Genomic DNA, 54,591 nt, shown 5'->3' on the forward strand with positions numbered 1-54,591 from the left:
CTCGCGCCCCCGCCCGCCCCCCCCGCCGCCCCCGGCGGGGGGGGGGGGGGGCCCCCCCCCCCCCCCCCCCCCCCCCGGCCCCCCCGCCCGCCCCCGCCCGCCCCCCCCCCCCACGTCGACGAAGAACGGGTTGCCCATGTCGAGGACGAGCAGGCCCATGATGCGGCTGCGGCCGGCGCGCAGCTGACGGGCGGACTCGCTGCGCACGTAGCCGAGCCGGTCTATGGCGGACAGCACCCGGGCCCGGGTCTCGGCGGCGACCGTGTCCGGGCGGTTGATCACGTTGGAGACCGTGCCGACGGATACTCCGGCGACGCGGGCGACGTCCTTGATACCCACCGACTGGGCCATCGGGCAGGGACCTCCAGGGAGAGGGGCGGCGCGGCGGGCCATCACACTACCGGCAGCGCCGTCCCGGAGCGGACACGGTCAGGTGGGCAGGCGGAAGTCGACGACGTGCAGGGGTGAGGGTGTCGTACCGGTGGACTTCTCCTGGTACATGACCGACAGCACCCCGTCCTGGGCGACGCGGGTCTCGTCGATGACCACCTCGCCGAAGGCGTTCAGTCCGGCGCCGTCGTACAGCAGCTTCCAGTCGGTGTGCCCGGAGGCCGCGGAGGCGGCGGCGACACGGCCGTAGGGGAACACGGCGTAGGCGTTGTCGTACCGGTCCAGGACCAGTTTGGTGCGCTGGCTGGAGTTCAGCGGGACGGGGATCTCGGTCTTCCGCCAGCCGCCGGCGGTGCGGCGGACGTGGAAGGCGCGGCCGTTCGCCGTGCGGTCGGCGACGTAGTCCGTGGTGCACTGGCCGAAGCGGCCGGGGACGTAGGAGATGATCGCGTGCGGCCGGCCGGCGGAGTCGGTGGACTGGCTCTCCTGGTTCATCAGGGAGTGGTCCGGGTTCAGCGGGTCGACGACCAGCCCGGCGTCGGCGACGGAGACCCGGTCGGAGCCCCCGGTCCTGCCGACGACGGTGCCCGCGTCGTTGCGCCAGGTACGGCCGCGGTCGTCGGAGTAGACGTAGCCGGTGTCGTGGTTGGTGATGCCGCCGCCGCCGCACATCACGGCGCCGTTCTGCTCGCGCCAGGTGAAGAAGGAGTGCAGGCGGCCGCCGCGGTCGTAGTCGATGCCGTGCAGATACATGTTGCGGGCGGTGGAGGAGCCGTGCTCGCTGCTGTAGGTGCCGGTGGAGGCGGACCACTCCCCCAGCGCGGTCCACCGGGTGCCGTCGTACTCGGCGAGGGCGTTGCGGCCGTTGCCGGAGACACCGGCCCGGTAGCTGAGCTGGAGCCGGCCCTCGGGGGTGGCGACGAACTGCGGGTAGGTGAACTGCGGGGTGAGGGCGAGGCCGTCGAGCGTGGACTGCGGGGCGCCGAAGCGGCTCGCGGTCCAGCTCAGCCCGGTGGGGTCGTCCAGGAGCCCGGCGACGGACTTCACGTAGGTGAAGCCGTCGCTGTGGGAGTCCATGGTGAGGTGCAGCCGGCCGTCGGTCCTCGAGACGCCCATGGAGATGACGTTGTGGGAGTCGTCGTAGCGCAGAAAGTGGCCGACCCGCACGGTCTCCCAGGTGCTCGCGCCGAGGGCGCGGCGGCCGACGACGGCGCCCCGGTCGGCGGTGTACCAGGCCGCGTACTGGTGGCCCTCGTGGGTGAGCAGGCCGTTCTTCTGGAAGGAGTTGTTGTTGACCAGGCCGTCGTAGGACACGAAGTAGATCGCCCGGCTGTCGAGCGTGGTGCTGCCGGCGCGGGTGACCGACGGCCCGGGCGCGGCGGCCCGTGCGGTGCCGGCGGCGAGGGCGGGGGCCGCCGCGGTGCCGAGGAGTGCGCCGGCCAGAAGGGTGCGTCGTCTCATCTCGGGCTCCGTCGTCAGGCGAGGTGGAAGACCTCGGTCAGCGGTTTCATCGCCTCGTCCGGCCGGGAGCCGTCGAGGGACTCGAAGAAGGGGGACATCTCGGCCTGCCAGCGGGCGTTGACCTCGGTGGCCTCCATGCCGGCCCTGGCCGCCTCGAAGTCCTCGGTCTCCAGGTAGCCGACGAGGAGGCCGTCGTCACGCAGGAAGAGGGAGTAGTTGTGCCAGCCGGTGGCCGAGAGCGCCTCGCACATCTCGGGCCACACGGCGGCATGGCGTTCGCGGTACTCGGCGATCCGGTCCTGTCGGACCTTGAGCAGGAAACAGACGCGTTGCATGAAGTACCGCTCCTTCAGGGGAGGTGGGGATCAGAAGTCGAACTGGTCGATGTTCTCGGCGTTGAAGACGGTGGGCTTGCCGAGGCTGATCACGCCGTCCTTGCCGATGGTGTACTCGCCCATCGCGCCGGCCTTGAAGGTCTCGCCCTCCTTGCCGGTGATCTGGCCGGAGGACAGGGCGACGGCGGTGCGGGCGGCCAGCTCGCCGAGCTTGGCCGGGTCCCAGAGCTCGAACGCCTCGACGGTGCCGTTCTTGACGTACTTGCGCATGTCGTTGGGGGTGCCGAGGCCGGTCAGCTTGACCTTGCCCTTGTACTTGGAGCCGGACAGGTACTGGGCGGCGGCCTTGATGCCGACGGTGGTCGGGGAGATGATCCCCTTGAGGTTCGGGTACTCCTGGAGCAGGCCCTGGGTCTGCTGGAAGGACTGCTGGGCGTCGTCGTTGCCGTAGGCGACCTTGACCAGCTTGATGTCCTTGTACTTGGGGTCCTTGAGCTCGTCCTTCATGAACTCGATCCAGGCGTTCTGGTTGGTCGCGGTCTGCGCGGCGGACAGGATCGCGATCTCGCCCTTGTAGTCGATCTGCTCGGCGAGCAGCTGCACCTCGGTGCGGCCCAGGTCCTCGCCGCTGGCCTGCGAGACGAAGGCGTTGCGGCAGTCGGCGGTGGTGTCGGAGTCGTAGGTGACGACCTTGATGCCGTTCTTCATGGCCTGCTTGAGCGCGGTGCACAGGGCACCGGGGTCCTGCGCGGAGACGGCCATGGCGTCGACCTGCTGCTGGGTCAGGGTGTTGACGTAGGAGACCTGTCCGGCGGTGTCGGTGGCGCTGGAGGGGCCGACCTCCTTGTAGGTGGAGCCCAGCTCCTTGACGGCCTTCTCGCCGCCCTTGTCGGCGGTGGTGAAGTAGGGGTTGTTGACCTGCTTGGGCAGGAAGCCGACGGTCAGACCCTTCTTGGTGGCCGCGTTGGGGTCGGCCTTGCCGGCCGGGGCCGCCGCGCCGCCGCCCTCGTTCTTCACGTCCTCCTTGGTGGTGCCGCCGCAGGCCGTGGCGGCCAGGGCGAGCGAGGTGACGGCGGCGAGGGCCGCGCAGGTACGGCGGATGGATGCCTTGCGCATGGTGGGTTCCTTAGCGGACGAGAGGGGTTCAGGGGGTGGCAGTGGGGGCCTTGGGGACCAGTGGTGACATGGCCGCCCGGCGTCCGGCCCGCGCGACGGCGACCTGCCGTGCGACGCGGGGTCCGAGCACGGACAGCACCAGCAGCACACCGGTGACGACGATCTGGGACTGCGCGGACACGTCCTGCAGGCTCATCACGTTCTGCAGCGCGCCGAGCAGGAACACGCCGGCGATCGCGCCGCCGAGCGTCCCCTTGCCGCCGTCGAAGTCGATGCCGCCGAGCAGTACGGCCGCCACGACGGAGAGTTCGAGGCCGGTGGCGTTGTCGTAGCGGGCGCTGGCGTAGTGGAGCGCCCAGAAGACGCCGGTGAGGGAGGCCATCAGACCGGTCAGGGTGAACAGGATCAGCTTCTGCCGCCTGACGCGGATGCCGGCGAACCGGGCCGCCTCCTCGCTCGCGCCGATCGCGAACAGCGACCGGCCGAACGGGGTGGCGTGCAGGGCGACGACGGCGATGGCGAGCAGCACCAGGAAGGGCAGGAGGGCGTACGGGACGAACGTGTCGCCGATGCGTCCGGCGGCGAAGTCCAGGTACTGGGTGGGGAAGTCGGTCACCGCGTCGGAGCCGAGCACGATCTGCGCGATGCCCCGGTAGGCGGCCAGCGTACCGATGGTGACGGCGAGGGACGGCAGCCCGAGGCGGGTCACCAGCAGGCCGTTGACCAGGCCGCAGACGACACCGATGACGAGGCAGATCGGGATGATCGTCTCGATGGTCATGCCCTGGTTCCACAGGGCGCCCATCACCGCGCCGGACAGGCCGGCCGTGGAGGCCACGGACAGGTCGATCTCGCCGGAGACCACGAGCAGTGTCATGGGCAGGGCGATCAGCGCGATCGGCAGGGTGTTGCCGATGAGGAACGACAGGTTGAGCGCGTTGCCGAAGCCGTCGACGGTGGTGAAGGACAGCAGCAGGACCACGACGAGCAGGGCACCGACGACCGTGTCCCAGCGGACCGCGCGCGTGAGGGACTCAGGCATGGCGGGCGTTCCTCTTCTTCAGGGCCAAGGCCACGCGCAGCGCGACGATCCGGTCGACCGCGATGGCGAGGATGAGCAGGATGCCGTTGATGGCGAGCACCCACACGGAGCTGACGCCGAGGGCGGGCAGCACACTGTTGATGGAGGTCAGCAGCAGTGCGCCGAGCGCCGCGCCGTAGACGCTGCCGGAGCCGCCGGTGAAGACCACGCCGCCGACCACGACCGCGCTGACGACGGTGAGTTCGTAGCCGTTGCCGGTGCCGGAGTCGACGTTGCCGAACCGGGCCAGGTACAGGGCGCCGGCGAGGCCGGCGAGGGCGCCGCAGAAGGTGTACGCGGCGAGGATCCGCTTGCGTACGGGGATGCCGGCGAGCCGGGCGGCCTCGGGGTTGGAGCCGAGCGCGTACAGCTCGCGTCCGCCGCCGAAGTGCTTGAGGTAGTAGGCCGTCGCCGCCAGCACCGCGAGGGCGATGAGCGCCAGGTACGGCACCGCCGAGATGCCGCCCGAGCCGAAGTCGACGAACCCGCCGGGGAGGTCGGCGGCGGTGATCTGGCGGGAGCCGACCCAGATGGAGTCGATGCCGCGGATGATGTACATCGTGCCGAGGGTGACCACGAGCGCGGGCACCTGGCCGAGGCTGACGAGCAGGCCGTTGAGCAGTCCGAAGCCGATGCCGAGCAGGACGGCGAGGGCGATGGCGACGACCGGGTTCCCGCCGTCCTGGAGGTGGATTCCGGCGGCGAAGGCGCTGATGCCGAGGGTGGAGCCGACGGACAGGTCGACGTTGCGGGTGATGACGACCAGGGACTGGCCGGTGGCGACCAGGACCAGGATGGTCGCGTTCAGCAGCAGGTCCTTGATGCCCTGTTCGGACAGGAACTCGCTGTTGCCGGCCTGGGTGACGGCGATCATCACCAGGAAGACGAAGAGGATGGCGAGTTCGCGCATCTTGAAGACGCGGTCCACCAGCCGGGTGGCACCGGTCTTGGGCACCTCGGCGACGGGGGCTTCTTCGGGAGCGGCGACCGTCATGCGGCGGCCCTCCCCGTGGCTGCGGCCATCACGGTTTCCTCGGTGGCGTCGGTGCGGGGGATCTCGGCGGTGAGCCGGCCCTCGTGCATCACCAGCACGCGGTCGGCCATGCCGAGGATCTCGGGCAGGTCGGAGGAGATCATCAGGACGGCGACGCCGTCGGCGGCGAGCTGGGACAGCAGGCGGTGCACCTCGGCCTTGGTGCCGACGTCGATGCCGCGCGTGGGCTCGTCCACGATCAGCACCTTCGGCCCGGTGGCGAGCCACTTGGCGAGGACGACCTTCTGCTGGTTGCCGCCGGACAGGGTGTTCACCGTGTCGGCGATCCGGGCGTACTTGACCTGGAGCTTGACGGCCCAGTCGAGGGAGCGGCTGCGTTCGGCGCCCCGGTCCATCAGGCCGGCCCGCACGGTCGTACGGAGTCCGGTGAGGCCGATGTTGCGCTCGATGGACATGTCCATCACCAGGCCCTGGGCGCGCCGGTCCTCGGGGACCAGGGCGAGGCCCGCGGCCATGGCCGTGGACGGGGCGCCGTTGGTGAGCCCGCGCCCGTCGACCTCGACCTCGCCGGCGTCCCAGCGGTCGACGCCGAACACGGCGCGGGCCACCTCGGTGCGCCCGGCGCCGACGAGTCCGGCCAGGCCGACGATCTCACCGCGCCGCACGTCGAAGGAGACGTCGGTGAAGACGCCCTCGCGGGTCAGCCGGCGCACGCTCAGGGCGATCTCGCCCGGTGTCACGTCCTGCTTGGGGTAGAGCTCCTCGAGGTCGCGGCCGACCATGCGGCGGACCAGGTCGTCCTCGGTCATGCCGTCCAGCGGCTCGCTGGAGATCCAGGCGCCGTCGCGGAGCGTGGTCACCCGCTGGCAGATCTCGAAGATCTCCTCCAGGCGGTGGGAGATGAACAGCACCGCGGCGCCCTGTTCGCGCAGGGTGCGCACGACGCCGAAGAGGCGGGCGACCTCGCTGCCGGTGAGGGCGGCGGTGGGCTCGTCCATGATCAGGACGCGGGCGTCGAAGGAGAGCGCCTTGGCGATCTCGACGATCTGCTGGTCGGCGATGGACAGACCGCGGGCCGGGCGGTCCGGGTCGAGGTCGACACCGAGCCGCTTCATCAGGGCGGCGGTCGCGTCGTGGGTGGCCCGGTGGTCGATCCGGCCGAGGGCCCGGCGGGGCTGCCGGCCCATGAAGATGTTCTCGGCGATCGACAGGTCGGGGAAGAGCGTGGGCTCCTGGTAGATCACGGCGATGCCGGCGTCGCGGGCGTCACCGGGGCCGTGGAAGACGACGGGGGCACCGTCGAGCAGCACCTGGCCGGTGTCCGGACGGTGCACTCCGGCGAGCGTCTTGATGAGAGTCGACTTGCCGGCTCCGTTCTCGCCGGCGAGGGCGTGCACCTCCCCGGGCGACAGCTCCAGGGAGACGTCCCGCAGGGCGCGGACCGCGCCGAAGGACTTGGAGATGTCCTTCAGCGCGAGAACCGGGGCCGGACCCGTGTCGGACGGGTGGGTCATGAGGGCTCCTCGACGACGCCGGTGGGAGGCCCTCGCGACGTCGTGAAAGGTTTCAACTGGGTTGCCGGGACGTTAGGCGCGAGACGCATGTCACGTCAATGGGTCCCGGTCGAAAAACTTTCGACAGCTTCAGGTCTCAGCCTGGTCACGGAGGACGGTCTTCGCCGGAGGGGTTGACACCCCTCCGGGAGACCCATAGCTTCCCCTTCTGAATCGTTTCATTCGGTGGTCGTTAAGACCCGATGTCACAGGAGCCCTGACGTGACCGAGCTCGCCGCGGTGAAAGCCGCTCTCAAGACACAGGCCGTGGAGACGCCGTCCTGGGCGTACGGGAACTCGGGGACCCGGTTCAAGGTGTTCGCGCAACAGGGCGTTCCCCGCACCCCGCAGGAGAAGCTGGACGACGCGGCCCAGGTGCACGCGTTCACGGGTGTCGCGCCGACCGTGGCGCTGCACATCCCGTGGGACAAGGTCGAGGACTACGCGGCGCTGGCCAAGCACGCCGAGGACCGCGGGGTGAGGCTCGGCGCGATCAACTCCAACACCTTCCAGGACGACGACTACAGGCTCGGCAGCGTCTGCGCCCCCGACGCGGCGGTGCGCAGGAAGGCCGTCGACCATCTGCTGGAGTGCGTCGACATCATGGACGCGACCGGCTCCAAGGACCTGAAGCTCTGGTTCGCCGACGGGACGAACTACCCCGGGCAGGACGACATCCGCGCCCGCCAGGACCGGCTCGCCGAGGGGCTCACCGAGGTGTACGAGCGGCTCGGGGACGACCAGCGGATGCTGCTGGAGTACAAGTTCTTCGAGCCGGCGTTCTACACGACGGACGTGCCGGACTGGGGCACCGCCTACGCGCACTGCCTGAAGCTGGGGCCGAAGGCGCAGGTCGTCGTCGACACCGGTCACCACGCTCCGGGGACCAACATCGAGTTCATCGTGGCGACGCTGCTGCGGGAGGGGAAGCTCGGCGCGTTCGACTTCAACTCGCGGTTCTACGCGGACGACGACCTGATGGTCGGCGCGGCCGACCCGTTCCAGCTGTTCCGGATCATGTACGAGGTGATCCGGGGGGGTGGGTTCACTCCCGAGGTGGCGTTCATGCTGGATCAGTGCCACAACATCGAGGCGAAGATCCCGGCGATCATCCGTTCCGTCATGAACGTCCAGGAGGCCACGGCCAAGGCTCTGCTCGTCGACCGGTCGGCGTTGGACGATGCCCAGCGGTCCGGGGATGTGCTCGAGGCCAACGCCGTGCTGATGGACGCGTACAACACGGACGTGCGTCCGCTGCTCCGTGAGGTGCGGGAGGAGATGGGGTTGGACCCCGAACCGCTCAAGGCGTACAAGGCGTCCGGGTGGGGCGAGAAGATCGTTGCCGAGCGGGTCGGTGGGGAGCAGGCCGGTTGGGGGGCGTGAGCGTCTGCCCTGTGCTGTTCGGCGCGGGCTGCGGGTCGGCCGTGGTTGATCGCGCCCGCGCGGCGGTAGCCGCGTGTCCGACACCGCCCCGCGCCCCCAAGCAAATGCACTCACCCTCTTTCACGTAAGGACTGGACGTTCATGGCAACCAATCCCGAAGCCGCCGCCCTCCTCGCTCGTTCGCACCGGCTCGGCGCCGATCCCCGTAACACCAACTACGCCGGTGGCAACACCTCCGCCAAGGGCACCGAGACCGACCCCGTCACCGGGGGTGACGTCGAGCTGATGTGGGTCAAGGGGTCCGGAGGTGACCTCGGGACGCTCACCGAGGCGGGACTGGCCGCGCTGCGGCTGGACCGGCTGCGGGCGCTCACCGACGTGTACCCGGGGGTCGAGCGCGAGGACGAGATGGTCGCCGCGTTCGACTACTGCCTGCACGGCAAGGGGGGTGCGGCGCCCTCGATCGACACCGCGATGCACGGGCTCGTCGGCGCCGCGCACGTCGACCACCTCCACCCCGACTCCGGGATCGCGCTCGCCTGCGCGGCCGACGGGGAGAAGCTGACCGCCGAGTGCTTCGGCGACACCGTGGTGTGGGTGCCGTGGCGGCGGCCCGGCTTCCAGCTCGGGCTGGACATCGCCGCCGTGAAGGAGGCCAACCCGCAGGCCATCGGCTGCGTGCTCGGCGGGCACGGCATCACCGCGTGGGGTGACACCTCCGAGGAGTGCGAGCGGAACTCGCTGCACATCATCCGCACCGCCGAGGAGTTCCTCGCCGAGCGCGGCCGGCCGGAGCCGTTCGGACCGGTGATCGAGGGGTACGAGGCGCTGTCCGAGGAGGAGCGGCGGGAGCGGGCCGCCGCACTGGCGCCGTACGTCCGGGCCGTCGCCTCGCAGGACCGGCCGCAGGTCGGGCACTTCGACGACTCCGACGCCGTACTGGACTTCCTGGCCCGCGCCGAGCACCCGCGGCTGGCCGCGCTGGGCACCTCCTGCCCGGACCACTTCCTGCGCACCAAGGTCCGGCCGCTGGTCCTGGACCTGCCGCCGTCCGCCCCGCTGGACGAGGCGGTCGCCCGGCTGAAGGAGCTGCACGCGGCCTACCGCGAGGAGTACGCCGCCTACTACGAGCGCCATGCTCAGCCCGACTCCCCCGCGATGCGCGGGGCCGACCCGGCGATCGTGCTGGTTCCGGGTGTGGGCATGTTCAGCTTCGGCAAGGACAAGCAGACCGCGCGCGTGGCCGGCGAGTTCTACATCAACGCGATCAACGTGATGCGCGGGGCCGAGGCGGTCTCCACGTACGCGCCGATCGAGGAGTCGGAGAAGTTCCGCATCGAGTACTGGGCGCTGGAGGAGGCCAAGCTCCAGCGGATGCCGAAGCCCAAGCCGCTCGCGACGCGGGTCGCGCTCGTCACCGGCGCCGGCAGCGGGATCGGCAGGGCGATCGCCCAGCGGCTGGTGGCCGAGGGCGCGTGTGTCGTCGTGGCCGACCTGAACGGGGAGAACGCCGCCGAGGTCGCCGAGGAGCTAGGCGGGTCCGACAAGGCCGTCGCCGTGACCGTCGACGTCACCTCCGAGGAGCAGATCGCCGCTGCCTTCAAGGCCGCCGTGCTCGCCTTCGGCGGGGTCGACCTGGTGGTGAACAACGCCGGGATCTCGATCTCCAAGCCGCTCCTCGAGACGTCCGCGAAGGACTGGGACCTCCAGCACGACATCATGGCCCGCGGTTCCTTCCTCGTCTCGCGCGAGGCGGCCCGGGTGATGACCGCGCAGGAGCTGGGCGGGGACATCGTCTACATCGCGTCGAAGAACGCCGTGTTCGCCGGCCCCAACAACATCGCCTACTCCGCCACCAAGGCCGACCAGGCCCACCAGGTGCGCCTGCTCGCCGCCGAGCTGGGTGAGCACGGCATCCGGGTCAACGGCGTCAACCCGGACGGTGTGGTGCGCGGTTCCGGGATCTTCGCGGGCGGCTGGGGCGCCCAGCGCGCGGCGACCTACGGCATCGAGGAGGAGAAGCTCGGCGAGTTCTACGCCCAGCGGACCATCCTCAAGCGCGAGGTGCTGCCCGAGCACGTGGCGAACGCCGTGTTCGCGCTGACCGGCGGTGACCTCACCCACACCACCGGACTGCACGTCCCGGTCGACGCCGGCGTCGCCGCCGCGTTCCTGCGATGAGCGCCGTGAAGTCCTACGCCGCGGTCGACCTCGGCGCGTCCAGCGGGCGCGTCATGGTCGGCCGCGTCGGCCCCGACAGCCTGGAGCTGACCGAGGCCCACCGCTTCCCCAACCGGCCGGTGCGCGTGCCCGAGGGGCTGCGCTGGGACGTCCTGGGGCTGTACGCCGGGGTGCTGGACGGGCTGAAGGCGGCCGGCCCGGTGGACTCCGTCGGCATCGACAGCTGGGCCGTGGACTACGGGCTGCTGGACACGGACGGGGCGCTGCTCGGCAACCCGGTGCACTACCGCGACAGCCGTACCGACGGGATCGCGGAGAAGGTGTGGGCGACCGTGCCCGCCGAGGAGCTGTACGCGGCGACCGGTCTGCAGTACGCGCCGTTCAACACGCTGTACCAGTTGACGGCGGCCCGCGGGTCGGCCCAACTGGCGCAGGCCCGGAGGTTGTTGCTCATCCCGGATCTGTTGACGTACTGGCTGACCGGTGAGCAGGGCACGGAGCTGACCAACGCCTCGACCACCCAGCTGATCGACCCGCGCACCCGCGACTGGGCGCACGGGGTCGCGGAACGCCTCGGCATCGACCTCTCGCTGTTCGCGCCGCTGCGGCAGCCGGGGGACGCGGCCGGGACGCTGCGGCCCGAGGTGCTGGAGGAGACCGGGCTGACCGGGCCGGTCCCGGTGACGGCGGTCGGCTCGCACGACACCGCGTCCGCGGTGGCCGCCGTCCCGGCGGACGGCGAGCGGTTCGCGTACATCTGCACCGGTACCTGGTCGCTGGCCGGCCTGGAGCTGGACACGCCGGTGCTCACCGAGGAGAGCCGGGCCGCCAACTTCACCAACGAGCTGGGGCTGGACGGCACGGTCCGCTACCTGCGCAACATCATGGGCCTGTGGCTGCTCCAGGAGTGCGTACGGGCCTGGGGGCAGCCGGATCTGGGCGCGCTGCTGCTCGACGCTGCCAAGGTGCCGGCGCTGCGGTCGGTGGTGGACGCCGGGGACGCGGCGTTCCTCGCGCCGGGGCGGATGCCGGAACGGATCGCCGAGGCCTGCCGGGCTTCGGGGCAGCCCGTGCCGGCCACGCCCGCCGAGATCACCCGGTGCATCCTCGACTCGCTCGCCCTGGCCCACCGCAAGGCCGTCGAGGACGCGCAGCGGCTCTCCGGGCAGTCCGCCGACGTGGTGCACATCGTGGGCGGCGGCACCCGCAACGCCCTGCTGTGCCAGCTGACCGCCGACGCCTGCGGACTGCCGGTGGTGTCCGGGCCGACGGAGGCGGCGGCGCTGGGCAACGTGCTGGTGCAGGCCCGTGCCCACGGCCTGGTCGGCGACCTGGCCGGGATGCGGCGGCTGCTCATCCGCACCCAGTCGCTGACGCGGTACGAACCGCGCGGCGGTACGCAGCGGTGGCAGGCGGCGCAGGCCCGGCTCGCCCGGGGCTGACGCGGTCTCCCCCGGGCCCCCGCTCCCCCACTACCCTGCATTCACCCGATGATCGATTCACTAGGAGCCGCGATGCGTGTCGCACTGTTCCTGACCTGTGTCAACGACACGCTCTATCCGGACACCGGGCGCGCCGTGGTGAAACTCCTGACCAGGCTGGGCGTCGACGTCGACTTCCCGATGGCGCAGACCTGTTGCGGTCAGGCGCACTACAACACGGGCTACCGGCACGAGGCCGAGCCGCTCGCCCGGCATTTCTCCGATGTCTTCAAGGACTACGAGGCGATCGTGACGCCGTCCGGGTCGTGCGGGGCGATGGTGCGGGAGCTGTATCCGCGGATGGGTGAGCGGGCCCGGGCGGAGGGCCGCGGGGACACCCTCGCGGCGACACTGGCACCGGTGGTGCCGAAGACGTACGAGCTCACGGAGTTCCTGGTGGACGTGCTGGGGGTGACGGACGTCGGGGCGTACTACCCGCACAAGGTGACCTACCACCCCACCTGTCACGGGCTGCGCGGTCTCGGTCTCGGCGAGCGGCCCCTGCGGCTGCTGCGGGCGGTGAAGGGGCTGGAGCTGGCCGAGCTGCCGGGCGCCGAGGAGTGCTGCGGCTTCGGCGGCACCTTCGCGCTGAAGAACTCCGACGTCTCGGCGGCGATGGGCACCGACAAGGTGCGCAACGCCGAGTCGACGGGCGCCGAGGTGCTGTGCGCGGCGGACAACTCCTGTCTGATGCACATCGGCGGAACGATGACCAGGCTGCGGACCGGTATGCGGCCGGTGCACATCGCGGAGATCCTGGCGAGCACGGAGGAGGAGCCGGCCGTATGAGCGGGACGTTCGTCGGGATGCCGGCGTTTCCCAAGGCCGCCCACGAGGCGGTCGGCAACGCGACGCTGCGGGGCAACCTGCGGCACGCCACGCACACCATCCGCGCCAAGCGCGCCGCCGCGGTCGCCGAGGTGTCCGACTGGGCGGAGCTGCGCGAGGCCGGCAAGCGGATCAAGGACCACACGCTCCGTCATCTCGACCACTACCTCGAGCAGCTGGAGGAGTCGGTGACGGCGGCGGGCGGCACCGTGCACTGGGCCACGGACGCCGACGAGGCCAACCGGATCGTCGCCGAACTGGTCAAGGCGACCGGTGAGTCGGAGGTCGTCAAGGTCAAGTCGATGGCCACGCAGGAGATCGGGCTCAACGAGGCCCTGGAGGCGGAGGGCATCGCCGCCTACGAGACCGACCTCGCCGAGCTGATCGTGCAGTTGGGCAAGGACCGGCCCTCGCACATCCTGGTGCCGGCGATCCACCGCAACCGCGGGGAGATCCGGGAGATCTTCACCCGCGAGATGAGCGAGTGGGGCCGCCCCGCCCCCGAGGGGCTGACGGACACGCCCGCCGCGCTCGCCGAGGCGGCGCGGCTGCACCTGCGGGAGAAGTTCCTGCGCGCCAAGGTGGGCGTCTCCGGCGCCAACTTCATGGTCGCCGAGACCGGCACACTGGTGGTGGTGGAGTCCGAGGGCAACGGGCGGATGTGCCTGACCCTGCCCGAGACGCTGATCTCGGTCGTCGGCATCGAGAAGATCGTGCCGACCTGGCAGGACCTGGAGGTGTTCCTGCAGACCCTGCCGCGCTCCTCGACCGCCGAGCGGATGAACCCGTACACCTCGACGTGGACCGGCACCACCGACGAGGACGGGCCGCGCGACTTCCACCTGGTCCTGCTGGACAACGGCCGCACCGACACCCTCGCCGACGAGGTGGGCCGGCAGGCGCTGCGCTGCATCCGCTGCTCGGCCTGTCTGAACGTGTGCCCGGTGTACGAGCGGGCCGGCGGCCACGCCTACGGCTCGGTCTACCCGGGCCCCATCGGCGCCATCCTCAGCCCCCAGCTCCGGGGCACCGGAAGCGAGATCGACGCCTCCCTGCCGTACGCCTCGTCGCTGTGCGGGGCCTGCTACGAGGTGTGCCCGGTCGCCATCGACATCCCCGAGGTGCTGGTGCACCTGCGGGAGCGGGTGGCCCAGGGCGGGGAGGTGACCCGGGGCGGCAACAAGGTGGTGCTCAAGCCGGCCAAGGGGCACGCCGCCGAGCGCGCCGCGATGCGCGCCGCCCGCTGGGCGTTCGCGCACCCCGGAGCCCTGCGCACCGGCCAGCGCCTCGCCTCGCGCACCCGCCGCCTCCATCCGCGCACCCTGCCGGGCCCCGGCCGGGCGTGGAGCGGGACCCGGGACCTGCCGCCGGTGCCGGCGGAACCGTTCCGGGACTGGTGGCAGCGTACGCGGGGCGGGAAGGGAGCGGCGAAGTGAGCAGCAGGGAACGGATCCTGGGCCGGATGCGGCGGGCCCTCGCCGACGTGCCGAAGGACGACACCCCGTACGAGCGGGCGGTGGCCCGTGACTATCTGCGCGAGCACGGTGCTCGCACCGTCGAGGAGACGGTGGACCTGCTCGCGGAGAACCTGGCCGACTACCGGGCGGTCGTGCACCGTACGGACTCCGAGGAGCTGCCGTACCTCATCATGCGGCTGCTCGCCGAGCGCGGCTCACAGTCCGTGCTCGTGCCGCCCGGACTTCCGCCGGAATGGCTGTCGGCCGCCGACGCCACCCGTGTTCACGACCGGGCCGTGAGCACGGCCCACGAACTCGACCGGGTGGAGAGTGTGGTCACCGCCTGCGCGGTCGCCGTCGCGGAGACGGGCACGATCGTGCTGGACGGCTCCCCCGACCAGGGGCGGCGCCGGATCACCCTCGTCCCCGACCACCACATCTGTGTGGTCCGCGTCCCGGACCAGGTCGTCTCCTCCGTCCCCCAGGCCCTCGAACGCCTCGACCCGGCCCGCCCGCTCACCTGGATCTCCGGCCCCTCGGCGACCAGCGACATCGAACTCGACCGGGTGGAGGGCGTGCACGGACCGCGCACCCTGGAGGTCGTGCTGGTCGGGTGAACCCCTCAGGGGTGGTCCTGGCTACACCCCCCGATACGGGTTCTGCGCCCCATGCGGTGCGGCCGTCTCCTCCGTAGCGTCGTCGGCAGGGCACAGGACGTGCCGGACGGAGGAGACGACGATGTTTCGCAACGGGGCACGACGCGACCACGACTCGGGGCCCGCCCCCGAGGCACTGCGCCTGGTCAAGGTCACCAAGTCCTACGGGACGGCGGACAGTGCCGTGACCGCCCTGGACGGGGTGACGCTCGGCCTGGCGCGGGGCACGTTCACCGCGGTGATGGGGCCGTCCGGCTCGGGCAAGTCGACGCTGCTGCAGTGCGCGGCGGGTCTGGACCGGCCGGACAGCGGGATCGTACGGGTCGACGGGACCGAGCTGACGGGCGGCAACGAGGCGGAGCTGACGAAGTTCCGGCGCGGGCGGATCGGGTTCGTCTTCCAGCAGTACAACCTGCTGGAGACGCTGACCGTCGCGCAGAACACGGTGCTGCCGCTGAAGCTGGCCGGCAGGCGCGTGGACCGGAGGCGGGCCCGGGAGATCCTCACCGCCGTCGGCCTCGGCGACCGGCTCGGGCACCGGCCCGACCAGCTGTCCGGCGGTCAGCGGCAGCGGGTGGCGATCGCCCGTGCGCTGGTCACCGAACCCCGGGTGATCTTCGCGGACGAGCCGACCGGTGCGCTGGACACGCGCAGCGCGCGGGAGGTGCTGCGGCTGCTCCAGGAGGCGGTGCGGGTGCACGGGCGGACCGTGGTGATGGTGACGCACGACCCGGTCGCCGCCTCCTACGCCGACAGCGTGCTGTTCCTCGCGGACGGCCGGCTCGCCGGCCGGCTGGACGCGCCGACGGCGGACGCGGTGGCCGAGCGGCTGGCGCACCTGGGCGACGACACGACGGCGGGGGTGTGAGCCGTGTTCGTACTGGCCCTGCGGTCGATCCGGCAACGGCCCGGACGGTTCCTCGCGACGCTGCTGTCCGCCTTCCTGGGCTCGGCGATCATCATGACGTTCAACTCGATGCACGACACGGCCGGGCAGCCGGGCGTGGACCCGGTGAGCTCCGACACGCTGGGCACGGCGGCCGGTGTGGTCGGCGGGTACGGCACGCTACTGGTGTTCTTCGCCGTCGCCTCGACGCTGACGGTGAACGTGCGGCAGCGGGCGGCCGAGCTGGAGCTGCTGCGCTGCTCGGGGGCGACCCCGGCGCAGGTCAAGCGGATGGTCGTGGGTGAGGCGGCGGTCGTGGCCCTGGTGGGCGCGGCACTGGCGGTCGGCCCGGCGATACTCGGCGGGCGGGCGCTGCTGGACATGTTCCAGGACGGCGGCCAGGTCGCACGGTCGGTCGAGTACTCCTTCGGACCGATCGCGCTGATCTCCGGAGTGGACATCACGCTGCTGGCCGCCGCGGGCGCCGCGTTCCTCGCCGTGCGGCGGGTGACGCGGCGTGGCAAGGAGCGTGCCCGGGCCCGGCGGTTCCTGGCCTACGGGGCGCTGGCCGCCGGTGCCGCCGGGGTCTGTTCCACCTTCTTGTTCTCCGCGACGGACGAGGCGCTGATGGCGCCGCCCGCCTACGGGGCGATCATGCTCTCGGTGGGGCTGGCGCTGATGGCGCCGCGGCTGCTGAAGGGCGTACTCGACCGGCTGACACCCAGTGGGGCCGGCGGGTGGCTGGCCGTGCGGAACCTCCGGCAGCGGTCCGGTGAGCTCGCCGGGATCCTGGTGCCGCTCATCATGTTCACCGCGGTGTCCACGGCGACGGTCACCATGCAGGCGGTGGAGAGCGACGCCGTCGCGGCCTCGGGTCTGCTGAAGTCGGTCGACGCGAAGAACCTGGAGACGCTCAACCTCACGGTCGTCGGCATCATCGCGGTCTTCGTCTGCGTCATGCTGGTCAACTCGCTGTACGCGGCGACGACCTACCGCTCCCGTGAGTTCGGGCAGCAGCGCCTGGCGGGGGCGACTCCGGGGCAGGTGCTCGGCGTGGTGGGCGCCGAGGGCGCGATCCTCACGGTCACGGGCGTGTTCCTCGGCACGGTGGCCGCGCTGGCCGGCGTCGTGCCGTTCACGGTCGTCCGCACCGACGGGGTGCTGCCGGACCAGTTCCTCGGTACATGGCTCGCCATGGTGTCGGTGACGACGGCGGCGACCTTCGGGACGAGCCTGTCCACGGCCCGGCGCGTGCTGCGCACACCGGCGGTGCGGGCGGTCGCGCCGGCCGCGTGAACCCCGCCCGGTCACCAGGGGCGTCCGCCGCGGCGGGCGCCCTCGGCCGTTTCCCGCGGTCGGAGGAGCGGGACCCGACCGACTCGGGTGGTGTGCCGGCTAGTCGGCCTTGGCGTACTCCTGGGCCATGCCGCCCGCGAAGTCGTGCACCACGACCTGGTCGTCGCCGACGACCCACGCGTCGTGGCCCGGTGTGCAGACGAAGACGTCTCCGGGGCCGACCTCCTGCTCCGCGCCGTCGTCCATGCGGATGTGCATACGGCCCTGGACGACATAGCCGTTGTGATGGATTCGGCAGCTCTCCGTCCCCGCGATGGGACCGACGGACTCGGACCAGCGCCACCCGGGCTCGAAGGTGGCCACGGCGAAGTCCAGCCCTGTCATGTGGACGGCTTCCAGGTGTCCCCCGGGGAAGTCGCGCCGCTCGTCCGGCTTGTCCAGTGTCTTGATCTCGAGCATGACCCTGTTCCCTTCCGACCGTCGCCCTGCACGGCCGGGTCCGGTCTCCGTCCGCCTCGCACGGCACCGGCGGGGGCCGGGCCCCACCACTCCATCGTCCGCCTGTCCACTCGGGGCCGCCATTCGGGTGAAGCCGGTGCGTCAGTCGCCCGGACCGCAGAGCCGGGCGAAGCGGTCGGCGTCGATGTTGCCGCCGGACAGGATCAGGCCGACGCGGGGCGGGAGAGGGCCCGCGCGGCCGGTGAGCAGTGCGGCGAGCGGGGTGGCGCCGCTCGGCTCCAGGACGATCTTCAGCCGCTCGAAGGCGAACCGCATCGCGCCCCTGATCTCGTCGTCGCCGACCAGCACGATCCCGTCCAGGAGCCGTCGGTTGAGGGAGAACGTCAGTTCGCCGGGGGTGTGCAGGGCCTGGCCGTCGGCGATGGTGCGCGGGACCGGGACGCTGACGCGCCGGCCCGCCTCCAGGGACCTCTTGGTGTCGTCGCCGGCCTCCGGCTCCACGCCGATCACCCGGGTCGCGGGGTGCAGGCCCTTGACGGCGGTGGCACTCCCGGCGATCAGTCCCCCGCCGCCGACCGGCGCGAGCAGCGCACCCAACTCCCCTGCTTCTTCCACGAGTTCGAGGGCCGCCGTGCCCTGGCCCGCGATGATGTGCGGGTGCTCGTAGGGCGGGACGAGGGTCAGGCCCCGCTCGGCGGCGAGGGCCTCCGCGACGGCGACCCGGTCACCGGTGTACCGGTCGTAGGTGACGATCTCGGCGCCGTACCCCTCGGTGGCCGCCCGCTTCGACGGCGGGGCGTCCTCGGGCATGACGATGACGGCGGTGGTGCCCAGCTCCCGGGCCGCCAGGGCGACGGCCTGGGCGTGGTTCCCGGAGGAGTAGGCGGCGATGCCCCGGGACAGCTCGCCGGGGGTGAGCCGGGAGGCCGCGTTGTAGGCGCCGCGGAACTTGAAGGCGCCCACGCGCTGGAAGTTCTCGCACTTGAGGTGCACCTCGGCGCCGGCGAGCGCGTCCAGGGTGCGGGAGCGCAGGACGGGCGTGCGGTGTGCGACGCCCTCGATGCGCTCGGCGGCGGAACGGACGTCGTCGAGGGTGACCGGCGGGGTGGTGGTCGTCACGTGGTGCCTCCGGCGGGGGTCGGGTCGGTCGTCGTCCTGGACTGGGAGAGGTAGCTGTAGGCGGAGGCGCGGGAGATGCCGAGCCGGCCGGCGACCTGCTCGACCGCCCGCCGCACGGCGAAGACTCCGCGGGCGTCCAGGTCCCGGAACAGCCGCAGCCGTTCCTCGCGGTCGAGCCGGGCCCAGCCCCGGTGCCGCAGCGGCTGGTGGGCGTCGACGATCGCCCCGACCACGGAGTCGATGTCGTCACCGAAGGCGGTCGTCGGCGGTTCGGCGGAACCGGCGCCGAGACCGGCGAGGGCGCCGAGCAGGGTGTGCGCCCGGTCGACGGCGGTGACGTCGACGTTGACGCACAGGGCGCCGAACACCGCCCCGGCGGAGTCCCGCAGCACCATCGTGGAGGACTTCACGAGGGTGCCGTTCCCGGTCCGGGTGACGTAGTTGAGCTCGTCGGCGGCCTCGTCGCCGCGGGCCGGCATCCGCATGCCGATCTCGCTCATCGCCCCGCCCACCGTCCGCCCGGTCCCGGAGCCGGCCACGGCGACCACCGATCCCTCCGGGCGGCGGTAGTCGTGCAGCACCACCTCGCAGACCGGCCCGAACGTCGCGGCGATCCCGTCGACGAGCGGCGCCAGCGCGGCGAGGATCGCGTCCCGCTCGGCGTCCCGGCCCTCCGCGGCCACCATGAGCACACCTCCCGTCCTCTTTTCTTGGACTACACGTCCAGCCGCTGGATTCTCAGTCCAGACCGGGGTTCCGTACGGCCGTGTCCTCCTCCTCCGCCTCGGTGACGAGGGCGGCGAGGGCCGTCCGCGCACGGGCGACGCGGGAGCGGACCGTGCCGACCGGGCAGTCGCCGAGGGCCGCAGCCTCCGTGTACGGCAGCCCGAGCAACTGGGTGAGGACGAACGCCTCGCGCCGCTCGTCCGGCAGCCGGTCCAGCAGATCGAGCAGCACGATCCCGTCGTCGAATCCGGGCAGCCCGCGCGGCTGCGCCCGTTCCACGGTCAGCTGCCAGTCGGAGACGTCCGCCGTCCGGGGCCGTACGGCCGTGTACCGGTGGCTGTCGGCCACCGCGCGGCGGGCGATGGCCAGCAGCCAGGTGCGCGCCGAGGAACGTCCCTCGAACCGGTGCAGGCTGCCGAGTGCCCGCAGGAACGTGTCCTGGGTCAGATCGTCCACCGCCTGCGGGTCGGCGCACAGCCGGGCGACGTAGCGGATGACGTCACGATGCAGGGCGCGGACGAAGCGGTCGACGGCGTCGGAGTCACCGCCGCGCGCGGCCAGCGCCCAGGCGGTCGCCGTGTCGTCGGTGGGTCTTCCGGCAGGGGTGGGCAGGGTGGAAGTGATCACCTGAGGTCCTTCGCGGAGGAACCGGGGACCGCGGGCGTGCGCGGCCCGGTCGGCGGGGATACGGCCGCGGGGCGGTACGCGGAACGGGGCTGTACCGGCACACGGCCGGGGCCCGGGGCGCACAGGGGTGGCCCGGGGTGTCACCGGCTGCCGTCAGGCGGCAGCGGCCCCGGCGGGCGGACCGCGTGAGGTGAGCGCGTGGACGAGGAGGAGGAGACGCGGCGCGCGGTCCGAGCGGCGGCGCCGGCGGACGCGGAGGGACGGACGGCGCGGCGGCACCGGTGTGAGGAACAGCGGCCGCGCCGGGGCGGCCAGCCAGCCGCCGACGGCCCGCAGCACCCGGAACACCGCCCGCTCGCCGTACCCGAGCCACAGACCGCACAGCAGTGCGGCCAGCAGGTGGGCGGCGAGCATGCCGGCGGAGGAGTCGCCGGCGGGCGCCGTGTGCCCCTCCATGCCCATGCCCGCCCCCGTGGGCATGGGCATGGTGTGCATGCCGTGCGGCATCGCTCCCGTGTCCACGGGGCCGGCGGAGGAGCCCACGAGCGAGAAGGCCGAGTGCAGAACCGTCTGGGCGGCGACGGCGACGGCGGTGACCAGCGGCAGTCCGCGCTCACGCCCCGCGAGCCCCCAGCCCACGGCACCGGTCACGGCCCAGCCGGCCGCCAGTGCCCGGAGGGGAACGTGGTCGCCGGACATCATGACGTGTCCCAGGGCGGCGAGCACGACACAGACGGCCGCGAACACCGCGGCCCGCGCCGTGCGAGCACCCCGTCCAGCAGTCATGGCCCCTCGTCGTCGCATCCGGGCCGACCGGTCGCCCGTGGATACGGCTTCCTCCTCGCCCGCGGCTCATTCCCCGGCGTGTGATCCCGAACACCTTTCGAGGGCACCGGAGTTGGCGCAGGACACGGTCTGTCCCCCGAGCGAGCTACGGGCAAGTGTCCACTGTGCGGTGACGATTCCCGGCCACCGGAACCGTAGCGTCCATGGCGGCGCGCGGCACTGGGCCGCGGATCCGACGAAGGAGTCATCGATGAGAGTGGTCTGGCAGACCCTGGCCGTGGTGGCGATCTCCGCCATAGGCGGGCAGAGCGTGAACGCGGTGCGGGACAGCCCGTGGCTCACGCTCGCCCTCGGGGCGCTGACCACCGTGCTCGCCGTGCTGGTCTACCGGCGGGTGGTGGGACGGACCGAGCACCGGCCGGTCACGGAGCTGGACCCGGACGGTGCCGCGCCGGCGCTCGGCCGGGGGACGCTGATCGGCCTCGTGATGTTCGGAATGGTCATCACGAACCTCTTCACCTCCGGCAACTACGAGGTGCACGGCCTGGGTTCACTGAGCGGCACGGCCGGGCTGTTCGGCTTCATGGCCGCCGCGGCCGTCACGGAGGAACTGCTGTTCCGCGGGGTGCTGTTCCGGATCGTCGAGGAGTACCTGGGCACCTGGATCGCGCTGGCGCTGACCGCGCTGCTGTTCGGCCTGGCGCACCTGCCCAACCCGGACGCCACGGCGTGGGGCGCCTTCGCCATCGCGATCGAGGCCGGCGGCATGCTCGCCGCCGCGTACGTCGCCACCCGCAACCTGTGGGTGCCGATCGGTGTGCACTTCGGCTGGAACTTCGCCGCGGGCGGCATCTTCAGCACCGTGGTCTCGGGCAACGACACCGAGCAGGGGCTGCTGGACTCCACGATGTCGGGCAACAAGTGGATCACCGGCGGTGACTTCGGCCCGGAGGGGAGCGTGTACTCGGTGCTGTTCGGTGTGCTGCTGACGATCGGGTTCCTGTGGCTGGCCCACCGGCGCGGCCGTCTGGTGCCCCGCCGTCGGCGCGCGGAGCGGGCCGACGCCACCGCTAGACTGCCCCGGTGATCGCTCCTCGCCGGGTCGGGGAACTGTGGCGCCGGCTGGACGTCGTCGTCAGGGACCTTCTGCTCGGGCTGCTCGTCCTCTCCCTGTCGCTGTGGCCGGCCTTCCAGAACCACGGAACGCTCCTCGGTGGCGTGCCGGAGCGCCCCTTCGACACGCTCGCCTTCGTGGCGGTGGCCCTCCAGGCCCTTCCGCTCGCCGTGCGCCGGCGGTGGCCGGTCGTCTGTCTCGCCCTGGTGGTGGCCGGGTTCGCCCTCGATCAGCTCCGCGGCTACCACTCCCCCGCGGGCATCGCGCTGCCCGTCGCGCTGCTGAGCGCCGGGGCGTATCTGGAACGGTACCGGCGCACCGTCGCGGCCCTGTGCACCGTCGCCTACGTGGCGCTGACGGTCGCGTTCCACCGGGTCGGTCCCGGCGAGCCGGCGAGCGAGTTCGTGACGTTCTACCTGGCGGTGGCCCTCTCGTGGGGCATCGGGGCGTGGCTGCGCTCCACCCGGGTCGCGGAGGCCGAGCGCCGGCACCGCGTCGCCGAGGACTCCCGCGCAGCCGAACGCGCCCGGATCGCCGGCGAGTTGCACGACGTCGTGACCCATCATGTGACGGCCATGGTCGTACAGGCCGAGGCGGCCCGCTATCTGACCGCCGCACCCGACCGACTGGACCAGACACTGACCGCCGTCACCGACACCGGCCGACGGGCCATCACCGACCTGCGGCACCTGCTCGACCTGCTCAACCCCGACCACGGCCCCGAGGCCAGGACACCGCCCGTCGGCCGGCTCCTCACGCTCGTGGAGCAGACCCGCCGGGCCGGGCAGCCGGTGGAGTTCACCGAGGAGGGCACGCCGGCGCCGTCGACCGGCAGCGCCGACCTCGTCGCCTACCGGGTCGTGCAGGAGGCCCTGACGAACGCCCTCAAGTACGCCCACGGCGGCGCCACCCGGGTCGAGGTGCGGCACAGCGAACGGCAGATCACCGTGGAGGTCGGCACGGACGGTTCCGGCACCCCGGTGTCCTCCTCCCCCGGCGGGAGCGGCCGGGGCCTGGCGGGCCTGCGGGAGCGGGTCGACGTCCTGGGCGGCGACTTCAGCGCGGGACCGGAGACGGGCGGCGGCTTCGTCGTACGGGCCCGCATACCGACGGGGAACACGGCGACGGCGGGGGCGACCACGGGGGACACGGTAACGACGGGGAACACGGCATGACCGCACCGATCCGGGTCCTGGTCTGCGACGACCAGATGCTGATCCGCACCGGCCTGGTGACCATCATCGGCGCCCAGCCCGACCTGGAGGTGGCCGGCGAGTGCGGCGACGGGCAGGCCGCCGTCGACCTCGCCGGCCGGCTCCGTCCTGACGTCGTGGTGATGGACGTACGCATGCCGGTGCTCGACGGCATCGAGGCCACCCGCCTGCTGGCCGGCGCGGGCGTGCCGCATCCGGTGAAGGTGCTCGTGGTGACGACGTTCAACCTGGACGAGTACGTCTACGAGGCGCTGCGCGCGGGGGCGAGCGGGTTCCTGCTCAAGGACGCGCCGCCGGACCGGCTGCTCCACGGGATCCGGACCGTGGCCATGGGCGCGGCGCTGCTGGACCCGGAGGTGACCCGCCAGCTCGTGGGCCGGTACGCCGCCCGGATCCGCCCGGCCGAGGGCGGGGCGCCGCGGGACCTCCCCCTGACCCCCCGCGAACTGGAGGTCCTCCGCCTCATCGCGGACGGCCTGTCCAACCGCGAGATCGCCGCGGCCCTGCTGATCAGCCAGGAGACCGTGAAGACCTTCGTCTCCCGCATCCTCACCAAACTCGGCCTGCGCGACCGCGTCCAGGCGGTGGTCTACGCCTACCGCCAGGGCCTGGCGACCTGACCGGCCGGTGCGTGGAATACGGGACCGTCCGGGTCCGTTGTCGGCCTCGAAGGAGGTCAGGAGTGGACACCACGTACTACGGCCACGGGACGCCGGCCGAGCGCTGGGAGCGCGCCGGGATGTTCTTCGACGCCAAGGACTACGCCGCCGCCGCACGCGTTCTCGGCGGGCTGGTCGAGGAGGTTCCGGAGCAGACCGGGCCGCGGCTGCTGCTGGCGCGCGCCTACTACCACTCGGCGCAACTGCGACGCGCGGAGGCGGAGTTGCGGGTCGTCGTGGAGCGCGACCCGGTGGAGCACTACGCCCGGCTGATGCTGGGACGCACCCTCCAGCGGCAGGGGCGGGACGACGAGGCCCGGCCGCATCTGCGGATCGCCGCCGCGCTGGGCGGCTCCTTCGACGAGGAGTGAGGGCGGGCCGGTGCCCGGTTCCCCGCGACGGGGGGCCGGGCACCGCGCGTCAGCGCGCCGCCGTGCCGCTTCCGTACGTCCGCCGTCCCCGGCGGTGGGCCACCTCCCCGAGCACGATGTCGACGGCGAGGAACACCGCCAGGGGAATGCCGAGGAGCGGGACGAAGTAGCCCAGGACGGCGATCGCCGCCAGCAGCGGGACGAGTACGTACGGCGGTACCTGCTGCCAGGCCCCGCGCGGGATCGGCCGGCCGAAGGCGGAGCCGCGGCCCCGCTGCCACCACATGCGGTAGCCCCACAGGATCAACAGGATCAGGGTGAGGGCCAGGACCATCAGGGCGATCTGGTTCACCAGGCCGAACAGGCTGCCGGTGTGCAGGTCGATGCCCCAGCGGGTGAGTTTCGCGAGGACCGGATAGTCGTCGAACCGCAGGACGTCGGTGACCTCGCCGGAGGCCGGGTCGACGGCGACCGAGTCCTGTTTCTCGGGCCAGCTGCGCTGGATCTGCCGCACGACGTACGCGGACTCCTCGTCGGCGGGCGGCACGATCTCCACCGGGTCGCCCAGGCCCTCGGCCCGTGCCGCCGCGAGGACCTTGTCCAGGCCGACCCCGTGCGCCGCGTCGCCCGCCGTGCCGCCGGCCGCGTCGTGGCCCGCGTGTTCGCCGGCCGCAGCGGCCGACACCGAGGGGGTTTCCTGGCCGAGGGAGGTGCGCAGCTCGCCGATGTTCGCGCCGGCGTAGGTGGACCAGGTCAGACCGGTCGCCGAGAGGAAGATGAAACCGGCCGCGGCCCAGACGCCCACACCGCCGTGCAGGGCCAGTGTGCGGCGCCGTCCGCCGGTGCCGCGCAGCTTGCGCAGGGCACGGCGCCGGGAGAACCACAGCACCAGTCCCCCGCTCGCGATCACCCACAGCCAGCTTGCGGCGAACTCACTGTAGAGACGGCCCGGTTCGCCGAGGTGCAGATCGCGGTGGAACTCGTCGATCCAGGTGCGCAGGGGCAGCGCGCCCGAGGAGCCGTACTGTTCCAGTTCGCCGCGCACCTTCGCGGTGTACGGGTCGACGAACACGGCCAGGGTGTGACCGGGGTCCACGCCCGGTATGCCGGACAGCATCACCCTCGTGGTGGCGTCCGCCCCGGGCGAGGGGCGTACGGCGGAGATCGTGCCCTCGGGGTGGGCCTCGCGGGCGGCGGCGACCTGCTCGGAGACGGGCAGCTTGCGGTCGCCGACGGGGACGGTCAGCTCATGGTCGTAGACGATCTTCTCGGCCTGGAAGGAGGCGGCGTACAGCAGGCCGGTGAGGGCGGCGACCAGGAGGAACGGCGCGACCAGGACTCCCGCGTAGAAGTGCAGGCGCAGGACGAGGGGGCGCAGGCCGGTCCAGGCGCTCTTCGCGGGTGCGGGGGCGGGGGGTTTCGGTGCCTCGTCCGTGGGGGTCGAGGGAGCGGTGGTCATCGGTGGGGTTCTCCCGGGGACGTCTTGGCGGGCGGAGTGGTGGTGCAGTAGTCGGAGCGGCGGGGCGTCCGGTTCCCGGGAGATGTGTGTGACCTGCGCCACACGTGAAGGGCGTGCGATCCTGGCGGGATGGGAACTCCGGACGATCGCGTGCCCCTGGCCGAGCGGGTCGAGCAACTGCTCTCCGCGGAAGGGCCGTTGACCGTCGTCGCGGCCGGTGACCCGGTGCTGCGCGGGGGTACCGAGCCGTACGACGGACAGTTGGGGCCCGAGCTGCTGGCCCGGTTCGTGGCGGCGCTGCGGGTCGCCATGCACGCGGCGCCGGGTGTCGGGCTGGCCGCGCCGCAGGTCGGGGTGGGGCTGCGGATCGCGGTGATCGAGGATCCGGCACCGGTCCCGGAGGAGGTGCGCCTCGCGCGCGGGCGGGTGCCGCAGCCGTTCCGGGTGCTGGTCAATCCCGTGTACGAGCCGGTCGGCACCCGGCGGGTCGGGTTCTTCGAGGGGTGCCTGAGCGTGCCGGGGTATCAGGCGGTGGTGGCGCGGCCCGCCGAGGTGCGGCTGAGGGGGCAGGACGAGTACGGGCGGGCGCTGGACGAGGTGTTCACCGGCTGGCCCGCGCGGATCGTGCAGCACGAGACGGATCACCTGGACGGCACGTTGTACCTCGACCGGGCCGAGCCTCGCTCGCTGTCGTCCAACCGGTCCGTGATGGAACGCTGGTCGCAGCCGACGCCGGAGCGGGCGGCCCGGGAGCTGGGCTTCGAGCTGCCGTGACCCCGCCCCCGGTCCTCCGTCCGGCGGCATCCGCCCGCCGGAGTGAGGACCGGGGCGCTCGGCGTCGGGCGCCTCGACCGTCGTCCTCCGCCGGACCGGGCTGTCGGCCGCCGTTCCCGAGGGTGGTTCGCCCCCGCCGCCCCTTCCCTTCCCGTCGCCGGGGGGCTCCGCCCCCCAGACCCCCCTTCGGCCCTGAACGGGCCTCGTCCTCAAACTCCCCCAGAGGGGTACCCCCCAGACGGGCTGAAGGGGGCGGACGGGCTGAAGGACGGGCTGAAGGGGCTCAGGCGTCGCGGTAGGCCTCCAGGAGGCGGAGCCAGATCTCGCTGATCGTCGGGTAGGACGGGACCGCGTGCCACAGGCGGGCGACCGGGACCCGGGCTGCGACGGCGATGGTCGCGGAGTGGATGAGTTCGCCGACTCCGGGGCCGACCAGGGTGAGGCCGCGCAGGATCTCGTCCTCGAGGTCGACGATCATGCGGGCGCGGCCCTTGTAGCCGTCGGCGTACAGGCCCGCGCCGGCGACCGAGGACAGGTCGACGTCGACGGCCCGGACACGGTGGCCCGCGCGTTCCGCCTCGGCCAGGGAGAGGCCGACGGAGGCCGCCTCCGGGTCGGTGAAGACGACCTGGGGGACGGCGGCGTGGTCGGCGGTGGCGGCGTGCGCGCCCCACTCCTCCGCCTGTACGGGCTCCCCGGCGGCCCGGGTGACGATGGCGGCGCCCGCGATCCGGGCCTGGTACTTGCCCTGGTGGGTGAGGAGGGCCCGGTGGTTGACGTCGCCGACGGCGTACAGCCAGTCGTGGCCGGCGACACGGAGGCTGTCGTCCACGGTGAGCCAGGAGCCGGGTTCCAGACCGATCGTCTCCAGGCCGATGTCGTCGGTGCGCGGGGCGCGGCCGGTGGCGAAGAGGATCTCGTCGGCCTCGATCCGGTCACCGTCGTCGGTGACGACCAGGACCGTACCGTTCTCCCTGGTCACCGACTTCACGGAGGTGCCGGTGCGGATCCGGGCGCCGGCCTCGGTGAGCGCCTCGGCGACCAGCTCGCCGGCGAACGGCTCCATGCGGTTCAGCAGGCTCTCGCCGCGGACGAGGACGGTGACCCGCGAGCCGAGCGCCTGCCAGGCACAGGCCATCTCGGTGGCGACGACCCCGCCGCCGACCACGACCAGCCGGCCGGGCACGGACTGCGCGCCGGTGGCCTCGCGGCTGGTCCAGGGCCGGACCTCGTCGAGTCCGGGCAGGTCGGGCAGCTGGGCGCGGCTGCCGGTGCAGACGGCGACGGCGTGCCGGGCGGTGAGGACCCGCCTGCCGCCGTCGGCGTCCGTGACGGTGACGGTGCGCGGGCCGGTGAGCCGCCCCTGGCCGCGGTACAGGTCGGCTCCGGTGCCCTCCAGCCACCGGACCTGGCCGTCGTCCTTCCAGTCGGAGGTGAAGGAGTTCCGGCGGGCGAGTACGGCGTCGGCGTCCAGGGGGCCCTGGACCGACCGGCTCAGGCCGGGGAGACGGAGGGCGTCGGCCCGGGCGATGACCGGGCGCAGCAGGGCCTTGCTGGGCATGCACGCCCAGTAGGAGCACTCACCGCCGACCAGTTCGCTCTCCACGACCGCGGTGGTGAGCCCGGCGGCGCGGGTGCGGTCGGCGACGTTCTCGCCCACGGGTCCGGCGCCTAGCACCACGACGTCGTAGGCGGTTGATTCCGGTTGCGTCGATTGCGTTTCCGTCATGGCGTCAGTCTGGTGGGTGGTGTGCGCTGTGGCCACATGGGTAGGGGCGCGGAATACGTGACCGGCCGGCCGTGTTGTGCCGACGGCCCGACCCGACACCAGGAAGAGGGAAAGCGCGATGAGCAGCACCGTGGAGCTCACCAAGGAGAACTTCGACCAGACGGTCACGGACAACGGGTTCGTACTGATCGACTTCTGGGCGGCCTGGTGCGGTCCGTGCCGCCAGTTCGCGCCGGTGTACGAGAAGGCGGCGGAGGAGAACCCTGACCTGGTGTTCGGCAAGGTGGACACCGAGGCGCAGCCGGAGCTGGCCGCGGCGTTCGGCATCCAGTCGATTCCGACGCTGATGATCGTGCGTGATCAGGTCGCCGTGTTCGCCCAGCCGGGCGCGCTGCCCGAGGCCGCTCTGACGGATGTCATCGGGCAGGCGCGCAAGCTGGACATGGACGATGTCCGCAAGCAGATCGCCGAGCAGCAGGCGCAGCAGGGGGAGGCGCCGGGCGCCTGAGACGGCCTCGGCGGCGGTGGAGTGGGTTCGCCCCCCGCCGCCCCTTCCCTCCCCCACTCTCGGCTTCGCTCGAGCGGGAGGTGCCCCCATCGGACCCGAGGGCTCCGCCCCCGGACCCCCTTCGCGCCCACGCGGCGGAGCCGCATATCGGCACAGCCCCGCGCCCCTGTATCGAGTCAGCTCGACTCGCGTCGGACCACCGACGCGCCCAGTACCTTGTGGGCCTCGGGGGCCGTGGCCGGGTCGCGTACCGCGCGGTCGACCAGTTCGGCCAGTTCGCGGCCGGACGGCAGTTCCAGGTGGACGGTGCTCAGGCGGGGGCGCAGCAGCCGGCCCAGCATCAGGTTGTCGGCGCCGACGACGGCGGTCTCCTCCGGAATGCGGACGCCCTCGTCCTGGAGCGCGCGCATCAGCAGCATCGCGTACTCGTCGTTGTACGTGAACACGGCGTCGAGGCCGAGCTCGCGCCAGCGGGCGGCCAGCCGGGCGGCGGCGCCCTCGTCGTGCGCGAGCGGCAGCTCGGTGACCGTGGCGTCGGTGCCGCGCAGGGCGGCGCGCACGCCGGCCAGGCGGGGCGCGGAGAACGCCTCCAGGCCGGGCTCTCTCGGGACGACCACGCCGATCCGGCGGCGGCCCCGGTCGAAGAGGTGGGCGCCGGCGCTGTGCCCGACCACGTCATGGTCCATGAGCAGGGTGTGCGCGCCCTCGACGGGCTCGGGGCCGAGGGTGACGACGACCCGCGCCCCGGAGCGTTTGAGCACCTCGACGCCGCGCGGGCTCAGTCCGGAGCCGGGGACCAGGACCGCCACGGGCCTCAGCTCGGCCCAGGCGCGGGCGGCCTCGTCGTCGTGCAGGCCGACGGTGCCGTACTGCACGGCCGTGTAGTCGAGGCGGGCGAGGGAGCTCAGGAGATCGTTGATGAACTGGCTGTAGAGCGGTCCGACGGGGAAGGCGGGCGCGGGCATCAGGACCGTACGGCTGTGCCCGGCGCGCAGGCTGCGGGCCGCCGCGTGCGGCACGTACCCGAGTTCCCTCGCGGCCTCACGGACCCGGCGGCGGGTGGGTTCGCTGATCCGGACGGCACCGGCGTTGTTCAGGACGTAGGAGACGGTCGCGCGCGAGACGCCGGCCAGGCGGGCCACATCGGCACTCGTGGGTACGGAGCGCGTCGGTGCGGGGGACGCGGGCGCGGGCGTGTTCGTTATCTGCACCATGACGTACGGCATCCTTGCAGAAGCCGTAACCGGGCTGTCGGCCGGGGGAGTTGATACACCGTCAGCAGGCGGGCGCCGGGCCCGTCACCCGGTCGACCAGGTCCAGCCACGCGGACTCCAGCCGCTCCGGCGGCATGCCGCACTGACGTATCAGATGGTGGATCAGGGCGGGATCGAGCTGGGCCATCAGCGTGTGGGCGAGGACCTCGCAGTCCGCGTCCGGGACCGCCTCGCGCAGCAGCAGGGTCACGTGGTGGCGCAGGACGCGGCGCGGCGGGCTGGTGAAGCGGCGGCCCGCTTCCGGTTCGGCCGCCAGTTGCAGCTCCAGCTCCTCGGCGGAGCGGCGGAGCATCGCGAGGCCGAAGGCGCGCAGCCGCTCGGCCGGGGGTGCGCCCGGCCCGAGCGGCGGGGGTCCGGTGAGGAAGGCGGCCTGGAACTTCTTCTCGGAGTGGTCGAGGAGGGCGGTGAGCAGACCGGTGCGGTCGCCGAAGCGGCGGAAGACCGTCCCCTTGCCCACGCGGGCCGCCGCCGCGACCTCCTCCATGGTGATGCCGTCGGCCCCGCGCTCGGCCACCAGCAGCGCGGCCGCCTCCAGCAGGCGGGCCCGGTTGCGCGCGGCGTCGGCGCGCAGGCAGGGCTCGTCGGGGTCGGTGCCGAGTTGCGGCAACTCCTGCGGCTGTACGGGGTCCTGGGGTGCCGGGACGGGCGGCGGCGCGGCGGACATGAGGCCAGCGTAAAGCATCGGGAAGAAACTGGACCGCGGTCCGGTTGAGATGCTACAAACGAGAAGCGGACCCCGGTCCGGATTGTTTCGGCAAGATCTCAGCACCCCCCTGGAGTTTCCCCATGTCTGTTCGCATCCTCGCCCTCGTCGGCAGTCTTCGGGCCGGTTCGCACAACCGTCAGCTCGCCGAGGCCTCGGTCAAGCTCGCTCCCGCGGGTGCCGATGTGGCGCTCTACGAGGGGCTCGCGGAGATCCCCTTCTACAACGAGGACATCGACGTCGAGGGCGCCGTGCCGGCCGCCGCCGCCAAGCTGCGCGAGGCCGCCGCGGGCGCCGACGCGCTGCTGCTGTTCACGCCCGAGTACAACGGCACGATGCCGGCCGTCCTGAAGAACGCCATCGACTGGCTGTCCCGCCCCTACGGCGCCGGTGCCGTCAGCGGCAAGCCGGTCGTCGTGATCGGTACCGCCTTCGGCCAGTACGGCGGTGTGTGGGCGCACGACGAGGCCCGCAAGTCCGTGGGCATCGCGGGCGGCAAGGTGATCGAGGACATCAAGCTCTCCATCCCCGGTTCGGTGACCCGCTTCGCCGAGACCCACCCGGCCGACGACGACGAGGTCGCCGCCCAGCTGACCGAGGTCATCACCCGCCTCCACGGCCTCGCCGGCGAGCCGGCCGCGGCCTGATCTCCTCGCCCGGGGGCTGAGCCCCCGGAATTTCCGCTCCTCGAACGCCGGAGAGGCTGAATTTCAGCCTCTCCGGCGTTCGAGGAGCGGGGTCCGGGTCGGGAAGGGGCTGCGGGGGCGAAAACCCCTCAACGGCTCAGGCCGCCGCCGACGCGGACCGTCCGTCGCGATGGATCGGCGTTCGCGAGCCCGTCAGGGGAGCCCCCGTACCGCCCCGACGATCCGCGACGATCTCCGCCGCGATGGACAGAGCCGTCTCCTCCGGAGTACGCGCACCGAGATCGAGGCCGATCGGAGAGCGGAGACGGGCCAGCTCCCGCTCCCCCACCCCCGCCTCCCGCAGCCGCCGCTCCCGGTCGGTGTGGGTACGCCGGGAACCCATGGCGCCGACGAACGCCACCGGCAGCCCCAGGGCCACCTTCAGCAGCGGTACGTCGAACTTCGCGTCGTGGGTGAGAACGCACAGCACCGTGCGCGCGTCGGTCTCCGTGCCCCGCAGATAGCGGTGCGGCCAGTCGACCACGATCTCGTCGGCCTCCGGGAAGCGGGCCCCGGTCGCGAACACGGGCCGCGCGTCGCACACCGTGACGTGGTAGCCGAGGAACTTGCCCACCCGCACCAGCGCCGCCGCGAAGTCGATCGCCCCGAAGACGATCATGCGGGGCGGCGGCACCGAGGACTCCACGAACAGGGTCAGCCCGCCGGGGCAGTACGACCCGTCCTCCCGGACGCGGACCGTACCGGTGCGGCCGGCCTCCAGCAGGGCCCCGGCCTCCCCCGCCGCCGTCCGGTCCAGCCCGGGAACCCCGCCGAGGCCACCCTCGTACGACCCGTCCGGATGGACGAACAGGGCCCCGCCGAGGAGTTCCGCCGGGCCCTCGACGACCCGGGCGAGCGCCCCCGGCCCGCCCCGCAGGACGGTTGACAGCGCCGCCCGCAGCACCTGCCGGGCGGGGGCGTGCGCGCCGACCGGGGTCACCATGATGTCGATGACCCCGCCGCAGGTCAGGCCGACGGCGAAGGCGTCCTCGTCGCTGTAGCCGAACCGTTCGACACGGGTCTCGCCGTCCGCGAGCGCCCGGGCGCACAGGTCGTACACCGCACCCTCCACGCACCCGCCGGACACCGAGCCGATCGCCGTGCCCCCGCGGTCGACGGCGAGGGCCGCGCCGGGGCCGCGCGGCGCGCTGCCGCCCACGGACACCACCGTGGCCACGGCGAACTCCCGGCCCTCGGTCAGCCAGCGGTGCAGCTCGCCGGCGATGTCAAACACCCGTTCCTCCCGCCCGCAGTACCCGGTCCGGACGGATGGGCAGGTTCCGGTGCCGTACGCCGGTCGCGTGCCACACCGCGTTGGCGACGGCCGCCGCCGCGCCCACGATGCCGACCTCGCCGATGCCCTTGATGCCGACGGGGTCGTCGGGGTCCGGGTCGTCGACCCAGTCCGCCTCGACCTTCGGCACGTCGGCGTGGGTGGCGACGTGGTAGCCGGCCAGGTCGGCGCCGTAGAGGCGGCCAAAGGCGCGGTCGCGGACCGCCTCCTCGTGCAGGGCCATCGAGATGCCCCAGGTCATGCCGCCCACGAGCTGACCGCGCGCGGTGAGCGGGTTGACGATCCGGCCCGCGGCGAAGATGCCGAGCATCCGCCGCACCCGCACCTCGCCGGTGGTGACGTCCACGGCCACCTCGGCGAACTGTGCCCCGAAGGAGTGTCGTTCCTTCTGGGCGAGGGCGGCGAGGGCGGCGGTGGTGTCGGACCGTACGGTGATGCCCTCCGGCGGCACGACGCCTCCCGGAACGAGCTTCTCCCGCAGTTCCCCGGCGGCGGCCGTGATCGCCCAGGCCCAGGAGCGGGTGCCCATGGAGCCGCCCGCGATCCCCGCCGGCCCGAAGTCGCTGTCGCCGATGCGCACCCGGACCCGGTCGGGGGCCACGTGGAGCGCGTCGGCGGCGACCAGGGTGAGCGCCGTACGCGCCCCGGTGCCGATGTCGGCCGCGGCGATCCGCACGGTGTAGGTGCCGTCCGCCTCCGCGGTCACCGCGGCCGTCGACGGGAGGGCGCCCGAGGGGAAGGAGGCCGCGGCCGTGCCCGTGCCGAGCAGCCAGCGCCCTTCGCGGCGCGTCCCCGGGCGCGGATCACGGTCGGCCCAGCCGAAACGGCGGGCGCCCTCGCGGAAGCAGGCGGCGAGGTTGCGGCCGGCGAACGGCAGCCCGGAGACCGGGCCGCGCTCGGGGTCGTTGCGCAGCCGCAGCTCGACCGGGTCGATGCCGCACCGCTCGGCCAGTTCGTCGAGCGCCGCCTCCAGGGCGAACGATCCGGGCGCCTCGCCCGGCCCGCGCATCCACGTCGGGGACGGCACGTCCAGCCGTACGACCTCGTTCGAGGTGCGGTGGGCGTCGGCGTCGTACATCACCCGCGCCACACCGGCGCTCGGCTCGACGAACTCCCAGACCGTGGAGGTCTGGTTCAGTGAGCGGTGCTCCAGGGCGCGCAGCCGGCCGTCGGGGTCGGCGCCGAGCCGGACCCGCTGGACGGTGGGGCTGCGGTAGCCGGTGAGCGAGAACATCTGACGCCGCGTCAGGACGACGCGGACCGGCCGCTGCAAGGCGGTCGCGGCCATCACGGCGGACACCTGGTGGGCCCGTACGCCCTTGCTGCCGAAGCCGCCGCCGACGTGCTCGGAGCGCACCCGTACCGCGGACGCGTCCAGTGAGAACATCCGCGTGAGCTCGTCGGCGACCCAGGTGGTGCCCTGATTGGAGTCGACGACCTCGAGCCGGCCGCCGTCCCACAGGGCGGTCGCCGCGTGCGGCTCCATCATGCCGTGGTGCTCCTCGGGCGTGGTGTACTCCACGTCCACCACGTGTGCGGAGGCGGCGAGTTCGGCCTCCAGGTCGCCCTTCTCCGTCACCGCGGGCATGTGTCCGTCCGCCGCGTAGGCGTCCGGGCGGCCGGCGGAGAGCTCGATGTCGTGCGGCTCCCGCTCGTAGGTGACGACGAGCGCCTCGGCGGCCTCCCGGGCCTGCTCCGGCGTCTCGGCGACGACGAGCGCGACGGGCCAGCCGGCGTGCGGGACCCGGTCGTTCTGGAAGACCGCGGCCGTCGGGTCCGGCGGAACGCCCAGCATTCCGATGTAGTCGGTGGCGAGGCGTGGCGCGTTCCCGTGGTGCAGGACGGTCAGCACACCCGGCATGCCGAGCACGGGTCCGGTGTCGACGGACAGGATCCGGCCACGGGCGACGGTGGACAGCACCAGCCAGCCGTGGGCGAGACCGGCGAAGGGGATCTCGCCGGCGTACCGGGCGGCGCCGGTGACCTTGTCGCGGCCCTCGACACGGGTGTGCGCGGTGCCGACGGCACCCGCCGCCGTCGTGGTGCCGGTCGTGGCGGTGGTCATCGGGCGGCCTCCTCGGCGAGTTCGGAGAGCACGGCCACCACGAGGTTGCGCATGAGGGTCACCTTGTATCCGTTGTCGGGCAGCGGCCTGGCGGCCGCGAGTTCGGCGTCCGCCGCCGCCGCGAAGTACTCCGCGGTGGCCGGGGCGCCGTTCAGTACGCGTTCGGCGGCGCGGGCCCGCCAGGGCCGGGACGCCACGGCCCCGAGGGCGAGGCGGGACTCGCGCACGACTCCCCCGCTGACGTCGAGGGCGGCGGCGACCGAGCCGATCGCGAAGGCGTACGAGGCGCGTTCGCGGACCTTGCGGTAACGCGAGCGGGCGGCGACCGGCGCGGGCGGCAGGGTGACGTGGGTGATGAGCGCGCCGGGCGGCAGGGCGGTCTCCCGGTGCGGGGTGTCGCCCACCGGGAGGTAGAAGTCGGCCAGCGGCAACTCCCCCGGCCCGTCGGTGGTTTCGTAGGAGACGACCGCGTCGAAGGCGGTCAGCGCCACGCCCATGTCGGAGGGGTGGATCGCCACGCAGTGGTCGGAGGCGCCCAGAACGGCGTGGTTGTGGTGCTCGCCCTCGACGGCGGGGCAACCGCTGCCGGGCGCACGCTTGTTGCAGGGCATGGTCACATCGGTGAAGTAGCCGCAGCGGGTGCGCTGGAGCAGATTGCCGCCGACGGTGGCCATGTTGCGCAACTGCCCGGAGGCACCGGCGAGTACGGCCTGGGTGAGGGCGGGGTAGTTCCGGCGGACGCCGGGGTGCGCGGCGAGGTCGCTGTTGGTGACGGTGGCGCCGATGCGCAGTCCGCCGCCGTCGGCGGGCTCGATCCGGTCCAGCGGGAGGGCGCGGACGTCGACGAGCCGGGCCGGGCGCTCGACGCCGTTCTTCATCAGGTCGACGAGGTTGGTGCCGCCGCCGAGGTAGCGGGCGTCGGGGTCGGCGTCGAGCAGCGCCACCGCGCCGGAGACGTCGTCGGCGCGCCGGTAGTCGAACTCCCTCATGCCGCGGCCTCCTCGGTCTCGTTCCGGTTCTCCGCGGCGGCGCGGGCGACCGCCTCGACGATCTGTACGTACGCGCTGCAGCGGCACAGGTTGCCGCTCATGCGTTCCCTGATCTCCTCGGGGGTCAGGGGAGGCGGTCCCGCCTCGGGGCGTACGTCCCCGGTGACGGCGCTGGGCCAGCCCGCCGCGTGCTCCTCGATGACGGCGACGGCCGAACAGATCTGGCCGGGGGTGCAGTAGCCGCACTGGAAGCCGTCCAGGTCGAGGAAGGCCTGCTGCACCGGGTGCAGCCGGTCCCCGTCGGCCAGGCCCTCCACGGTGGTGATCTCGCGTCCGTCGGACGCGACGGCCAGTTGTAGGCAGGACACGGTGCGGCGGCCGTCGACCAGGACCGTGCAGGCGCCGCACTGTCCCTGGTCGCAGCCCTTCTTGGTGCCGGTCAGGTCGAGGCGCTCGCGCAGGGCGTCGAGCAGGGTGGTGCGGTGGTCGACGGACAGCGTGTGCTTCTCGCCGTTGATGTTCAGGGTGACGCTGCTGGACGTCGAGGGGGCCATGAGCAGCCTTCTTTCACGGATCTGGAAGGCGGACGAGTCGATGACGTGGGGTGGGCTGTACGGAACGGGGGGCGTTCGGGACCATGTGGGAAAGGGGGGGAAGGGCCGGGAACGCGCCGGTCGTCGAAGGCATGCCACCGGGCGTCCCGCACCGTCCGCGTCCGCCGATACGATGGACCCGAAGCGGACAGCTGTCCGTTACCCCCAAGAACGTAGTGGACAGCTGTCCGGTTAGCAAGGACGGGTTTCGGTCACGGCCGGGAGGAGGACGAGTGGGACACGAGAAGGACGCATCCCCGTGCGCGCGGACACCGCGGAGCACGGCGGCACCCCTGCGCTCGGACGCGCAGCGCAACCGCGAGCGCATCCTGGAGGTGGCCCTCGTCGAACTCACGCGCTCGGCGGACACCCCGTTGAGCGTGATCGCCAAGAAGGCGGGCGTCGGGCAGGGCACGTTCTACCGGAACTTCCCCAGCCGCGAGGCACTCGTCCTGGAGATCTACCGGTACGAGATGCGGCAGGTGGCGGACAGCGCGGCGCAGTTGCTGAGCACGCGGGAGCCCGACTGCGCGCTGCGCGAGTGGATGGACGGGCTGGCCCGCTTCGCCATGGCCAAGGCCGGGCTGGCCGACGCCATCCGGCAGGCCACCAGCGGACCGGGGAGCCCGGCGAAGCCGGGGCACAGCCCGGTCACCGAGGCGGCGGAACTCCTGCTGCGCAGCTGCGAGGAGGCCGGATCCATCCGCCCGGGGGTGACCGCGGACGACCTCGTCCTCGCCATCGGCGGCCTCTGGCAGCTCGACCCCGCCGAGGACTGGCAGCCGCGCGCCACCCGACTGCTGGACCTGGTCATGGACGGGCTGCGGGCGGGGGCTCCGGGACGGTAACCCGCCGGCACGACGCGCCGGCCGGAACGCCGGTCCGCCGGTGGACGGCCCCCTGCCGGCGCCTCCCCGGCGGGCCCCGCACGAACGCCCCCCGGTGGCCCCGCACGGACACCTCTCGGCGGGTCCCGCACGGACACCCCCGGTGGCCCCGCACGAACACCCGCGCGGCATGGACGCCGTCCTGCTCTCAGGCGACCGCCGTAGGGGCCAGCTCGCGCAGTTCCCGCAGGGCGGCGGACACGGCCGGGCGGGCGTGGCCGCCGCCGCGGGTGCAGGTCAGCAGTCTGCGGTGCGGGTTGCCGGTGCAGCGCACACGGGTGATCGGCAGGTCCGGGGCGAGACGGGCGAGGCGCGGGATCAGGGCGACGCCGAGGCCGTGGGCGACGAGATGGGCGATGACGTTCCAGTCACAGGCGTGGTGGACGACGTCCGGGGCGAAACCGGCCGCGCCGCACGCGGCCAGCACATGCGGCCGGCAGGGACTGTCCGGCACCGGCACGATCCACGGCTCGCGCGCCGCCTCGGCGAGGTCGGTCCGCTCGTGTCCGGCCAGCGGATGCCCCGCCGGGACCACCAGGTCGAACGGGTCGTCCAGCAGGGGCTGCTGGTCGAACCGCGTGTCGCTCAGCGGCGGGTTGTACGGGGTGGACTCGACGACGGCCAGATCGGTGGACCCCTCGAAGAGCAGGTCGAAGCTCCGCGTCACCTCCTCCTCCGCGATCCGCACCGACAGCCGCGGATGACGCTTCCCCAGCCGGGCGGCCATCGGCGCCAGCAGCACGGAGATCGCCACCGGGAACCCCGTGACGCGCAGCACCCCGGCCGGGGCGCCGTGGTCGGCGCGCAGGTCCAGCTCGGCCTGGTCCCAGCGGGCCTGGATCGCGTCGGCGTGCGCCAGCAGGCTCTCGGCGGCCGGGGTGAGCCGTACCCCGCGCCCCCGCGGTTCCAGCAGGTCGACGTCCAGGTCGCGGGCGAGCTGACGGATCTGCTGGGAGGCGGCGGACGGGGTGAAGTGCAGGGCACGGGCGGCCGCGGTGACCGTGCCGTAGTGGGCGACCGCTCTGAGGACGTGCAGCCGGCGCAGATCAATCATGAAGTCCACGCTTAACGATGGCGTGCACAAAGTCAACCTGGACGTGTACGGAGGGTACGAAGCACTCTTGCCGTGTCGCGACAATCGACAGTGCACCCATGTGATCGAGGATCCGAGGAGTCACCATGACCAGCACGACCGGCGCCGCGGGCACGACCGGCACGTTCTGCCCGTACTGCGGGTGGCCGGACGACGCCGAGCCGTTCCGGGTGGTCTCCCGGCACGGCACCGCGGCGGGCAGCACGGTGTGGACCCGCTGCGGCTGCGGTTCGCTCCAGGTCCGCGCCGTCGACGACCGCGGCGCCCGCATCGTCTCCCGCAGCAGGCCCGCGGACGCTCCGTGGGGCCGGGCCGACCGGTGAACGGCCGGGGCGGGGCGGCCGTTGACAGCCGCCCCGCCCCGGCCTTACTAATCGAGGCCGGAGCAGGCAGGAGGCGCGGACGTGCACGAACCCCCCTTGTCCGGGGTCACGGTGGTCAGTGTGGAGCAGGCGGTGGCCGCGCCCTACGCGACCCGGCAGCTGGCCGATCTCGGCGCCCGTGTGATCAAGGTGGAGCGGCCGGGCGAGGGGGACTTCGCGCGCCGGTACGACACGACCGTGCACGGCCACTCCAGCTATTTCGTATGGATCAACCGCTCGAAGGAATCCCTCACGCTGGACCTGAAGGACCCGCGCGGCCGGGCGATCCTGCACGGGCTGCTCCGGGACGCCGACGTGTTCGTGCAGAACCTCGCGCCGGGCGCCGCCGGCCGCCTCGGCCTGGGGACCGACGAGCTGACCCGCCGCTACCCCCGGCTGATCCCCTGCACGATCTCCGGGTACGGCACGAGCGGCCCCTGGGCCGACCGCAAGGCGTACGACCTGCTGATGCAGTGCCAGACCGGCCTGGTGTCGCTGACCGGAACACCGGAGGAGACCGCCCGTACCGGGATCTCCGTCGCCGACATCGCCGCCGGGATGTACGCGTACAGCGGTGTGCTCACCGCCCTCTACACCCGCGCGACCACCGGCACGGCGCATCCGGTGGAGGTGTCCCTGTTCGAGGCGCTCGCCGAGTGGATGGGCCAGCCCGCCTACTACACCCGCTACGGCGGCACCCAGCCCCCGCGCCTGGGCACACAGCACGCCACCATCGCCCCGTACGGCACCTACCGGGCCGCCGACGGACGCGAGGTGCTGTTCTCCGTCCAGAACGAGCGCGAGTGGGCGGCCCTGTGCGCGGAGTTCCTCGGCCGGCCGGAGCTGACCGGCGATCCGCGCTTCGCCACCAACTCCGACCGGGTGGCCCACCGCGGGGAACTGAACGCGGTCATCGCCGAGCGCTTCGCCCGCGCGGACGCCGATGAGCTGCTCGAGGACCTGGAGGCGATCGGCATCGCCTGCGCCGGGGTCAACGACGTCGCCGCGTTCCTCGACCACCCGGTCCTCGCCGCCCGCGACCGCCGGCGCGAGGTGGCGGTACCGGGCGGAACCGTGGAGGCGCTGCTGCCGCCCGCCGACCTCGCGGGCCTGCCGGCCCGCATGGACCCGGTACCGGCCGTGGGCGAGCACACGGAGGCGATCCTGACGGAACTGGGCCGCTCCCCCGAGGAGATCGCGGCACTGCGCGCGGACGGGGTCGTCTGAGCCCGGCCGGGACCTGCCCGGTGACCAGGCCGGAGGAGACCGGCGGCGTCTCGCGGCCGAAAGGAGCGGAGCCCGGTGCGCGCGGCCACGAGACGGCGAAGCCCGGGGCGCGCGACCACAAGACGGCGGGGTACGTCGGCACGCGGCCACAAGACGGCGGGGTACGTCGGCGCGCGGCCACAAGACGGCGAAGCCCGAGGCACGCGGCCACAAGACGGCGGGGTACGTCGGCACGCGGCCACAAGACGGCGAAGCCCGAGGCGCGCGACCACAAGACGGCGGGGTACGTCGGCGCGCGGCCACAAGACGGCGAAGCCCGAGGCGCGCGACCACAAGACGGCGGAGTACGTCGGCGCGCCGGGGTTCCTCCCGCGCGAGCGCGGTCGGGCGTGGGAGTCGGCGACCGGCGACGACACCGCGGCCGGGCGTGCCGGATTCCGCACCCCCGTGTGATCCGCCGGACGGGCCCTACCGGGGCTGCCGCTGGTGCAGCGCGTCCAGGACGTCGTCGTCCGTCAACTGGTCGAACTCCTCGTACCACTGGCCCACGGCCATGAACGCGGCCGGCTCGTACAGACACACCACCTCGTCGGCCTCGGAGCGCATCAGCGCGACGCCCTCCGTCGAGCCGACCGGAACGGCCAGCACGAGGTGTCCGGGCTCCTGTGCCCGCAGGGCGCGCAGCGCGGCGCGGGCGGTGGACCCGGTCGCCAGCCCGTCGTCGACGACGATCACGGTCCGTCCGCGCAGTGCGGGAGCCGGGCGGCCCTGGCGGTAGCGCTGTTCGCGGCGGCGCAGCTCGGTGCGCTCGCGCTCGACGACGGGCGCGAGGTCGGCCTCGTCGATGCCCAGCCGCCGCAGGGCGTCCTCGTCGAAAAGCGGCACCCCGTCGCCGGCCATCGCGCCGACGCCGAACTCCTCGTGGAAGGGGGCGCCGATCTTCCGTACGACGAGGACGTCGAGCGGGGCGTCCAGTGCCCCGGCGACCTCCACGGCCACGGCGGCACCGCCGCGGGGGAGGGCCAGCACGACAGGGTCGGGCAGGGCTCCCTGGTCCTGCCTCTCCCGCAGTCGTGCGGCCAGTTCACGGCCGGCCTGGCGGCGATCACGGAACCGCATGACGGATGCCCTCCCTCCGCACCGGAGACGGCACCTGAAGCACCCGGTCCGCACCCGTGTACCCCGCTCTCCGGCACTCGAAGCGCCCGGCGCCCGGCATGGGTGCGCGGTCGTCGGGCAGGCGAGTTCCATGGTCGGTGACACGAGCGACTACGGGCAGGCGCGGCGGCCGGACGAGAGCGGGCACCGGGCGGTGGCGCAGGAGGACGAGTTCCGGATCGAGGCGTGGGCGGCGAGCCGGGAGAACTGTCTGGCGGAGGCGGTGGCGGCGATGGTGGAGTGCTTCGCCGACGTCTCCGGGGTGCGGCCGACGGGTGTGGGCCGCGTCCGGCTGGCCGGGGCCAGTGACGACGATCTGCTGGCAGCGCTGCTGGACGAGATCCTGTACCGGTTGGAGGAGTACGGCCAGGTACCGGTCGACGTGGAGACGGACGAGACCGACGAGGGTCTCGACATACGCCTGGCGGTGGCCGCCCTGACGGACGTACGGGTCACCGGCCGGATGCCGACGGCCGTGGCCTGGGAGGAACTAAGGATCCACCCGGGCCCGTACGGCTGGACGTGCGCGCTCACGGTCGACGGATGACAGCCGGAACAGTCCCTCCGGGGGAGTTCGAGGAGCGGGGGCCCGGGGGCAGAGCCCCCGGGCCGGGACGGGCAGGGGCGGCGGGGGCGGCGGGGGCGAGAAAAACCCGCGCTCAGTGCGTGGGCGCCGCCGCGCTGATGTCCGCCAGGGCGGAGTGCGGATCCTCCGTCGCGGCGAGATCCCCGAGACTCACCATCCCCACCGGACAGCCCCCGCGTTCCACCACCGGAAGCCGCCGGACGGCATACCGCCGCATCAGCTCCACGGCGTGATCGGTGGTGTCCTCGGGATCGAGTGTCACCAGGGGCGGGCGCGTGCACAGGGAACCGACCGCCGTGGCCTCCGGGTCACGCCCCTCGGCGACACCCCTGAGCACGATGTCGCGGTCGGTGAGCACACCGAACAGATCGCAGTCGTACGCGACGAGGACGTCGCCGATGTCCTGCTCGCGCATCAGGCGCGCGGCCCGCGCCACCGTCGTCATGGGCTCGACGGACGCGGTGTCCGCGGACATCACGTCCCGTATCCGCGTGGTCATGGGCACCTCCCGGTACGTGGCCGGCCTGGACTCCCCGTGTCCGTCGCGTAGCCCGCCGCGCGGCACGTAAACCGACCGGGGGGGGGGGGGGGGGGGGGGGCGCCCCCCCCCCCCCCCCCCCCCCCCCCCCCCCCCGACTGCACGGCTACACGGCTACACGGCTCCGGGAACCTCCTCGGTGACACCGTTCAGCGGCGAGGCCGGGTCGGTGCCGTACGGGAGGGTGATGGCTTCGAGGCCGTGGCCCGCCGGGTCCCGGAAGTACACGCCGCGACCGCCGTCGTTGCGGTTGATGCGGCGGGGGTACCTGCCGTGCGGATCGGCCTGGACGGGGATCCCGGCGTCCACGAGCCGGGTGAGGATCGCGTCGAACTCGTCCTCGGAGACGAGGAACGCGTAGTGCTGCGCCGGGACGTCGATGTCGACGGTCGCGAAGTCCAGGGTGACTCCGTTGGCGGTCGTCACCGGCAGGAACATTCCGGCCGGTTCCCCGACCTCCAGGCCCAGGACGTGGGCGAGGAAACGGGCGGACCTCTCCCGGTCACGGGTGAGAACGATGGTGTGGTTGAACTCGACTGACACGAGGGCAATGCCTCCACGGGCATCCGCGGCGCCTCCATGCCTCACCCAGCCGGTGACCGACACGCGATGCCGCGCCGAAGAGCCTAGACAGCGGAACCGATGGCTGTCGAGCCGTTAAATCCGGGGGCGACGGCGGGCTGCGCGCGGGCGGATGTCAGGCCGGGGCGTCGTGCCCGCCCTCGGCCGCGGCGGCCTCGTCCACGCGGCAGGCCACCCAGGCCAGGAAGTCCCCGACCGCCGCCCCGGGCAGCGCGGGCGCGGACTCACGGGGGCGTGCGAAGCTGCGCAGCGCGTCCGTGATCAGTGGCCGGAACTCCGCCTCCGCGGCGGCGACGATCCCGGCCGCCCCGCGTTTGGCGAACCAATGGCCGGTGCGGCAGTACACCACGGAGCGGCAGCCGTTGAGCACCCGGTTGTCGGCCGTGTGCCCCTCGCCCTCGGCGTGTTCCCGCACGGAGGCGCGGAGCGCGGCGAACACGTCGGCCCGTTCCGGTGCGGCGATCACGTCCCGTGCCGGCCCGCCGAACAGCGGGAGGCCGGCCTGGTGGGCGAGGGAACGGTCGAGGACGTACCAGAACGCGGGCCCCTCCCCGGGGTCGTGGCTGACCCGCTCGGGCAGTGACGGTCCGGTGTTGAGGTCCATGAGGTACCCCGCCCCGCCGGACGGGCGGCCGGCGAAATCGGCCGGGTAGACGACCAGTTCCAGTCCGGCCGCGGGACAGACCAGGGCGGGGTGGGCCAGCGCCCCGGCCAGTTCGGGCAGGGCACGCCGGGGAAGCGAGCGGTCCACCACGACGGTCACGTCGACGTCGCTGCGTCCGTGCCGGTAGTCGCCGAGCGCGAGGGATCCGACGGCGAGGACGCTCACCAGGTGGGGGCCGCAGACGGCGCGCGTGCGGTGGACCAGTTCGTCGAGGTAGGGGCGGACCTCGCGGGGCGGGACGGGGGTACGGCTCATGGGACCAGTGTCGGCCCGCGGATCCGCGGCGCGGTGCGTCAGTTCCACAACTCGTCGCTGTCGCACACCAGCGCGCCCATGTTGCGTTCCATCATCCGCAGGGCGGCGTCCGCGAGGTCGGCGTGGATGTGGGCGACGGCGTCACGGGGGACGGTCACGTCGAAGTGGCGGATGTGCGCGTCGAGCGACGAGTACAGGATGCACTGCTCCGTGACCTGGCCGCACAGCACGAGCCGGTCGATGCCCTGCTGGTTGAGCAGGTAGCCCAGTGGTGTCTCGAAGAAGGCCGAGTGCCGTGCCTTGACGACGAAGAGCGAGGAGTCGTCCGGCAGCAGCGGTTCCACGAGGCGCGCGTGCGGTCCCGACAGGGCCTTGTCGAGCAGCTCACCGTGGTGGGAGCGCCATTCGCCGAAGTTGTCGTTGACGTAGATCACCGGCACGTCCCGGTGCCGCGCCCGTTCCAGCAGGGCGGAGACGACCGGTACGACCGACTCGGCGGACGGGATCAGATGGTCGGCGTCCGGATGGTCGTAGGTGTTGATCATGTCGATGACGATCAGCGCGGTCTTGCCCATGCCCTCCGGGTTCCACCCGCGCGGGAGGGTCAGACATGTTTACTCGGGCGCGACCGTGACGGCGGGGAGCGGAGGACGGCGGCCGGCCCGCGAAGGCCGGCCCGCAGGGGCCTCGTGTACCGGGTCCTGAGCGTCATCAGGGCCGTCCGGCCCTAGCCCGGCGGGGGTCCGCCGCCGACGATGGAGGAATGATCCACAGCGATGGCTTCCGGCCGCTCGACCGCCAGGAGTGTCTGCGCCTGCTGGCCAAGGTGCCGGTCGGTCGCGTCGTCTACACCCGGCAGGCACTGCCCGCCGTCCTCCCCGTCAACTTCGCCCTGGACACGGACGCCTCCGTGGTGCTGTGCACCTCCGCCGCGTCCGATCTGGTCCGGGCGATCGACGGCGTCGTGGTCGCCTTCGAGGCCGACGACTTCGACGCCGGGAGCCGGTCCGGCTGGAGCGTGGTGGTCACGGGCCGGGCGGCCGTGGTGACCGACCCGGCCGAACACGAACGCCTGCTGCGGACCGGGCCCCGCTCGTGGATGCCGATGCACGACGGGGTGTTCGTCCGGGTCGAGGCCGAGATGGTCACGGGCCGGGAACTCACGGGACTGCCCGAGCCGGGCTGAACCGGTGACCGCGTACGCGGCGCGGCTCCGGTCGCGGCGGACGGCCGGGCGGTAGGGCGGTGCGGTGGCTGCGGGCGGTAGGGCGGTACGGCGGCTGCGGGCGGTACGGCGGCTGCGGGCGGCGAGGCGGTACGGCGGCTGCGGGCGGCCGGTGCGGTGGTGGTCGGCGAGACCGGCGCCCGCGAGTCAGGGCAGTGGACGTTCACGGACCGGTCGGCGCGCGGTGAACCGCTGCCGGTCCCCGGCCGCGCGGTCGGGGGCGGAGCCGCGTCGGTACGGGAGGTGGCCGGCGTCGTCGGCCGTGTGAGGGGTGCCGTACGGTACGCCTGTGACCGCCTTCAGCCCTGAGAACGCCCCGGGCCGCCACGGCCCTTACGCCACCGTCGAGGCCGCGCCCCGTGAGGTGGGCCGGGTGCGCACCGAGTACTCGCCCGCGTACGACGGCGACCCCGATCCCGGGGAGATCGTCTGGACCTGGGTGCCCTACGAGGAGAACGACGGCCGGGGCAAGGACCGTCCGGTGCTCGTCGTCGCCCGGGAGACGGGCGGGACGTTCCTCGCCGTGCAGTTGTCCAGCAAGGGGCACAACGGTCACCGGGAGTGGGTGCCGATCGGCAGCGGGCCGTGGGACCGGTCGGGCCGCGACTCCTGGGTCGCCGTGGACCGGGTGCTGCGGCTGTACGAGGAGGGCATGCGCCGGGAGGCGTGCGCGCTGGACCGGATGCGGTTCAACCTCGTGCGTCAGCGGCTGCGGGAGCGGTACGGCTGGAGCTGACGTCCGCCGGTCCGGGCAGCAGGTCCGCGAAGGTCCGCTCGAACGCGGCGCGGACCGCGCTGTCGCGGGTGCGGTCCAGGATGCCGAACACCACGTGGGCGAAGGCGCCCTCGAAGCGCCCGCCCGGCTCCAGGTGCGACCGGAACGCCGCCGCCACCTGGGCGGGGTCGTTGCGGAACACCCCGCAGCCCCAGGCGCCCAGCACGAGCCGCCGGTAGCCGTGGGCGGCCGCGGTCTCCAGCACCCGCCCGGCCCGTACCACCAGGGCGTGCGGCACCTCGGCCGCCCGCTCCGGCGCCGTCCGCAGGATCACGCCCGCGTTGGGCGCGGGCGAGGTGAGGAAACCGGCCGTGAACGGCTCGTCCAGGAGGCGTCCGCGGTCGTCGCGGAAGACCGGCACGGCGGGTGAGTGGATCACGCGGTCCGTGTAGAACGGGTCGCGGTGGGTGCGGTGGTGGTCGTAGAAGCCGGCGGCCCGCAGCAGGCACGTGTACAGCGCGGAGGCGCGGCACAGGGCCTCCTCCTGGGCCTGGGCGCCGTTGAGGTATCCGCCGCCGGGGTTGCGGGCGGAGGCGAAGTTCAGTACGGCCACCCCGTCCGCGAGCCGCCGGGCGGCCTCCAGACTGCTCTCGCCGGTGACCTCGAACCGGGTGCCGGCCGGCCGGGAATCCGGGAACGGGAACGGGACCGGCCGCGGCCCGTACGTCCGCGTTCCGCGGGCCGCGGCCTCGACCGCCGCCCCGATGGACACCTCGTGGCCGCCGGGTGCGCGGTAGGCGCCCGCCGCCACGATTCCCTCGGTCTCCCGGGCGATGCCGCGCAGGCGCGCGCTCACGGCGCCACCCCCGTAGCCGCCGTGGCCACGCGCCGCGCGGTCTCGCTCGTCGTGCTCATGCAGGCATCCTGAGCGATGCTGGTGAGGCGGTGCAACGGAGTTTCCGCCTCCCCGGAAGGCCCGGGAAACGGGCGGGAAACCGCCCGGGAACAGGCAGGACGAAAGGATGACGGACCCGGGACGTCCCGCCAGGCGCCCTTGTGCCCGCCGACGCGAAGGTTTTGGGTGGACGGGTTGACGCCGGCCGGGAGCGGCGAAGCTCCGGGCCGGTGACATGTGGAACCTCAGGAGGATCCCGACATGTCCGATTCGGCAGGCGGCTGTGTGGAGCCGCGTACCGCCGTCACAGAAGCCGAGGTGGAAGCCCTGGTGCGGGGCATCTGCTTCAAGACCGGACCGCCGCGCCGCCTCGGGGTCGAGGTGGAATGGCTCGTCCACGAGCTGCGGGACCCGCGGCTCCCCGTGTCACCCGAACGACTCGAAGCGGCCTACGCCGCTCTGCGGACCGTGCCTCTGAGGTCGGCGCTCACCATCGAGCCCGGCGGCCAGCTGGAACTGAGCTCGCCGCCCGCCGCCTCCCTGACGGAGTGCGTCGGTACCGTCTCCGCCGACCTCGACGCCGTCCGCGCGGTGTTGCGCGAGGACGGTCTGGTCCTCGTCGGCCTCGGCCACGACCCCTGGCACACCCCCCGCCGGTTCCTGCGCGAACCGCGGTACGACGCCATGGAGGCCTGTCTCGACCGCACCGGCCCCGCCGGCCGGGCCATGATGTGCGCCTCCGCCTCCGTGCAGGTGTGCGTGGACGCCGGGTACGAGGAGCCCGGCCCGCTCGGCCATGTGCGGCGCTGGTGGCTGGCGCACCAGCTCGGCGCGGTCCTGGTCGCCGTGTTCGCCAACTCCCCGGTCGCCGGGGGCCGGCCGACCGGCTGGCTGTCCACGCGGCAGCTCCGCTGGACGCAGATCGGCACCGGCCGGGCGGGCGCCCCCGTGCTGGACGCCGACCCGCGCGGCGCCTGGGCCCGGCACGTCCTGGACTCGCCGGTGATGTGCGTACGGCGTGGCGGAGGACCGTGGGACGTGCCCCGGGGGCTCGCCTTCCGGGAGTGGATCAGGTCCGGCACACCCGGCCCGCCGACCCGGGACGACCTCGACTACCACGTCACGACCCTGTTCCCGCCGGTGCGGCCGCGCGGCCACCTGGAACTGCGCATGATCGACGCGCAGCCCGGTGACGACGGCTGGATCGTGCCGCTGGCCGTGGTCGCGGCGCTGTTCGACGACCCGGAGGCCGCCGAGACCGCCTACCGGGCGGTGAAGCCGCTGGCCGAGCGGGCGCACGGCATGCCCGCGCCGCACAGTCCGCTCTGGCGGGACGCGGCCCGCGTCGGCCTGGCCGACCCGGAGCTGCGCGAGGTGGCCGTCACCTGTTTCGCGGCGGCGCTGCGCGCCCTGCCCCGGCTCGGTGCCACCACCGAGGTGATCGACGCGGTCGGGGCGTACCGGGACCGGTATGTCGCCCGCGGCCGCTGCCCGGCCGACGACTCGCTCGACGAACTGCGTGCGACGGCCCGCGGCGCGCGCCCCCGCCCCCCGCACCCGCATGGGAAGGACATCCCCTCATGACCGACCCCGCCCTCGACGCCGAAGCCCTGCGCGAGCGCGCGGTCGCCTCGCTGATCACCGCGCGGGACCGCACCACGCTGCTCACCAGTTGCGTCGACGGGCCCGATCTGACCGCCCAGCACTCGCCGCTGATGTCGCCGCTGGTGTGGGACCTCGCCCACATCGGCAACCAGGAGGAGCAGTGGCTGCTGCGGGCCGTCGCCGGCCATGAGGCGATACGGCCCGAGATCGACACCCTGTACGACGCCTTCGAGCACCCGCGCGCCGAACGTCCGAAGCTGCCGTTGCTGCCGCCGGAGGAGGCCCGCCGGTACGCGGCCGACGTGCGCGGCCGGGCGCTGGACGTGCTGGAGACCGCCGCGTTCCACGGGACGCGGCTGACCGAGGCGGGCTTCGCCTTCGGGATGATCGCGCAGCACGAACAGCAGCACGACGAGACCATGCTGATCACCCATCAGCTGCGGAGGGGACCGCAGGCGCTGACCGCCCCGGACCCGGAGCCGGTGCCGCTGTTCACGGGCCCGGCCGAAGTCCTGGTCCCGGGCGGCCCGTTCACCATGGGCACCTCGGACGAGCCGTGGGCGCTGGACAACGAACGGCCCGCGCACCGGCGCGAGGTGGCGCCCTTCCGCATCGACACCACTCCGGTGACGAACGCCGCGTACCGGGCGTTCATCGAGGACGGCGGCTACGACGAACCCCGCTGGTGGACGGCCGAGGGCTGGGCGCACATCCGCCGCAACTCCGTCACCGCGCCGCTGTTCTGGCGCCGGGACGGCGGGCAGTGGCTGCGGCGCCGGTTCGGTGTCACCGAGGTGGTGCCGCCCGACGAGCCGGTGCTGCACGTGTGCTGGTACGAGGCCGACGCCTACGCCCGCTGGGCCGGGCGCCGGCTGCCGACCGAGGCCGAGTGGGAGAAGGCGGCCCGGTACGACCCGGCCGGCGACCGCTCGATGCGCTACCCGTGGGGCGACGCCGAGCCCGCGCCCGAGCACGCCAACCTCGGCCAGCGGCATCTGCGTCCGGCGCCCGCCGGGAGCTACCCGGCCGGTGAGTCGCCGCTGGGCGTAAGGCAGTTGATCGGCGACGTGTGGGAGTGGACGGCGAGCGACTTCCTGCCGTACCCGGGGTTCAGGGCGTTCCCGTACAAGGAGTACTCGGAGGTGTTCTTCGGACCGGAGCACAAGGTGCTGCGCGGCGGTTCGTTCGCCGTGGCCCCGGTGGCCTGCCGGGGCACGTTCCGCAACTGGGACCTGCCGATCCGGCGGCAGATCTTCTCCGGATTCCGCACGGCGCGCTCGGAGGACGTCTGATGTGCCGTCATGTGGCCTACGTGGGGCCCGAGGAGCCGCTGGGCGAGCTGCTCGTGAAGCCGCCGCACGGTCTGTACCGGCAGTCCTGGGCGCCCCGGCGGCAGCGGTACGGCACGGTCAACGCCGACGGCTTCGGCGTGGGCTGGTACGCGGAGGGTGATCCGGTGCCGGCCAGGTACCGGCGGGCCGGACCGGTATGGGCCGACCTGTCGTTCGCGGATCTCGCCCGTGTCGTACGGACCCGGGCGCTGCTCGCGGCCGTACGGGACGCGACCCTGTCGGGTGCCGACGCGGAGGCCGCGGCGGCGCCGTTCGCCGCCGGGACCTGGCTGTTCAGCCACAACGGGGCGGTGCCGGGCTGGCCGGGCTCGCTCGCGCCGCTGGTGGCGTCCCTGTCCGCCGAGGACGTGCTGTCGCTGGAGGCCCGCAACGACTCCGCGTTCGTGTGGGCGCTGGTGCTCGCCCGGCTGCGGGCCGGTGACGAGGAGGGGCAGGCGCTGGCCGACACGGTCCTGGAGGTCGCCGGGGCGGCCCCCGGGGCCCGGCTCAACCTGCTGCTCACAGACGGCGACACCGTCACTGCGACCGCCTGGGGCGACACGCTGTGGTACCTCACCCGGGCCGGCGGCGGCACCGTCGTGGCCTCCGAGCCCTATGACGACGATCCGCACTGGCGTGAGGTCCCCGACCGCACCCTGCTCGCGGCGAGCCGTACGGACGTCCTGCTGACCCCGCTCAAGGAGCCCCTCACGTGAGTCCGTTCCACCTCACCCGCACCCTGCCCGAGGACACCACCGGCGCCGCCCTGCGCGCCGACGTCCACGAGGGCCTGACCGGCAGCCCCAAGACGCTGCCGCCCAAGTGGTTCTACGACGCGCGGGGCAGCGAACTCTTCGAGGAGATCACCACGCTGCCCGAGTACTACCCGACCCGCGCCGAACGCGAGATCCTGCGCGCCCGCGCCGGTGAGATCGCCGCGGCGTCCGGTGCCCGCACCCTGGTCGAACTGGGCTCCGGCTCCTCGGAGAAGACACGGCACCTGATCGACGCCCTGACCGGACTGCACACCTATGTCCCCGTCGACGTCAGCGAGAGCGCCCTCACGCTCGCCGGGCGGGCGCTGGCCGCCGAACGGCCGGGGCTGGACGTGCACGCGCTGATCGCCGACTTCACCGCCCGGCTGACCCTGCCCGACACGCCGGGGCCGCGGCTGGTGGCGTTCCTCGGCGGCACCATCGGCAATCTGCTGCCGGCCGAGCGTGCCGCGTTCCTCGCCTCCGTCCGCGCCCTGCTCGCCCCGGGCGACGCCCTGCTGCTGGGCGCGGACCTGGTGAAGGACGAGCGGGTGCTGGTCCGGGCGTACGACGACGCGGCCGGTGTGACGGCCGCGTTCAACAAGAACGTCCTGACCGTCATCAACCGGGAGCTGGGCGCCGACTTCGACCCGGACGCCTTCGACCATGTGGCGCTGTGGGACGCCGGGCACGAGTGGATCGAGATGCGGCTGCGCTCCCGTACCGCGCAGACGGTGAAGATCCCCCCACTGGAACTCGCCGTGGACTTCGCGGCGGGCGAGGAACTGCGCACCGAGGTGTCGGCGAAGTTCCGCCAGGACGGAGTGCGTGAGGAACTGTCTTCCGCAGGGCTGGAGTTGGCCCGGTGGTGGACGGACGGGGAGGCGCGGTTCGCGCTGTCGCTGAGCGTCGCGCGCTGACGGGAACGCCGGGCCGCGCGTCGCCCTAGTCGAAGGCCAGGGCCTCGGTGATGCGGCGCGCGGCGCGCTCGGCCTCGGTGGCCGGGTCGGACCCGGTGAGCACCTCGGTCATGTACTCCTTGATCGGGTTGTCCGCCTCGACCGCGCTCCACTGGGGTGTGATGGGGGTCGCCCGGCCCTGTGCGGCTCCGGCCGCCATGGCCGCGACCCCCTCCTCCTCCGCCACCGACTCGGCGAGTTCGGCCTTGTTGGGGACGTAGTTCATCGTGCGGGCCAGGTCGGTGTTCCACTTGGCGCCGGTGAGCGCGGCGACGACCTCGACGGCTCCCTCCCGGATGTCGGTCTTGGCCGGGATCACGAGGTCGGAGCCGCCGGTGAAGACGGCGCCGGGCTTGTCGGCGGTCTTGCCGGGGACGGGGAAGTAGCCGAGCTCGCCCTTGAGTTGCGGGTTCTGCTTGAGGATGGCGCTTGCCAGCCCCGGTACGGCCACGATCTGGGCGACCTTGCCCTCGGCGAACACGTCGGCCTGCGGCGGGTGTTCCTCGTCGGCGTCGGCCGGTCCGTCGCCGAGTGCCTGGAGCCGGCGGTAGAAGTCCATGCCGCGCAGCGCCTCCGGGCTGTCCAGCGCGCCGCGCCAGACGCCGTCCCGTTCCCTGGCGAGGTCTCCGCCCTCCTCCCAGATGAAGCCGGCGAGCGTGTACCAGTCCTGTCCGGCGAGGTAGACGCCCTGGTTGCCGCCGGTGTCGAGCTCCTCGGTGAGGGTGAGCCACTCGTCGCGGGTCTCCGGCGGGGCGGTGACGCCGGCCTGGCGGAAGAGGTCCTTGCGGTAGATGACGACGCGGTTGGCCGCGTACCAGGGGATGCCGTACTGCTGCGATCCCCACTGGCCGGGTTCGGCGAGACCGGGCAGCCAGTCCTCCCGGCCCCAGTCGCGCATGGACTCCAGGGTGAGGTCGAGCAGTCCGTCTCCCTCCGCGTACGTGGCGACCTGGGTGTTGCCGACCTCGATGACGTCGGGGCCGTCCCCCTCGTCCGTCTCCAGTGCCTTCTGCACCTTCTCGCCGATGCCGGTCCATTCCTGGATGCGGATGTCGAGGTCGAGGCCGGGGTGCTCGCGCTCGAACTCCTCGGTGAAGCGGTCCAGGTACTCCTGCGAGGCACTGTGCCGCATCAACCACACGGTGACCGTGTGCCGTTCGGCGTCGCCGGGCATCAGTCCGCAGCCGCTGAGCAGGGAGGCGGACACACAGACAAGGGCGAGCAGACGGCGTTTCACGAGGGTCCTGTTTCTGTCTGACGGACAGGGCGGGGCCCGACGTGGGGGGCGAGCGGAGCTCGGGCGGGTGCTCAGCATCTTGGTATGGACCAATGCATAGGTCAAGGCCGTCAGGTGAACAGGGCCGACGTCTCGCGCTCCGCCGTGGTGTGGGGCACGGTGGAGTGACGTGAGAGGAGCAGCCGCATGTCGAATCACACCTACCGGGTCACGGAGATCGTCGGCACCTCGCCCGACGGCGTCGACCAGGCCGTACGCAACGGCATCGAACGCGCCTCGCGGACCCTGCGCAATCTGGACTGGTTCGAGGTGACCCAGGTACGCGGCCAGATCGAGGACGGGCAGGTCGCGCACTGGCAGGTGGGGCTGAAGGTCGGCTTCCGGCTGGAGGAGGCGGACTGAGCCCGAGCCTGGGTCCGGGCGGGGTCAGGTCCGTCCTTCACGCTCCTGCGCGTCCTTCAGCTCGCCGGACGGGGCCGTCCAGCGAGCCTGTACGACGGTGAAACCGGCCCGCCGGGCGTCCAGGCAGACCAGCTCGTCGTCGTCCACCAGCACGCGGACGTCCCGGGTGCGGGCGAGGCGGCGCAGGATCGCCAGCTTGGTGTGGCGGGCCGGCCGGCGGTCGGCGTTGCCGCGCATGTACACGTCCCCCTCGGGCAGTTCCTGGGCGGCGAGCCAGTCCAGCGTGTCACGCCGGCAGCGCTCGGGGCGGCCGGTGAGGTAGACGATCTCGCACTCCCGCGCGCACTTCCGGACCAGGGCGATGCCCTCGGCGAGCGGGGGGTCCTGCGGCGCGGCGGCGAAGAAGGCGTCCCAGTCGCGGGGCCTGCGCTCCAGGAAGCGCTGCCGGTGCCCCGTGTCGGCGAGGGTGTTGTCGAGGTCGAACACGGCCAGCGGCAACTTGCTGCGATCGGTCACACGACCGAGCCTAGACGCACGTACGCCCCTGCGGGCACGTCGCGCCACCCACCTCACAGCCGCGGACAGCCGTGCCGCCGCACTGCCGTAGCTGCGGGCAGTCGTGCCTCTCCCAGCGCCTTAAGGGCCTGGGAGGTACCCCCAGGGCGGCACGACTGCCCGCGGAGAGCGCGGTGGGCGGGGTGACCAGCCAGGGTAGGCGAAAGGCGGGGTGGGTGTGGCGGCGCGCCGGTGGTGTTCGCACCGGCGCGCACTGGGAGGGGGCGGGGTTACTCGCGGCCCCGCTTGGGGACGTCGCGGCCGCGGCGGCCGGACTCCTCGTCCAGTTCCGTCTCGGCCTCGATGCGCTCCTTGCGGACCTGCCCGCGGACGGTCTCGTCAGCGGTCTTCTCCTCCGTGGTCATCCGGACCCGCTCGACCGGCACCGCCTCGGTCTCCACGACCGGGCGCTCCTCGTGCAGCGTGACCTCGTGCTCGTCCTCCTTGAAGGCCGGGCCCGACATGGCATCGCCGCGGTTGGCGTCCGTGATCGGCTCGCGCTCCACGCGGACTTCCTCGTGGCGCACCGGCACGGTCTGCTGGACCTCCTCCGTGACCACGTACTTGCGCAGCCTGGCCCGTCCGGTCTCGTGCCGCTCGACACCGACGCGCATGTGCTCCTCGGAGCGGGTCATGGCGTCGTCGCCGCGTCCTCGGGTCCGGGCTTCGCTCCGGCGGCCCTCGGTGTCCGCGGTTCCGGCCGTACCGGCCGTATCGGCCGCGCCCGGCGCCGTCCGGGAGGCGTCGCCCCGACGGCCGGCCATGCCCGCCGTACCGGCCGCTCCCGCCGTACCGGCCGTATCCATACCGGGAGAACGGTCGCGTTCACCGGGCTCGGTCAGCACGGAGCCCCAGTCGATGCCGTAGTAGTCGTACAGACGGTGCTCCTCGTCCACCGACAGGTGGCCGCCCGCGTCGATGTCGACGTTGGGCGCGCCCTTGATCTTGTCCTTGGGGTAGGGAACCTCGAGGTGGTCCTTCACCAGGGCGGCGTCGCGGATGGGGATGAACGACTCGCTGGAGCCGAACATGCCCGTTTTGACGGTCACCCACTCGGGGCGTCCGCTGGCGTCGTCGAGGAAGACGTGCTTCGCGTCGCCTACCTTGTTCCCGTCCCCGTCGTAGACGGGATGATCCAGCAGGATCGAGATCTCTTCGCGGGTGATCATCTTCCATCACCCTCCTTTCGAAGGTCGCCCCCCACGGGTTCTCCCGGATCGCCCGACAAAAACAGAATGAAAGAGACAAAAGGTACTTAATTTTCCACAGTGCTCATCCGTGGGGTCCGCCCTCGTGTCCCGTCACCGCCTCCG

The 54,591-nt window shown here is 72.9% G+C and carries 56 protein-coding genes and 1 pseudogene (1 of these 57 running past the window's edge); 26 read left to right on the plus strand and 31 right to left on the minus strand.

Going from position 1 to position 54,591, the window contains the following annotated elements:
- Positions 1 to 83: 83 nt before the first annotated feature.
- The 7 genes and pseudogenes from ACIA6T_RS07540 to ACIA6T_RS07570 all read right to left on the minus strand — a co-directional run.
- A pseudogene (locus ACIA6T_RS07540) lies at positions 84 to 351 on the minus strand (LacI family DNA-binding transcriptional regulator); the annotation flags it as partial.
- Between the two features lie 78 nt (positions 352 to 429).
- Positions 430 to 1,851 (minus strand): BNR repeat-containing protein, encoded by a 1,422-nt coding sequence (locus tag ACIA6T_RS07545; protein WP_399445602.1) that lies wholly within the window; start codon positions 1,849 to 1,851, stop codon positions 430 to 432.
- A gap of 14 nt (positions 1,852 to 1,865) precedes the next feature.
- Entirely contained in the window at positions 1,866 to 2,186 is a 321-nt protein-coding gene (locus tag ACIA6T_RS07550) for an L-rhamnose mutarotase (RefSeq protein WP_399445603.1), read from the minus strand.
- A gap of 30 nt (positions 2,187 to 2,216) precedes the next feature.
- Positions 2,217 to 3,302 carry a rhamnose ABC transporter substrate-binding protein gene (gene rhaS, locus ACIA6T_RS07555; RefSeq protein WP_399445604.1) on the minus strand — a complete coding sequence of 362 codons (1,086 nt, stop codon included), beginning with the start codon at positions 3,300 to 3,302 and terminating at the stop codon, positions 2,217 to 2,219.
- A 28-nt stretch (positions 3,303 to 3,330) separates the two neighbouring features.
- A complete protein-coding gene (locus ACIA6T_RS07560; RefSeq protein WP_399445605.1) occupies positions 3,331 to 4,344 on the minus strand; it encodes an ABC transporter permease in 1,014 nt (337 codons plus the stop codon).
- Positions 4,337 to 5,377, minus strand: a complete 1,041-nt coding sequence (locus ACIA6T_RS07565) for an ABC transporter permease (RefSeq protein ID WP_399445606.1) — start codon at positions 5,375 to 5,377, stop codon at positions 4,337 to 4,339. The genes ACIA6T_RS07560 and ACIA6T_RS07565 overlap by 8 nt, the downstream gene beginning before the upstream one ends.
- Positions 5,374 to 6,891 carry a sugar ABC transporter ATP-binding protein gene (locus ACIA6T_RS07570; protein WP_399445607.1) on the minus strand — a complete coding sequence of 506 codons (1,518 nt, stop codon included), beginning with the start codon at positions 6,889 to 6,891 and terminating at the stop codon, positions 5,374 to 5,376. The genes ACIA6T_RS07565 and ACIA6T_RS07570 overlap by 4 nt, the downstream gene beginning before the upstream one ends.
- 261 nt (positions 6,892 to 7,152) lie before the next feature.
- On the opposite strand from ACIA6T_RS07570, the gene rhaI reads away from it, so the two are divergent.
- The 8 genes from rhaI to ACIA6T_RS07610 all read left to right on the plus strand — a co-directional run bounded on the left by rhaI (position 7,153) and on the right by ACIA6T_RS07610 (position 17,098).
- Positions 7,153 to 8,313 carry an L-rhamnose isomerase gene (gene rhaI / locus ACIA6T_RS07575; RefSeq protein WP_399445608.1) on the plus strand — a complete coding sequence of 387 codons (1,161 nt, stop codon included), beginning with the start codon at positions 7,153 to 7,155 and terminating at the stop codon, positions 8,311 to 8,313.
- 141 nt (positions 8,314 to 8,454) lie between these two features.
- Positions 8,455 to 10,494: a bifunctional aldolase/short-chain dehydrogenase gene (locus ACIA6T_RS07580; protein WP_399445609.1), complete on the plus strand. Its 2,040-nt coding sequence runs from the start codon at positions 8,455 to 8,457 to the stop codon at positions 10,492 to 10,494.
- Positions 10,491 to 11,936: a rhamnulokinase family protein gene (locus ACIA6T_RS07585; protein ID WP_399445610.1), complete on the plus strand. Its 1,446-nt coding sequence runs from the start codon at positions 10,491 to 10,493 to the stop codon at positions 11,934 to 11,936. The genes ACIA6T_RS07580 and ACIA6T_RS07585 overlap by 4 nt, the downstream gene beginning before the upstream one ends.
- Before the next feature lie 72 nt (positions 11,937 to 12,008).
- A complete protein-coding gene (locus tag ACIA6T_RS07590; protein ID WP_030863912.1) occupies positions 12,009 to 12,764 on the plus strand; it encodes a (Fe-S)-binding protein in 756 nt (251 codons plus the stop codon).
- Complete coding sequence (locus tag ACIA6T_RS07595; protein ID WP_399445611.1) at positions 12,761 to 14,239, plus strand: LutB/LldF family L-lactate oxidation iron-sulfur protein; 1,479 nt, start codon at positions 12,761 to 12,763, stop codon at positions 14,237 to 14,239. Before ACIA6T_RS07590 ends, ACIA6T_RS07595 begins: the two co-directional genes overlap by 4 nt.
- A complete protein-coding gene (locus ACIA6T_RS07600; protein WP_399445612.1) occupies positions 14,236 to 14,877 on the plus strand; it encodes a lactate utilization protein C in 642 nt (213 codons plus the stop codon). The genes ACIA6T_RS07595 and ACIA6T_RS07600 overlap by 4 nt, the downstream gene beginning before the upstream one ends.
- A 121-nt stretch (positions 14,878 to 14,998) precedes the next feature.
- Positions 14,999 to 15,784, plus strand: a complete 786-nt coding sequence (locus tag ACIA6T_RS07605; protein WP_399445613.1) for an ABC transporter ATP-binding protein — start codon at positions 14,999 to 15,001, stop codon at positions 15,782 to 15,784.
- A gap of 3 nt (positions 15,785 to 15,787) precedes the next feature.
- Complete coding sequence (locus ACIA6T_RS07610; RefSeq protein ID WP_399445614.1) at positions 15,788 to 17,098, plus strand: FtsX-like permease family protein; 1,311 nt, start codon at positions 15,788 to 15,790, stop codon at positions 17,096 to 17,098.
- A gap of 99 nt (positions 17,099 to 17,197) precedes the next feature.
- Here ACIA6T_RS07610 and ACIA6T_RS07615 read toward each other — a convergent pair whose 3' ends face one another.
- The 5 genes from ACIA6T_RS07615 to ACIA6T_RS07635 form a co-directional block, all read right to left on the minus strand.
- A complete protein-coding gene (locus ACIA6T_RS07615) occupies positions 17,198 to 17,557 on the minus strand; it encodes a cupin domain-containing protein (protein ID WP_399445615.1) in 360 nt (119 codons plus the stop codon).
- 141 nt (positions 17,558 to 17,698) lie between these two features.
- Entirely contained in the window at positions 17,699 to 18,676 is a 978-nt protein-coding gene (locus ACIA6T_RS07620) for a threonine/serine dehydratase (RefSeq protein ID WP_399445616.1), read from the minus strand.
- A complete protein-coding gene (locus ACIA6T_RS07625; protein ID WP_399445617.1) occupies positions 18,673 to 19,362 on the minus strand; it encodes a transcriptional regulator in 690 nt (229 codons plus the stop codon). The genes ACIA6T_RS07620 and ACIA6T_RS07625 overlap by 4 nt, the downstream gene beginning before the upstream one ends.
- A 52-nt stretch (positions 19,363 to 19,414) precedes the next feature.
- The gene (locus ACIA6T_RS07630) at positions 19,415 to 20,029 is read right to left on the minus strand and encodes a sigma-70 family RNA polymerase sigma factor (RefSeq protein WP_399445618.1); all 615 of its coding nucleotides are present in this window, start codon (positions 20,027 to 20,029) and stop codon (positions 19,415 to 19,417) included.
- Positions 20,030 to 20,182: 153 nt separating this feature from the next.
- Positions 20,183 to 20,815 carry a hypothetical protein gene (locus ACIA6T_RS07635; protein WP_399445619.1) on the minus strand — a complete coding sequence of 211 codons (633 nt, stop codon included), beginning with the start codon at positions 20,813 to 20,815 and terminating at the stop codon, positions 20,183 to 20,185.
- Positions 20,816 to 21,065: 250 nt separating this feature from the next.
- Between ACIA6T_RS07635 and ACIA6T_RS07640 the strand changes: the two genes are divergently transcribed.
- The 4 genes from ACIA6T_RS07640 (at position 21,066) to ACIA6T_RS07655 (ending at position 24,173) form a co-directional block, all read left to right on the plus strand.
- Positions 21,066 to 21,902 (plus strand): lysostaphin resistance A-like protein, encoded by an 837-nt coding sequence (locus ACIA6T_RS07640; RefSeq protein WP_399445620.1) that lies wholly within the window; start codon positions 21,066 to 21,068, stop codon positions 21,900 to 21,902.
- On the plus strand, positions 21,899 to 23,104 hold the full coding sequence (locus tag ACIA6T_RS07645) for a sensor histidine kinase (protein ID WP_399445621.1): 1,206 nt from the start codon (positions 21,899 to 21,901) through the stop codon (positions 23,102 to 23,104). The genes ACIA6T_RS07640 and ACIA6T_RS07645 overlap by 4 nt, the downstream gene beginning before the upstream one ends.
- Complete coding sequence (locus tag ACIA6T_RS07650; protein ID WP_399445622.1) at positions 23,101 to 23,763, plus strand: response regulator; 663 nt, start codon at positions 23,101 to 23,103, stop codon at positions 23,761 to 23,763. The genes ACIA6T_RS07645 and ACIA6T_RS07650 overlap by 4 nt, the downstream gene beginning before the upstream one ends.
- Before the next feature lie 62 nt (positions 23,764 to 23,825).
- A complete protein-coding gene (locus ACIA6T_RS07655; protein WP_399445623.1) occupies positions 23,826 to 24,173 on the plus strand; it encodes a tetratricopeptide repeat protein in 348 nt (115 codons plus the stop codon).
- A gap of 49 nt (positions 24,174 to 24,222) precedes the next feature.
- Here ACIA6T_RS07655 and ACIA6T_RS07660 read toward each other — a convergent pair whose 3' ends face one another.
- Positions 24,223 to 25,632 (minus strand): PepSY-associated TM helix domain-containing protein, encoded by a 1,410-nt coding sequence (locus ACIA6T_RS07660; protein WP_399445624.1) that lies wholly within the window; start codon positions 25,630 to 25,632, stop codon positions 24,223 to 24,225.
- Between the two features lie 129 nt (positions 25,633 to 25,761).
- On the opposite strand from ACIA6T_RS07660, the gene ACIA6T_RS07665 reads away from it, so the two are divergent.
- Positions 25,762 to 26,406: a peptide deformylase gene (locus ACIA6T_RS07665; RefSeq protein ID WP_399445625.1), complete on the plus strand. Its 645-nt coding sequence runs from the start codon at positions 25,762 to 25,764 to the stop codon at positions 26,404 to 26,406.
- Between the two features lie 283 nt (positions 26,407 to 26,689).
- Here the strand turns inward: ACIA6T_RS07665 and ACIA6T_RS07670 are convergent, their stop codons facing one another.
- Positions 26,690 to 28,135: a dihydrolipoyl dehydrogenase family protein gene (locus tag ACIA6T_RS07670; protein WP_399445626.1), complete on the minus strand. Its 1,446-nt coding sequence runs from the start codon at positions 28,133 to 28,135 to the stop codon at positions 26,690 to 26,692.
- Between the two features lie 118 nt (positions 28,136 to 28,253).
- On the opposite strand from ACIA6T_RS07670, the gene trxA reads away from it, so the two are divergent.
- Positions 28,254 to 28,643 (plus strand): thioredoxin, encoded by a 390-nt coding sequence (gene trxA, locus ACIA6T_RS07675; protein ID WP_399445627.1) that lies wholly within the window; start codon positions 28,254 to 28,256, stop codon positions 28,641 to 28,643.
- 176 nt (positions 28,644 to 28,819) lie between these two features.
- Here the strand turns inward: trxA and ACIA6T_RS07680 are convergent, their stop codons facing one another.
- Positions 28,820 to 29,857, minus strand: coding sequence for a LacI family DNA-binding transcriptional regulator (locus ACIA6T_RS07680; RefSeq protein ID WP_399445628.1), 1,038 nt, complete (start codon positions 29,855 to 29,857; stop codon positions 28,820 to 28,822).
- A gap of 61 nt (positions 29,858 to 29,918) precedes the next feature.
- On the minus strand, positions 29,919 to 30,581 hold the full coding sequence (locus ACIA6T_RS07685) for a TetR/AcrR family transcriptional regulator (protein ID WP_399445629.1): 663 nt from the start codon (positions 30,579 to 30,581) through the stop codon (positions 29,919 to 29,921).
- 122 nt (positions 30,582 to 30,703) lie between these two features.
- Between ACIA6T_RS07685 and ACIA6T_RS07690 the strand changes: the two genes are divergently transcribed.
- Complete coding sequence (locus tag ACIA6T_RS07690) at positions 30,704 to 31,267, plus strand: NAD(P)H-dependent oxidoreductase (protein ID WP_399445630.1); 564 nt, start codon at positions 30,704 to 30,706, stop codon at positions 31,265 to 31,267.
- Between the two features lie 136 nt (positions 31,268 to 31,403).
- Here the strand turns inward: ACIA6T_RS07690 and ACIA6T_RS07695 are convergent, their stop codons facing one another.
- Genes ACIA6T_RS07695 through ACIA6T_RS07710 form a run of 4 tightly spaced genes read right to left on the minus strand, consistent with a single transcriptional unit; the run spans position 31,404 to position 36,208 of the window.
- Positions 31,404 to 32,540, minus strand: coding sequence for an XdhC family protein (locus ACIA6T_RS07695; RefSeq protein WP_399445631.1), 1,137 nt, complete (start codon positions 32,538 to 32,540; stop codon positions 31,404 to 31,406).
- On the minus strand, positions 32,533 to 34,665 hold the full coding sequence (locus tag ACIA6T_RS07700; RefSeq protein ID WP_399445632.1) for a xanthine dehydrogenase family protein molybdopterin-binding subunit: 2,133 nt from the start codon (positions 34,663 to 34,665) through the stop codon (positions 32,533 to 32,535). The genes ACIA6T_RS07695 and ACIA6T_RS07700 overlap by 8 nt, the downstream gene beginning before the upstream one ends.
- Complete coding sequence (locus ACIA6T_RS07705; RefSeq protein ID WP_399445633.1) at positions 34,662 to 35,654, minus strand: FAD binding domain-containing protein; 993 nt, start codon at positions 35,652 to 35,654, stop codon at positions 34,662 to 34,664. The genes ACIA6T_RS07700 and ACIA6T_RS07705 overlap by 4 nt, the downstream gene beginning before the upstream one ends.
- Entirely contained in the window at positions 35,651 to 36,208 is a 558-nt protein-coding gene (locus ACIA6T_RS07710) for a 2Fe-2S iron-sulfur cluster-binding protein (RefSeq protein WP_399445634.1), read from the minus strand. Before ACIA6T_RS07710 ends, ACIA6T_RS07705 begins: the two co-directional genes overlap by 4 nt.
- A 272-nt stretch (positions 36,209 to 36,480) precedes the next feature.
- Here ACIA6T_RS07710 and ACIA6T_RS07715 point away from each other — a divergent pair, with 272 nt between their 5' ends.
- The gene (locus tag ACIA6T_RS07715) at positions 36,481 to 37,095 is read left to right on the plus strand and encodes a TetR/AcrR family transcriptional regulator (RefSeq protein WP_399445635.1); all 615 of its coding nucleotides are present in this window, start codon (positions 36,481 to 36,483) and stop codon (positions 37,093 to 37,095) included.
- A 187-nt stretch (positions 37,096 to 37,282) separates the two neighbouring features.
- On the opposite strand, the gene ACIA6T_RS07720 is transcribed toward ACIA6T_RS07715, so the two are convergent.
- Positions 37,283 to 38,188, minus strand: coding sequence for a LysR family transcriptional regulator (locus ACIA6T_RS07720; RefSeq protein ID WP_385049342.1), 906 nt, complete (start codon positions 38,186 to 38,188; stop codon positions 37,283 to 37,285).
- Positions 38,189 to 38,313: 125 nt separating this feature from the next.
- Between ACIA6T_RS07720 and ACIA6T_RS07725 the strand changes: the two genes are divergently transcribed.
- Both ACIA6T_RS07725 and ACIA6T_RS07730 read left to right on the plus strand, forming a co-directional pair.
- Positions 38,314 to 38,550, plus strand: a complete 237-nt coding sequence (locus ACIA6T_RS07725) for a hypothetical protein (protein ID WP_399445636.1) — start codon at positions 38,314 to 38,316, stop codon at positions 38,548 to 38,550.
- 81 nt (positions 38,551 to 38,631) lie between these two features.
- A complete protein-coding gene (locus ACIA6T_RS07730) occupies positions 38,632 to 39,816 on the plus strand; it encodes a CaiB/BaiF CoA transferase family protein (RefSeq protein ID WP_399445637.1) in 1,185 nt (394 codons plus the stop codon).
- 468 nt (positions 39,817 to 40,284) lie between these two features.
- Here the strand turns inward: ACIA6T_RS07730 and ACIA6T_RS07735 are convergent, their stop codons facing one another.
- Positions 40,285 to 40,935 (minus strand): phosphoribosyltransferase, encoded by a 651-nt coding sequence (locus ACIA6T_RS07735; RefSeq protein WP_399445638.1) that lies wholly within the window; start codon positions 40,933 to 40,935, stop codon positions 40,285 to 40,287.
- A 130-nt stretch (positions 40,936 to 41,065) separates the two neighbouring features.
- Between ACIA6T_RS07735 and ACIA6T_RS07740 the strand changes: the two genes are divergently transcribed.
- On the plus strand, positions 41,066 to 41,521 hold the full coding sequence (locus tag ACIA6T_RS07740; RefSeq protein WP_399445639.1) for an archease: 456 nt from the start codon (positions 41,066 to 41,068) through the stop codon (positions 41,519 to 41,521).
- Between the two features lie 112 nt (positions 41,522 to 41,633).
- Here ACIA6T_RS07740 and ACIA6T_RS07745 read toward each other — a convergent pair whose 3' ends face one another.
- The 4 genes from ACIA6T_RS07745 to ACIA6T_RS07760 all read right to left on the minus strand — a co-directional run bounded on the left by ACIA6T_RS07745 (position 41,634) and on the right by ACIA6T_RS07760 (position 44,174).
- Entirely contained in the window at positions 41,634 to 42,059 is a 426-nt protein-coding gene (locus tag ACIA6T_RS07745; protein WP_399445640.1) for a CBS domain-containing protein, read from the minus strand.
- A 153-nt stretch (positions 42,060 to 42,212) separates the two neighbouring features.
- Positions 42,213 to 42,641: a VOC family protein gene (locus tag ACIA6T_RS07750; protein ID WP_399445641.1), complete on the minus strand. Its 429-nt coding sequence runs from the start codon at positions 42,639 to 42,641 to the stop codon at positions 42,213 to 42,215.
- A gap of 154 nt (positions 42,642 to 42,795) precedes the next feature.
- Positions 42,796 to 43,599: an aminoglycoside adenylyltransferase domain-containing protein gene (locus tag ACIA6T_RS07755; protein ID WP_399445642.1), complete on the minus strand. Its 804-nt coding sequence runs from the start codon at positions 43,597 to 43,599 to the stop codon at positions 42,796 to 42,798.
- Positions 43,600 to 43,637: 38 nt separating this feature from the next.
- Positions 43,638 to 44,174, minus strand: coding sequence for a cysteine hydrolase family protein (locus ACIA6T_RS07760; protein ID WP_399445643.1), 537 nt, complete (start codon positions 44,172 to 44,174; stop codon positions 43,638 to 43,640).
- A 188-nt stretch (positions 44,175 to 44,362) separates the two neighbouring features.
- Here ACIA6T_RS07760 and ACIA6T_RS07765 point away from each other — a divergent pair, with 188 nt between their 5' ends.
- Together ACIA6T_RS07765 and ACIA6T_RS07770 are read left to right on the plus strand one after the other, a co-directional pair.
- Positions 44,363 to 44,785: a pyridoxamine 5'-phosphate oxidase family protein gene (locus tag ACIA6T_RS07765; RefSeq protein ID WP_399445644.1), complete on the plus strand. Its 423-nt coding sequence runs from the start codon at positions 44,363 to 44,365 to the stop codon at positions 44,783 to 44,785.
- 328 nt (positions 44,786 to 45,113) lie between these two features.
- Positions 45,114 to 45,560, plus strand: a complete 447-nt coding sequence (locus ACIA6T_RS07770) for a type II toxin-antitoxin system PemK/MazF family toxin (protein WP_399445645.1) — start codon at positions 45,114 to 45,116, stop codon at positions 45,558 to 45,560.
- Here ACIA6T_RS07770 and ACIA6T_RS07775 read toward each other — a convergent pair.
- Positions 45,514 to 46,395, minus strand: coding sequence for a TIGR02452 family protein (locus ACIA6T_RS07775; RefSeq protein WP_399445646.1), 882 nt, complete (start codon positions 46,393 to 46,395; stop codon positions 45,514 to 45,516). The genes ACIA6T_RS07770 and ACIA6T_RS07775 overlap by 47 nt on opposite strands.
- 300 nt (positions 46,396 to 46,695) lie before the next feature.
- Between ACIA6T_RS07775 and egtA the strand changes: the two genes are divergently transcribed.
- Genes egtA through egtD form a run of 4 tightly spaced genes read left to right on the plus strand, consistent with a single transcriptional unit; the run spans position 46,696 to position 51,045 of the window.
- Positions 46,696 to 48,018, plus strand: a complete 1,323-nt coding sequence (gene egtA, locus ACIA6T_RS07780; protein ID WP_399445647.1) for an ergothioneine biosynthesis glutamate--cysteine ligase EgtA — start codon at positions 46,696 to 46,698, stop codon at positions 48,016 to 48,018.
- Positions 48,015 to 49,331, plus strand: coding sequence for an ergothioneine biosynthesis protein EgtB (gene egtB / locus ACIA6T_RS07785; protein ID WP_399445648.1), 1,317 nt, complete (start codon positions 48,015 to 48,017; stop codon positions 49,329 to 49,331). Before egtA ends, egtB begins: the two co-directional genes overlap by 4 nt.
- A complete protein-coding gene (gene egtC, locus ACIA6T_RS07790) occupies positions 49,331 to 50,086 on the plus strand; it encodes an ergothioneine biosynthesis protein EgtC (RefSeq protein WP_399445649.1) in 756 nt (251 codons plus the stop codon). Before egtB ends, egtC begins: the two co-directional genes overlap by 1 nt.
- Positions 50,083 to 51,045, plus strand: a complete 963-nt coding sequence (gene egtD / locus ACIA6T_RS07795) for an L-histidine N(alpha)-methyltransferase (RefSeq protein ID WP_399445650.1) — start codon at positions 50,083 to 50,085, stop codon at positions 51,043 to 51,045. Before egtC ends, egtD begins: the two co-directional genes overlap by 4 nt.
- 25 nt (positions 51,046 to 51,070) lie before the next feature.
- Here the strand turns inward: egtD and ACIA6T_RS07800 are convergent, their stop codons facing one another.
- Positions 51,071 to 52,321 (minus strand): extracellular solute-binding protein, encoded by a 1,251-nt coding sequence (locus ACIA6T_RS07800; protein WP_399445651.1) that lies wholly within the window; start codon positions 52,319 to 52,321, stop codon positions 51,071 to 51,073.
- Positions 52,322 to 52,507: 186 nt separating this feature from the next.
- On the opposite strand from ACIA6T_RS07800, the gene ACIA6T_RS07805 reads away from it, so the two are divergent.
- On the plus strand, positions 52,508 to 52,723 hold the full coding sequence (locus ACIA6T_RS07805; RefSeq protein ID WP_399445652.1) for a dodecin: 216 nt from the start codon (positions 52,508 to 52,510) through the stop codon (positions 52,721 to 52,723).
- Between the two features lie 24 nt (positions 52,724 to 52,747).
- Here ACIA6T_RS07805 and ACIA6T_RS07810 read toward each other — a convergent pair whose 3' ends face one another.
- The 3 genes from ACIA6T_RS07810 to ACIA6T_RS07820 all read right to left on the minus strand — a co-directional run.
- A complete protein-coding gene (locus tag ACIA6T_RS07810) occupies positions 52,748 to 53,239 on the minus strand; it encodes a hypothetical protein (RefSeq protein ID WP_399445653.1) in 492 nt (163 codons plus the stop codon).
- 269 nt (positions 53,240 to 53,508) lie between these two features.
- Positions 53,509 to 54,447, minus strand: a complete 939-nt coding sequence (locus tag ACIA6T_RS07815) for a DUF2382 domain-containing protein (RefSeq protein ID WP_399445654.1) — start codon at positions 54,445 to 54,447, stop codon at positions 53,509 to 53,511.
- Between the two features lie 103 nt (positions 54,448 to 54,550).
- Positions 54,551 to 54,591, minus strand: the final stretch of a protein-coding gene (locus ACIA6T_RS07820) for a lysophospholipid acyltransferase family protein (RefSeq protein WP_399445655.1). Its footprint extends 760 nt past the window's final position; the window shows 41 of its 801 coding nt (coding positions 761-801); its start codon lies beyond the right edge, outside the window; its stop codon occupies positions 54,551 to 54,553.

The organism is Streptomyces sp. NPDC051740, from assembly GCF_044453165.1.
GTDB classification, from domain to species: Bacteria; Actinomycetota; Actinomycetes; order Streptomycetales; family Streptomycetaceae; genus Streptomyces; species Streptomyces atrovirens.

Coding starts and splice junctions, on each gene's coding strand:
- ACIA6T_RS07545 (WP_399445602.1), bottom strand. CDS start 1,851: ATGAGACGACGCACCCTTCTGGCCGGCGCACTCCTCGGCACCGCGGCG.
- ACIA6T_RS07550 (WP_399445603.1), bottom strand. CDS start 2,186: ATGCAACGCGTCTGTTTCCTGCTCAAGGTCCGACAGGACCGGATCGCC.
- rhaS (WP_399445604.1), bottom strand. CDS start 3,302: ATGCGCAAGGCATCCATCCGCCGTACCTGCGCGGCCCTCGCCGCCGTC.
- ACIA6T_RS07560 (WP_399445605.1), bottom strand. CDS start 4,344: ATGCCTGAGTCCCTCACGCGCGCGGTCCGCTGGGACACGGTCGTCGGT.
- ACIA6T_RS07565 (WP_399445606.1), bottom strand. CDS start 5,377: ATGACGGTCGCCGCTCCCGAAGAAGCCCCCGTCGCCGAGGTGCCCAAG.
- ACIA6T_RS07570 (WP_399445607.1), bottom strand. CDS start 6,891: ATGACCCACCCGTCCGACACGGGTCCGGCCCCGGTTCTCGCGCTGAAG.
- ACIA6T_RS07580 (WP_399445609.1), top strand. CDS start 8,455: ATGGCAACCAATCCCGAAGCCGCCGCCCTCCTCGCTCGTTCGCACCGG.
- ACIA6T_RS07585 (WP_399445610.1), top strand. CDS start 10,491: ATGAGCGCCGTGAAGTCCTACGCCGCGGTCGACCTCGGCGCGTCCAGC.
- ACIA6T_RS07590 (WP_030863912.1), top strand. CDS start 12,009: ATGCGTGTCGCACTGTTCCTGACCTGTGTCAACGACACGCTCTATCCG.
- ACIA6T_RS07595 (WP_399445611.1), top strand. CDS start 12,761: ATGAGCGGGACGTTCGTCGGGATGCCGGCGTTTCCCAAGGCCGCCCAC.
- ACIA6T_RS07605 (WP_399445613.1), top strand. CDS start 14,999: ATGTTTCGCAACGGGGCACGACGCGACCACGACTCGGGGCCCGCCCCC.
- ACIA6T_RS07615 (WP_399445615.1), bottom strand. CDS start 17,557: ATGCTCGAGATCAAGACACTGGACAAGCCGGACGAGCGGCGCGACTTC.
- ACIA6T_RS07625 (WP_399445617.1), bottom strand. CDS start 19,362: ATGGTGGCCGCGGAGGGCCGGGACGCCGAGCGGGACGCGATCCTCGCC.
- ACIA6T_RS07635 (WP_399445619.1), bottom strand. CDS start 20,815: ATGACTGCTGGACGGGGTGCTCGCACGGCGCGGGCCGCGGTGTTCGCG.
- ACIA6T_RS07640 (WP_399445620.1), top strand. CDS start 21,066: ATGAGAGTGGTCTGGCAGACCCTGGCCGTGGTGGCGATCTCCGCCATA.
- ACIA6T_RS07650 (WP_399445622.1), top strand. CDS start 23,101: ATGACCGCACCGATCCGGGTCCTGGTCTGCGACGACCAGATGCTGATC.
- ACIA6T_RS07660 (WP_399445624.1), bottom strand. CDS start 25,632: ATGACCACCGCTCCCTCGACCCCCACGGACGAGGCACCGAAACCCCCC.
- ACIA6T_RS07665 (WP_399445625.1), top strand. CDS start 25,762: ATGGGAACTCCGGACGATCGCGTGCCCCTGGCCGAGCGGGTCGAGCAA.
- ACIA6T_RS07670 (WP_399445626.1), bottom strand. CDS start 28,135: ATGACGGAAACGCAATCGACGCAACCGGAATCAACCGCCTACGACGTC.
- trxA (WP_399445627.1), top strand. CDS start 28,254: ATGAGCAGCACCGTGGAGCTCACCAAGGAGAACTTCGACCAGACGGTC.
- ACIA6T_RS07680 (WP_399445628.1), bottom strand. CDS start 29,857: ATGGTGCAGATAACGAACACGCCCGCGCCCGCGTCCCCCGCACCGACG.
- ACIA6T_RS07685 (WP_399445629.1), bottom strand. CDS start 30,581: ATGTCCGCCGCGCCGCCGCCCGTCCCGGCACCCCAGGACCCCGTACAG.
- ACIA6T_RS07690 (WP_399445630.1), top strand. CDS start 30,704: ATGTCTGTTCGCATCCTCGCCCTCGTCGGCAGTCTTCGGGCCGGTTCG.
- ACIA6T_RS07700 (WP_399445632.1), bottom strand. CDS start 34,665: ATGACCACCGCCACGACCGGCACCACGACGGCGGCGGGTGCCGTCGGC.
- ACIA6T_RS07705 (WP_399445633.1), bottom strand. CDS start 35,654: ATGAGGGAGTTCGACTACCGGCGCGCCGACGACGTCTCCGGCGCGGTG.
- ACIA6T_RS07710 (WP_399445634.1), bottom strand. CDS start 36,208: ATGGCCCCCTCGACGTCCAGCAGCGTCACCCTGAACATCAACGGCGAG.
- ACIA6T_RS07720 (WP_385049342.1), bottom strand. CDS start 38,188: ATGATTGATCTGCGCCGGCTGCACGTCCTCAGAGCGGTCGCCCACTAC.
- ACIA6T_RS07725 (WP_399445636.1), top strand. CDS start 38,314: ATGACCAGCACGACCGGCGCCGCGGGCACGACCGGCACGTTCTGCCCG.
- ACIA6T_RS07735 (WP_399445638.1), bottom strand. CDS start 40,935: ATGCGGTTCCGTGATCGCCGCCAGGCCGGCCGTGAACTGGCCGCACGA.
- ACIA6T_RS07740 (WP_399445639.1), top strand. CDS start 41,066: ATGGTCGGTGACACGAGCGACTACGGGCAGGCGCGGCGGCCGGACGAG.
- ACIA6T_RS07745 (WP_399445640.1), bottom strand. CDS start 42,059: ATGACCACGCGGATACGGGACGTGATGTCCGCGGACACCGCGTCCGTC.
- ACIA6T_RS07755 (WP_399445642.1), bottom strand. CDS start 43,599: ATGAGCCGTACCCCCGTCCCGCCCCGCGAGGTCCGCCCCTACCTCGAC.
- ACIA6T_RS07760 (WP_399445643.1), bottom strand. CDS start 44,174: ATGGGCAAGACCGCGCTGATCGTCATCGACATGATCAACACCTACGAC.
- ACIA6T_RS07765 (WP_399445644.1), top strand. CDS start 44,363: ATGATCCACAGCGATGGCTTCCGGCCGCTCGACCGCCAGGAGTGTCTG.
- egtA (WP_399445647.1), top strand. CDS start 46,696: ATGTCCGATTCGGCAGGCGGCTGTGTGGAGCCGCGTACCGCCGTCACA.
- egtB (WP_399445648.1), top strand. CDS start 48,015: ATGACCGACCCCGCCCTCGACGCCGAAGCCCTGCGCGAGCGCGCGGTC.
- egtC (WP_399445649.1), top strand. CDS start 49,331: ATGTGCCGTCATGTGGCCTACGTGGGGCCCGAGGAGCCGCTGGGCGAG.
- ACIA6T_RS07805 (WP_399445652.1), top strand. CDS start 52,508: ATGTCGAATCACACCTACCGGGTCACGGAGATCGTCGGCACCTCGCCC.
- ACIA6T_RS07815 (WP_399445654.1), bottom strand. CDS start 54,447: ATGATCACCCGCGAAGAGATCTCGATCCTGCTGGATCATCCCGTCTAC.